This is a genomic window from Paraburkholderia panacisoli, from assembly GCF_008369935.1.
GTDB lineage: Bacteria > Pseudomonadota > Gammaproteobacteria > Burkholderiales > Burkholderiaceae > Paraburkholderia > Paraburkholderia panacisoli.
In genome coordinates, this window is record NZ_VTUZ01000062.1 from 1 (window position 1) to 43896 (window position 43896).

Annotated in this window: 37 protein-coding genes and 9 pseudogenes; 15 read left to right on the plus strand and 31 right to left on the minus strand. The window is 58.9% G+C overall.

What is annotated here, in order from left to right:
* Positions 1-313: 313 nt before the first annotated feature.
* Positions 314-1285: an AraC family transcriptional regulator gene (locus FVF58_RS45305; RefSeq protein ID WP_149676096.1), complete on the minus strand. Its 972-nt coding sequence runs from the start codon at positions 1283-1285 to the stop codon at positions 314-316.
* Between the two features lie 94 nt (positions 1286-1379).
* Between FVF58_RS45305 and FVF58_RS45310 the strand changes: the two genes are divergently transcribed.
* From FVF58_RS45310 to FVF58_RS45320, 3 genes are all read left to right on the plus strand, one after another.
* Positions 1380-2210 (plus strand): oxidoreductase, encoded by an 831-nt coding sequence (locus tag FVF58_RS45310; protein WP_149676097.1) that lies wholly within the window; start codon positions 1380-1382, stop codon positions 2208-2210.
* Positions 2211-2864: 654 nt separating this feature from the next.
* Positions 2865-3941, plus strand: coding sequence for an AmmeMemoRadiSam system radical SAM enzyme (amrS, locus tag FVF58_RS45315; protein WP_149676098.1), 1077 nt, complete (start codon positions 2865-2867; stop codon positions 3939-3941).
* An 833-nt stretch (positions 3942-4774) separates the two neighbouring features.
* Positions 4775-5995, plus strand: coding sequence for an RtcB family protein (locus FVF58_RS45320; protein ID WP_149676099.1), 1221 nt, complete (start codon positions 4775-4777; stop codon positions 5993-5995).
* Between the two features lie 525 nt (positions 5996-6520).
* Here FVF58_RS45320 and FVF58_RS45325 read toward each other — a convergent pair.
* From FVF58_RS45325 to FVF58_RS45355, 7 genes and pseudogenes are all read right to left on the minus strand, one after another.
* A complete protein-coding gene (locus FVF58_RS45325) occupies positions 6521-6826 on the minus strand; it encodes a DUF3579 domain-containing protein (RefSeq protein ID WP_149676100.1) in 306 nt (101 codons plus the stop codon).
* The gene (locus tag FVF58_RS45330; protein WP_149676101.1) at positions 6823-8448 is read right to left on the minus strand and encodes a methyl-accepting chemotaxis protein; all 1626 of its coding nucleotides are present in this window, start codon (positions 8446-8448) and stop codon (positions 6823-6825) included. Before FVF58_RS45330 ends, FVF58_RS45325 begins: the two co-directional genes overlap by 4 nt.
* A gap of 109 nt (positions 8449-8557) precedes the next feature.
* The gene (locus FVF58_RS45335) at positions 8558-9685 is read right to left on the minus strand and encodes a porin (RefSeq protein WP_149676102.1); all 1128 of its coding nucleotides are present in this window, start codon (positions 9683-9685) and stop codon (positions 8558-8560) included.
* Between the two features lie 173 nt (positions 9686-9858).
* Positions 9859-10097 (minus strand): annotated as a pseudogene (locus tag FVF58_RS45340) (winged helix-turn-helix domain-containing protein); the annotation flags it as partial.
* A gap of 104 nt (positions 10098-10201) precedes the next feature.
* Positions 10202-11062, minus strand: a complete 861-nt coding sequence (locus FVF58_RS45345; RefSeq protein WP_149676103.1) for an ABC transporter permease — start codon at positions 11060-11062, stop codon at positions 10202-10204.
* A 23-nt stretch (positions 11063-11085) separates the two neighbouring features.
* Positions 11086-11883, minus strand: a complete 798-nt coding sequence (locus tag FVF58_RS45350; protein ID WP_149676104.1) for an ABC transporter ATP-binding protein — start codon at positions 11881-11883, stop codon at positions 11086-11088.
* 99 nt (positions 11884-11982) lie between these two features.
* Positions 11983-12996: an ABC transporter substrate-binding protein gene (locus tag FVF58_RS45355; protein WP_149676105.1), complete on the minus strand. Its 1014-nt coding sequence runs from the start codon at positions 12994-12996 to the stop codon at positions 11983-11985.
* A gap of 642 nt (positions 12997-13638) precedes the next feature.
* Here FVF58_RS45355 and FVF58_RS45360 point away from each other — a divergent pair.
* Together FVF58_RS45360 and FVF58_RS45370 are read left to right on the plus strand one after the other, a co-directional pair.
* Positions 13639-13920, plus strand: coding sequence for a hypothetical protein (locus FVF58_RS45360; RefSeq protein ID WP_149676106.1), 282 nt, complete (start codon positions 13639-13641; stop codon positions 13918-13920).
* 452 nt (positions 13921-14372) lie between these two features.
* The gene (locus FVF58_RS45370) at positions 14373-15734 is read left to right on the plus strand and encodes a 2-hydroxycarboxylate transporter family protein (protein WP_425469027.1); all 1362 of its coding nucleotides are present in this window, start codon (positions 14373-14375) and stop codon (positions 15732-15734) included.
* A 70-nt stretch (positions 15735-15804) separates the two neighbouring features.
* Here FVF58_RS45370 and FVF58_RS45375 read toward each other — a convergent pair.
* Positions 15805-16003: pseudogene (locus FVF58_RS45375) on the minus strand (IS6 family transposase); the annotation flags it as partial.
* Between the two features lie 348 nt (positions 16004-16351).
* Complete coding sequence (locus FVF58_RS45380) at positions 16352-16567, minus strand: hypothetical protein (RefSeq protein WP_149676108.1); 216 nt, start codon at positions 16565-16567, stop codon at positions 16352-16354.
* 819 nt (positions 16568-17386) lie between these two features.
* On the opposite strand from FVF58_RS45380, the gene FVF58_RS45385 reads away from it, so the two are divergent.
* Positions 17387-17641 carry a DUF4148 domain-containing protein gene (locus FVF58_RS45385; RefSeq protein WP_149676109.1) on the plus strand — a complete coding sequence of 85 codons (255 nt, stop codon included), beginning with the start codon at positions 17387-17389 and terminating at the stop codon, positions 17639-17641.
* Between the two features lie 369 nt (positions 17642-18010).
* Here FVF58_RS45385 and FVF58_RS45390 read toward each other — a convergent pair.
* Positions 18011-18463: pseudogene (locus FVF58_RS45390) on the minus strand (IS6 family transposase); the annotation flags it as partial.
* Positions 18464-18465: 2 nt separating this feature from the next.
* Between FVF58_RS45390 and FVF58_RS45395 the strand changes: the two are divergent.
* Entirely contained in the window at positions 18466-18660 is a 195-nt protein-coding gene (locus tag FVF58_RS45395) for a hypothetical protein (RefSeq protein WP_149676110.1), read from the plus strand.
* 128 nt (positions 18661-18788) lie between these two features.
* On the opposite strand, the gene FVF58_RS45400 is transcribed toward FVF58_RS45395, so the two are convergent.
* The 12 genes and pseudogenes from FVF58_RS45400 to FVF58_RS52375 all read right to left on the minus strand — a co-directional run bounded on the left by FVF58_RS45400 (position 18789) and on the right by FVF58_RS52375 (position 28261).
* Complete coding sequence (locus tag FVF58_RS45400) at positions 18789-19211, minus strand: histidine kinase (protein WP_149676111.1); 423 nt, start codon at positions 19209-19211, stop codon at positions 18789-18791.
* Positions 19212-19283: 72 nt separating this feature from the next.
* Positions 19284-20039 (minus strand): COG4705 family protein, encoded by a 756-nt coding sequence (locus tag FVF58_RS45405; RefSeq protein WP_149676127.1) that lies wholly within the window; start codon positions 20037-20039, stop codon positions 19284-19286.
* Positions 20040-20750: 711 nt separating this feature from the next.
* Positions 20751-21056 (minus strand): hypothetical protein, encoded by a 306-nt coding sequence (locus FVF58_RS45410; protein ID WP_149676112.1) that lies wholly within the window; start codon positions 21054-21056, stop codon positions 20751-20753.
* Positions 21057-21349: 293 nt separating this feature from the next.
* Positions 21350-21493: pseudogene (locus FVF58_RS55220) on the minus strand (transposase); the annotation flags it as partial.
* An 80-nt stretch (positions 21494-21573) separates the two neighbouring features.
* Positions 21574-21732 (minus strand): annotated as a pseudogene (locus tag FVF58_RS53745) (ABC transporter substrate-binding protein); the annotation flags it as partial.
* On the minus strand, positions 21701-21829 hold the full coding sequence (locus FVF58_RS54585; protein WP_342802447.1) for a hypothetical protein: 129 nt from the start codon (positions 21827-21829) through the stop codon (positions 21701-21703). The gene FVF58_RS54585 and the pseudogene FVF58_RS53745, both read right to left, overlap by 32 nt.
* A gap of 41 nt (positions 21830-21870) precedes the next feature.
* The gene (locus FVF58_RS45430) at positions 21871-23115 is read right to left on the minus strand and encodes an aminotransferase class I/II-fold pyridoxal phosphate-dependent enzyme (protein WP_246217512.1); all 1245 of its coding nucleotides are present in this window, start codon (positions 23113-23115) and stop codon (positions 21871-21873) included.
* 882 nt (positions 23116-23997) lie between these two features.
* Complete coding sequence (locus FVF58_RS52040) at positions 23998-24162, minus strand: hypothetical protein (RefSeq protein ID WP_188131159.1); 165 nt, start codon at positions 24160-24162, stop codon at positions 23998-24000.
* Positions 24163-24734: 572 nt separating this feature from the next.
* Positions 24735-25367 (minus strand): FkbM family methyltransferase, encoded by a 633-nt coding sequence (locus FVF58_RS45440; RefSeq protein WP_246217513.1) that lies wholly within the window; start codon positions 25365-25367, stop codon positions 24735-24737.
* Between the two features lie 1302 nt (positions 25368-26669).
* Positions 26670-27365, minus strand: coding sequence for an NADPH-dependent F420 reductase (locus tag FVF58_RS45445; RefSeq protein WP_149676114.1), 696 nt, complete (start codon positions 27363-27365; stop codon positions 26670-26672).
* A gap of 262 nt (positions 27366-27627) precedes the next feature.
* Positions 27628-27708: pseudogene (locus tag FVF58_RS54590) on the minus strand (oxidoreductase); the annotation flags it as partial.
* Between the two features lie 67 nt (positions 27709-27775).
* Complete coding sequence (locus FVF58_RS52375; RefSeq protein WP_223191227.1) at positions 27776-28261, minus strand: helix-turn-helix domain-containing protein; 486 nt, start codon at positions 28259-28261, stop codon at positions 27776-27778.
* 195 nt (positions 28262-28456) lie between these two features.
* Here FVF58_RS52375 and FVF58_RS45460 point away from each other — a divergent pair, with 195 nt between their 5' ends.
* Positions 28457-28867, plus strand: coding sequence for a cupin domain-containing protein (locus FVF58_RS45460; RefSeq protein ID WP_149676115.1), 411 nt, complete (start codon positions 28457-28459; stop codon positions 28865-28867).
* Positions 28868-30058: 1191 nt separating this feature from the next.
* Here FVF58_RS45460 and FVF58_RS52045 read toward each other — a convergent pair.
* Positions 30059-30793 carry a hypothetical protein gene (locus FVF58_RS52045; protein WP_188131160.1) on the minus strand — a complete coding sequence of 245 codons (735 nt, stop codon included), beginning with the start codon at positions 30791-30793 and terminating at the stop codon, positions 30059-30061.
* Positions 30794-31187: 394 nt separating this feature from the next.
* Here FVF58_RS52045 and FVF58_RS45470 point away from each other — a divergent pair, with 394 nt between their 5' ends.
* Positions 31188-31493, plus strand: a complete 306-nt coding sequence (locus FVF58_RS45470) for a DUF485 domain-containing protein (protein WP_149676116.1) — start codon at positions 31188-31190, stop codon at positions 31491-31493.
* Complete coding sequence (locus FVF58_RS45475) at positions 31490-33151, plus strand: cation acetate symporter (RefSeq protein WP_149676117.1); 1662 nt, start codon at positions 31490-31492, stop codon at positions 33149-33151. The genes FVF58_RS45470 and FVF58_RS45475 overlap by 4 nt, the downstream gene beginning before the upstream one ends.
* A 265-nt stretch (positions 33152-33416) precedes the next feature.
* Here the strand turns inward: FVF58_RS45475 and FVF58_RS45480 are convergent, their stop codons facing one another.
* Complete coding sequence (locus FVF58_RS45480) at positions 33417-34106, minus strand: ferredoxin reductase domain-containing protein (RefSeq protein ID WP_149676118.1); 690 nt, start codon at positions 34104-34106, stop codon at positions 33417-33419.
* 748 nt (positions 34107-34854) lie between these two features.
* Here FVF58_RS45480 and FVF58_RS45490 point away from each other — a divergent pair.
* The gene (locus tag FVF58_RS45490; protein WP_149676119.1) at positions 34855-35664 is read left to right on the plus strand and encodes a DUF6675 family protein; all 810 of its coding nucleotides are present in this window, start codon (positions 34855-34857) and stop codon (positions 35662-35664) included.
* Positions 35665-35853: 189 nt separating this feature from the next.
* Here the strand turns inward: FVF58_RS45490 and FVF58_RS45495 are convergent, their stop codons facing one another.
* Positions 35854-36078 (minus strand): hypothetical protein, encoded by a 225-nt coding sequence (locus FVF58_RS45495; RefSeq protein WP_246217514.1) that lies wholly within the window; start codon positions 36076-36078, stop codon positions 35854-35856.
* A gap of 1084 nt (positions 36079-37162) precedes the next feature.
* On the opposite strand from FVF58_RS45495, the gene FVF58_RS45500 reads away from it, so the two are divergent.
* Positions 37163-37921: a COG4705 family protein gene (locus FVF58_RS45500; protein WP_149676120.1), complete on the plus strand. Its 759-nt coding sequence runs from the start codon at positions 37163-37165 to the stop codon at positions 37919-37921.
* Between the two features lie 298 nt (positions 37922-38219).
* Here the strand turns inward: FVF58_RS45500 and FVF58_RS45505 are convergent.
* Positions 38220-38855, minus strand: a pseudogene (locus tag FVF58_RS45505) (IS30 family transposase); the annotation flags it as partial.
* 73 nt (positions 38856-38928) lie between these two features.
* A pseudogene (locus tag FVF58_RS45510) lies at positions 38929-39132 on the minus strand (integrase core domain-containing protein); the annotation flags it as partial.
* 50 nt (positions 39133-39182) lie between these two features.
* On the opposite strand from FVF58_RS45510, the gene FVF58_RS45515 reads away from it, so the two are divergent.
* The 3 genes from FVF58_RS45515 to FVF58_RS45525 all read left to right on the plus strand — a co-directional run bounded on the left by FVF58_RS45515 (position 39183) and on the right by FVF58_RS45525 (position 42433).
* The gene (locus tag FVF58_RS45515) at positions 39183-39443 is read left to right on the plus strand and encodes a DUF5372 family protein (protein ID WP_149676122.1); all 261 of its coding nucleotides are present in this window, start codon (positions 39183-39185) and stop codon (positions 39441-39443) included.
* A 116-nt stretch (positions 39444-39559) separates the two neighbouring features.
* The gene (locus FVF58_RS45520; RefSeq protein ID WP_246217516.1) at positions 39560-40075 is read left to right on the plus strand and encodes a helix-turn-helix domain-containing protein; all 516 of its coding nucleotides are present in this window, start codon (positions 39560-39562) and stop codon (positions 40073-40075) included.
* A gap of 276 nt (positions 40076-40351) precedes the next feature.
* Complete coding sequence (locus FVF58_RS45525; RefSeq protein ID WP_149676123.1) at positions 40352-42433, plus strand: recombinase family protein; 2082 nt, start codon at positions 40352-40354, stop codon at positions 42431-42433.
* 47 nt (positions 42434-42480) lie between these two features.
* Here FVF58_RS45525 and FVF58_RS45530 read toward each other — a convergent pair whose 3' ends face one another.
* The 3 genes and pseudogenes from FVF58_RS45530 to FVF58_RS45540 all read right to left on the minus strand — a co-directional run.
* Positions 42481-43098: an IS3 family transposase gene (locus tag FVF58_RS45530; RefSeq protein WP_149676124.1), complete on the minus strand. Its 618-nt coding sequence runs from the start codon at positions 43096-43098 to the stop codon at positions 42481-42483.
* On the minus strand, positions 43044-43406 hold the full coding sequence (locus FVF58_RS45535; protein ID WP_149676125.1) for a transposase: 363 nt from the start codon (positions 43404-43406) through the stop codon (positions 43044-43046). The genes FVF58_RS45530 and FVF58_RS45535 overlap by 55 nt, the downstream gene beginning before the upstream one ends.
* Positions 43407-43535: 129 nt before the next feature.
* Positions 43536-43778 (minus strand): annotated as a pseudogene (locus FVF58_RS45540) (ATP-binding protein); the annotation flags it as partial.
* Between the last annotated feature and the right edge of the window lie 118 nt (positions 43779-43896).

The window sequence follows — 43896 nt, forward strand, 5'->3', positions numbered from 1 at the left end:
TAAAACGGCAATCGTCTAGCGTTTGGGTCGACTTATTCGTAGTCCACGGGTGCATGTCCCGCCTCGACTGGCAGCTCGCTGCCAGTCCCACAGTATCGATGAAAGCGGGACGGACTATCTATAGAGGGTCGAACTCAGCCAGCTATTGTCGGCTGAGTTCGTTATGGTTTAATCGATGCCTGCCATCGGCCACAGGAATGTGCATGCCTCCGCGCATGTCGGCAGGCGTCAAATAAACCCGATGGAGGAAACCGCGGAGTGCTCCAATGCGGTTGGAGGCTTCACACTGACGTCAAAACGAAACGTGCCAAATTCAGTGTGACGAAACGTACGTCGCATTATCGAACGCTGCCGGAATGGCGAAGCTCTCGCGCATACGCTTCGTCTCCGCCGCTGGCGTCAAGCCAAAAAGCCGCTTGAACTCTCTGCTGAACTGGGACGCGCTCGTGTAACCTACCGCGTGGCTTGCCGCCTCCGCGGTCAGTTCCTGACGGACCATCAACAGGCGAGCCTGATGCAGGCGCGTAGACTTCACGTACTGCATCGGCGAAACCTGTGTGATCGACTTGAAGTGGCTGTGGAAGCTGGGAATGCTCATTCCCGCTTCCTCGGCCAACTGCATCACGTCCAGCGGCTGCGCATAGCCGGCATGGATGAGGCGTAGCGATCTGCCTATACGCCCGAACTGCCCTCTCATCGTCAAAGCCTCGCGCATGGAGCTTCCTTGGGCTCCGGTGAGCACACGGAAATATAGTTCGCGCAGCAGGTCCGGGCCCAATACAGCGGCTTCGAGCGGCCGACGCAGCGCCTCGAGGAAGCGCAACACGGACGCTTGCATCGCGTCATCCATCGGCGTCGACATCATGCTCTGAGGCGCCTGCACATGTTGTGTCGCGCCTTCGCGGTCGAGTTGTAGCGCCAGTTCAGCGGCCACTGTGAAATCGAGGTGAAGGTACAGCGCAAGCAACGGGCGCTCCGGGGTTGCGTCGGTTTCCATGCTGAACGGAACAGGCACGGACACGGCCAGGTAGTGATGCTCGTCGTACAGATAGAGCTGGTCGCCGAAATAACCTCGCTTGCGGCCCTGGCAAACGATCACGATGCCGGGGTCGTAGAGAACCGGCGTGCGTGACAGAGGCCGATTTGAACGCAGGATGCGCACGCTGGGCAGCGACGTAAGGTTGTAGCCCTCCTCGGGCGCCAGCGCGCGGAGCAACGCAATCATGCGCTTTTGGGTTCGCGAAGAGAGATCGGGATTATGGGTAGAGGCCCGCTTGGTGTTCATAGCTTTAGGCAATAAAAATAGCGGAATCTGGCTTAAATTGCTTTGCCCTTCAGACTAGTATGCACTCTCGAGACAACATCTGGGAGAAGCTTCAATGGCATCCAGCAAAATTCTGCTGATCACTGGCGTCAGCAGCGGCTTCGGCCGTGCACTCGCACAAGAGGCACTAGCGGCGGGACATAAGGTCGTCGGTACTGTGAGAAGTGCGGAGGCAAAACGTGATTTCGAATCTTTGTCCGCAAGAGCTTTTGGACGTGTACTTGATGTGACCGACTTCGACGCCATCGACGGCATCGTGGCGGAAATTGAAACGGCCGTCGGACCCGTGGACGTTCTGGTCAACAATGCAGGCTACGGCCACGAAGGCGTCATGGAAGAATCGCCTTTATCCGAGATGCGTAGACAGTTCGATGTGAATGTGTTCGGCGCGGTCGCCATGATGAAAGCCGTGCTGCCTTTGATGCGTGAGCGCAGACGTGGCCACATTCTGAATATCACGTCGATGGGCGGCTATATCACCATGCCAGGGATCACCTACTACTGCGGAAGCAAATTCGCGCTGGAGGGAATCTCTGAGGCGCTTGGCAAAGAGGTCAAGGCTTTCGGCATCGCCGTGACAGCCGTCGCGCCAGGCTCGTTCCGCACCGACTGGGCGGGTCGCTCGATGACGCGAACGCCCCGTTCGATTGGGGATTACAACCATATCTTCGACCCCATCCGCAAAGCTCGTGAGGAGAAGAGCGGCAAGCAATTGGGCGATCCCCAAAAGGCGGCACGCGCGATGCTCGCCGCAATCGCCGCGGACCGCCCTCCCGCGCATCTTTTGCTCGGTAGCGATGCACTCGGGCTCGTGAGGGACAAGTTGTCCGTATTGGAAGATGAGATCCGTGACTGGGAGGCTGTTACGGTCTCGACTGACGGCTGAAGCTCGCTGGAGCGCGGAGGCTGTCGCGTACCTGATCCCTCGTCATCGGGTCCGGACAGGAGCGGCCCGCAACCAGAACATGATCGTCTGCTGTCGACTGCACAGCAGACTTTCAGGCTTCCCACGCGAGCGTCTGCGTTGGGTCGGGTGCTGTCCTCCAGCATGAGGACAGTTGTCGTTCGACGTAACAGCTGATACAGCGACCGCAGAGCGACCAACAACTGCCCTTCGCCGGCGACCGGCCCAATGACCGCAACGGCCGATCATGCAAAGCTCCTGACTATGCAAAGTCGCCTCGGAAAACCGCAGGATCTGCCGAGGCGGTTCGACTAACGCGCCTCGCATGCTTTGCATAATCGCGGTGTCTGTCCACTCCCGGTCGATAGCCGATAGCCGATAGCCGTAAGGAGCGGGTTATCACGTGCAGTTCGACGGATAGCTAACGGCTCAGGCGCAAGCTTCAAGGTCTCCTATTCATGAGGCATGACTACCAGGCGTTCAGGTTGTCAGACTCGACATCGCCTCGCTTCAGGTCGGTTGCTCGATGCCTGCCAGGATGCGTGATCGTGCACTCACAGTGCTCCACACAATCGCAGGCATCCCAACAGGCGATAATGGAACTGGGCGCCCTCGCTGATCAAACCCGCCATTAGTATGAAGGATTCGTCTTACCCCGGCCGGTACTGGCACTTTCTGGACGATGGACGCATCGAGTGTGACCTGTGCCCGCGCAACTGCCGCCTGCATGATGGGCAGCGCGGCGCCTGCTTCGTGCGCCAGCGGGCCGATGACCAGATGATCCTGACTACGTACGGCCGCTCATCAGGGTTCTGCGTTGATCCAATCGAAAAGAAGCCGCTCAACCATTTCTATCCCGGCACAAGCGCGCTTTCCTTCGGTACCGCTGGCTGCAATCTGGCCTGCAAGTTTTGCCAGAACTGGGACATCAGCAAGTCACGCGAGATGGACACGCTCGCTGACACTGCCACCCCGGAAGCGATCGCCGACGCGGCCGGGGCTTATGGCTGCAAAAGTGTCGCCTTTACCTATAACGATCCAGTGATCTTCGCCGAATATGCGATGGATGTGGCCGATGCCTGCCACGGGCGCGGCATCATGGCCGTGGCGGTGACCGCAGGGTACATGGGTACGCAGGCGCGGCGCGATTTCTACGCCACCATGGATGCCGCCAACGTCGACCTGAAGGCGTTCACTGACGATTTCTATTTCAGGATCACGGGCGGCCACCTGGCTCCGGTTCTGGAGACGCTTCAGTATCTCCGACATGAAACCGGTGTATGGCTGGAAATCACCACGTTGCTCATTCCAGGCAAGAACGACAGCGATGCGGAAATCCGTTCTGAAGCGCAGTGGATCATGAAGGAACTGGGCGAGGACGTGCCGTTGCATTTCACCGCGTTCCATCCCGATTACAAGATGACCGACGTGGCGCCCACGCCGCCCGCCACGCTCACCCGCGCGCGCAAGATCGCGCTCACGGAGGGTTTGCGATACGTCTATACCGGAAATGTTCACGACGTCGACGGCGGCACCACCTTCTGCAAAGGCTGTGGCACCGCGCTCATCGTGCGCGACTGGCATCGGATCGCAGACTATCGGCTCACAGACGACGGCGCCTGTCCCGCGTGCCGCACTCCGGTGGCGGGCCGGTTCGAACGGTTCGATTTACCCTTCGGCCGACGGCGGATCCCCATCCGTCTCGACGTCTGATCCTCCCGCCTCTGATCCACCGGCTCATCAGCACTGAGTCAGTCCAGCATCAGGCAGGCAAGTTTCCGGCCAACCCACAAATATTGGCGGCTACGAGAGCTACTAAATCACACGGCCTGTCTTCGGCGCATTGGCGTGAGACACGTTAAAGTCGATTCCAATTTTGTTCGTATCCGCAAACGCTTATCCACTTAAGCTGCACCGAGGCCAAGGTACGGACGCGAAGCGAGCTCATACCTTCTGCGCGCGATGGTGAAAAACTGAAGATGGCCGGTTTCGGCCGGCAAAACAGCTCGCTCGGGTCAGACATCGTCGCGACGCTTACTGTCGCGCGACCAGCCTTCGAGATGACGACTCCCCTTCCCTCTCGTTGATGTCTGAACGGGTCCCTCTTCGACACGCGCCGAGCGAGAAAGCGGGCGAAGCAGTCCGGGTTACATACCGAAACGCAACCAGAGAGACTTCTTGTCGAGTGCTCCCCAAGCGGCTGTCGACCTTGCCGTTCGCTGGCACAACGGGATCTACTGTTTCAACGGCCAGGCTCGCGCCCGTTGACGGCATCGCAAGCTCGGTGGTGCAGTTCGAATTTGCACCGTGTGCGTCGACGATTCAGCGCGCACCGATTGGCGACTCTCGAAGCAACGATCCAGCGCGGCGGCGTGAACCAATGATTGATCCGATGGCACGGATCGCTGGCGATGAATCATGGGCCAGGGTTTGATGAAGACGCTCATGACGTGCAGGTTGTCGAAACAGAAAAACCGGCTCACGCTAACGTCGTACGCCGTGCACTGACCCGTGCCGATGAGCGAAGCTGACGAAGGGACAGCGACATGAGCCTGGTCGATTATCAACTAATGGAAGTGGCAAGCGGCAAGGCCGTGAAGATGTGGACACAGGGCGTCGCGATTGAGGAGGCGGCTTGCCGGCAACTGAGAAACACGGCCCGCATGCCGTTCGTGTTCAGGCACCTTGCCGTCATGCCGGACGTCCACGTGGGCAAAGGGTCGACGATCGGCAGCGTGATTCCGACACAAGGCGCGATCATCCCGGCGGCGGTGGGCGTCGATATCGGCTGCGGAATGATGGCGGTTCGCACGACGCTGACGGCCGCGGACCTGCCCGATTCGCTTTCCGGCGTGCGCGGCGCGATCGAGCGCGCCGTGCCGCACGGCGGTGCGCCGGGGCGGCGCGACCCGGGTGCATGGTCGCGTCCGCCGCCGGCCGTCGACGACGCCTGGAAACTGCTGGCGCCCAGTTTTCGGCGCATCGTCGACAAGTATCCTCCCCTTGCGCGCACGAACAACCACGCGCACGTTGGCACGCTCGGCACCGGCAATCACTTCATCGAGGTATGTCTCGACGAAGATGACGGCGTCTGGTTCATGCTGCACAGCGGATCGCGTGGCGTGGGCAACGCGATCGGGAGTCTCTTCATCAAGCTGGCCCAGGCCGACATGCGTCGACACCTTGCGAATCTTCCAGACAAGGATCTCGCGTACTTCAAGGAAGGCAGCCGGCACTTCGATGACTACGTGGAGGCGGTCGGCTGGGCACAGGAGTACGCGCGCTGCAACCGTGAGGTCATGATGAATGCCGTGATCGACGCGGTGCGCACGACTATCGGAAAACCCTTCACCATCGACGAGCACGCTGTGAACTGCCACCACAATTACGTACAGAAGGAACGGCACTTCGGCGCCGACATGTTCGTAACGCGTAAAGGGGCGCTGTCGGCGCGCGCGGGCGAGTTCGGCATCATTCCGGGTTCGATGGGCGCGAAGAGCTTTATCGTTCGCGGCCTCGGCAATGAAGAGAGCTTCTGCTCATGCAGTCACGGCGCCGGGCGCTCGATGAGCCGGAAGGAGGCCAAACGGCGCTTCACGGTCCAGGATCAAATCAGGGCGACGGTGCATGTCGAATGCCGAAAGGATGTAGGGGTCGTTGATGAAATTCCGATGGCCTACAAAGACATCGACGCGGTGATGGCCGCGCAGCGGAGTCTGGTGGAGGTGGTACATACGCTGCGGCAGGTGGTTTGTGTGAAGGGTTAGGCCCTGATTGGTTTGCGACCACCGCGCAATTTCGCCGGAATCGCTTGCCAGAATTGGTTACCCGTCATTCGCCGAGTCCAGAGATAGGCACCCTAACCGATCCGCCTTCGCCGATCACCAATCCAGTGCCAGCGCGGCTTACAGACAAATTCGATGAGCCCGAAAAACTAGCACCCAGTTGGATCAGCTTTTCTGACGCCAGCTCCATCCGATCCTTGCGGCTCATTCGGTACGATGTGGAACGTCGCTCGGGAAAGGATACGGGGCGTGGGGGCCTGGCCATTCCGGTGCCGGCGGTCCGCCCAGCGCATTGCACCCGGCGAGACCGAACAAAAGGCAGCATGTGAGCAAACGGGAGCAAACGCGCCGCATTGCCGCTTGAGCATTCATCGTGCACCCCCTGCGTATTGCGCAACCCTGTTGCTTGGACCGCCAATCGATGCGGCGGGTTGCACTGTGGCGGACTCGCTCATCGCATAGCCTGGCGAGCGGGAATCAGCGCCGTATCAATAGGACGCAAGTAAGTTAACCGGCGCCGGGGTCAACCCTGTTCAACGCCAGATCATTGTCTTCGGCAAACCGAATAACGAATTCAAACACTTCAGGGCAAACTCTCCGGAGTTCATCGGAAATCATCAGGCATTTAACGCCGGTGTCGACGAAAGGCATGGCGAGCCGCGTCGACGCAATATGGAATCCGGGCCGACGCTCTCCGACGAAGAGAACGATAACGTCCATCAGACGCTCAGCCCAGTCGCCCGGGCGGAATACCTTCCGGTCGCGCGTGATGCCTTTGATCAGATAGTGTCCGCTGCGCTCGGCCGTAGTCATGCTTCTATGACTGATGGCTGGAGCGCCGTCCACTGCTGCTGGCCGGGTTTCCCGGCAGACCACTCTGCCGTTTTATCCAGCCTGAAAACCGCCACCGCGCCGTCGAGCGCGCGCGCCTGTTCCTCCAGCGACGCTGCGGCCACAGTTGCCTGCTCCACCAATGCGGCGTTCTGCTGGGTTGCGTTATCCATTTGCGTCACCGCACGATTGATCTGGTCGATACCGCGCGACTGTTCTTCCGAGGCCACGCTGATTTCGCTGACAATGCCAGTGACGTTGCGTGCCGCCCTGACGATCTCTGCCATTGTCATGCCGGCACGCGCTGCGAGTTCGCTGCCGTTCTGCACCTTGGCAACCGAATCGCCGATCAGTTCTCTGATCTCTTTCGCCGCAGAGGCCGAGCGTTGCGCGAGCGCGCGGACTTCGCTCGCGACCACTGCGAACCCGCGTCCCTCCTCGCCAGCCCGTGCAGCTTCGACGGCCGCATTCAACGCGAGGATGTTGGTCTGGAACGCGATGCCCTCGATCGCGCCGATGATATCGACGATCCGGCTTGAACTCGAGGCCATGTCCGTGATTACGTCGACAACCTGGCCGACGACGCCGCCGCCGCGCGCCGCGATCTCAGACGCGTTTTCTGCGAGCGCACTGGCCTGCCGCGCGTTGTCGGCATTTTGCCGGACCGTGGCAGTCAACTCTTCCATGCTCGATGCGGTCTCCTGCAGGGTCGCCGCCTGCTGCTCGGTACGGGTCGACAGGTCAGCATTGCCGTTCGCGATCTCGCCCACCCCGTGCGTGATCGCGGCCGTCCCTTGTCGCACCTGGTTCACGGCACCGGCGAGCGCTGCCTGCATCCGGGCAAGCGCAACCATCAACCGGCCCATTTCGTTGCCGCGCAGCGTATCGATCGCGCTTGTCAGATCGCCAGCCGCGATGCGCTCGAAATGACAAATCGCCTGGTTAATGGGCCGCACGATCGACGCCATCAGCATGAAGCGTGCGAACAAGCCCAGTAAGATCGCAGCGGACCCAATCGCACCGAACAGCCACAGCAGCATGTGGAAATGCTGTTGCGCCGACGCAAAGCGCCATTTTTGCTGCTCCGCCTGAAAATCCTCGAGCGCGAGCGCCGCGCTCCTGTAGTCACTGAACAATGTTTCGGGTGCTTGCCGCTGCGTTGTCCGGAACGACATGAAATCGTTCTGATCGAGCGCCGCGATTTCAGGCGCAAGCGCCTGTTTCATCAAAAGCTCGCGCTTCGCGCGCAGCGTGTCGCCGAGCTTCCTCTCAACCTCATTCGAGGGCGGCTGCGCTGCATAGGCAGCCAATTCGCGATCGCTGTCAGTCTGCCCGGCGTGCACCCGCGCGAGTGCGGCCTCGGTCGGCTTTCCTTGTGCGACGAGCGTTTCGTACGCACCGAGATCGACCCGCACCTGCAGAAGCGCTTCGCTGCTGGCGACAAGGTGTCGCAGCGCAGCCGTCTCTTCGCTATACATCCTGTCGAGTGCCGTGTTGGCCGTTTCCAGGCCAGCAATCGACGTTGCGATCACGAGCATCAACGCGGCCGTGTAACCGGCGATCGTGACGGTCAGAGCGGCCCGGATAGTAGTATTTCTGAACATGGCTGCCTTCCTCGACCCGCTGAGCAGAAAACAAGCGGCGGCCGGATCAGTCCGCCGCCGCTAGTAGGAGCACATCGATGAACGAATCAGTGCGAATCTGATTCCCGCATCAGAAGCGAGTGCGCACGCCCGTGGTCAGTTCCAGCTGGTTGGTCGCGCCGAACGTCGATCCGACCGTGTAGCCGCCATGCAGCTTCATGTAGTCGCCGGCCAGGTACACTTCGGTGCGCTTGGACAGGTGGTAGAACGCCGACCAGTAGAGCGTTTCCTTGTAACCGTTATGGAGGCCTGAAGTCGGGTCGAAAGCACCGATGTTCGCGTTCGGGATATCGCCGTCACTGTTGTAAGCGGCGTTTTTCACGCGCATCTGCTGATAGCCGAGTTGGTAGTCGAACGGGCCCTTCGGCGACAGCTTGAGCGACACTGTCCACGCGTTGTCCTGACGCTGACCGAGCGCACCCTGATTGCCGAGATAGCGGAAGTAACCCGCATTGGCGCGCAGAATACCGAACGTATAGTTGCCGCCGACCGAGAACGATTGGTTCGTGAAGCCTTCACGGTTGACGTGGCTATAGAAGCCCGACACGTTGAACGGGCCGCCGTTGTAGCCGAGCGCGGCCTGATAGTTGGCGTTCGTGCCGAAACTCGTCGAGTTGCCGAATGCGTAGCCTGCGCTAGCGAAAATGCCGTTGTCGAACAGTTTCTTCCATGCCACGCCATTGTTATACCGTGTACCGGTCGCGCTGGCCGCGTAGAAAATCATCTGTTTGAAGTTGTTCGAATTGGTCCAGCCGCCCTCTTCCGTCGTCAGCCTGGCGCTGCCGTACGGGTCGCCGTAGATCGTCGAGGCGTCGCGCGCAATCGTGTTCTGGAACCCTGCCGTGATCTTGCCGAAGGTGTCGTTCTCGATGCCCACCCATGCGTCGCGGTCGAAGATCTGGCCTGGATCTTCCATCTGGCCGTTGGCGACAACGAATTCGCTTTCAAGCCGGAAAATGATCTTCGACCCCCCACCGATGTCTTCCGCACCCTTCATGCCCCAACGGCTGCCGCTGAACCACGGTTCGCCGTCGTTGCCCATGCCAATGACATGATTGCCGTTCGCATCCGCGTGCGTCCGGTAGGTGGGGAAGCTCAGGTCCATCAGGCCGTAAAGCTGAACACTTGATTGGGCGTGCGCGCCGGTTGCAGCAACGGCGCTTGCCGTAACGGCCAACGCCAGATACTTTTTCTTCAAGATCGTCTCCTCAAATTACTACGTAAAAATCTTCGTTTTCGCCCGCTGCCGTGACTGCCGCCCGGATCAGTCGATGGACGCAATCCTAGTTACCTCAATCCTTCACCAACCTTTCCTGTATCATCTGTACAACTAAGTGCATTTGCTGATATACGGCGTGATGTCGATGCCAGTTACGCGGAATCGTTGCTGCGCAGAATATAGCCAAGGCCGCGCAACGTCGTGATCTGCGCGCTCGACATGCATAGATGCTTGCGCAAGCGGTGAATATAGATGTCGATAGCGTCCGCGCTCGGTTCGTCGTCGAGGGTAAACAAGCTTTCCACTAGTGCTATTTGGGAACTGTCTTCCCCGGTTTCAGCATCAAGGTTTCGAGAATCGTGTGCTCCCGGGGCCGCAATATCAGCGGCAGTTTTCATTGCTCAGCAGGCTGACAACCCAGTGTGCGAGTTCCGCGTCGTCTTCCACGAGCAGCAGCTTCATCTCTTTTCCTCAATCGCGAGGCGTTACCGAAAGTCAGAATGCCGCGGGTCTCCACTTCAGCAAACGCCTTTCCAGCGCGGTGAGTAAATAGTCCGCGGTGAGCGCCACCACCGCCAGCACGATCATGGCTGCGAACACGCCGCTCGCATTGAATGCGCCTTGCGCCGTCGAGATCAACAGGCCGATGCCCTGCTTCGAACCGAGGAACTCGCCAACCACCGCGCCAACCAGGGCGAAACCGAAGCTCACGTGGAGGCTCGCGAGAATCCACGACAGCGCCGATGGAATCACCACCGACGTAGTCAACTGGCGTTTGGAGGCACCAAGAATCTGCGCATTCGCAATCATGTAGCGATCGGCTTCACGCACGCCCTGGAACGCATTGCCGAATACCACAAAGAACACCATCACAACCGCCAGCGCTACCTTCGAAGCCATGCCGAGGCCAAGCGCGATCACGAACACCGAACCCAGCACGACCCGAGGGATCGAATTCGCGATCTGGATGTAGAGACTGAACACGTCGGACAACAGCTTGTTGCGGCCCAGCACCACGCCGCATACGATGCCGCCGGCCGAGCCAATCAGGAAGCCCAGGAAGGTTTCTTCGAGTGTGACCCAGACCTGCTGAAGCAGAGGACCCTGCGAAGTGCCATTGATGAACCAGTCGGCGATCTGCGCAAAGATTGCGGACGGCATCGAGAAAAAGAAGGGATCAATCCATTTAAACCGTCCGCCCAATTCCCATCCACCCAGCACAATCACCAGCACCAGGATCCGCAGACCGATGATCAATGCATGTCGTTGGCGCAGCCGCCGCTGTGCGATCTTTTCAACATTTGCCAGCGACGCGCTATCGAAGGCCGCCTGCAAAGCATAGTCAGGAGTTGACATCAATTTTCCCAGTATCGGTTAGGTCAGGCGATCTGCACTTCCTCACGCAGGTCATGCCAGATGTCGCGCGAGATTTCAATGAAACGGGGCTCGTAGCGAATCTCCGACGTGACGCGCGGTCGCGGCAGATCGATCTCATAGACTTTCTTCAGTGTCGCAGGCCGTGCGGTCAAGACGAAAACTCGATCGGCCAGCGCGATTGCTTCTTCCAGATCGTGCGTGACGAACACGACCGAGCCCGAATTCGCCGACCACAGCTGCAGCAACTCGTCCTGCATCAACGTGCGCGTCTGCATGTCGAGCGCCGAGAACGGCTCGTCCATCAGCAGGATTTCCGGCTTGTTGATGAAGGTCTGCGCGAGCGCGACGCGCTTTCTCATTCCGCCCGACAATTGATGGGGATAATGCTTGCCGAACTTCTCGAGTCCGACGCGGCGCAGCCACTCATTCGCTTCGTCGTGCGCGACCGATTTCGAGCGGCCGCGATAGAGCGGCCCAGCGGCGACGTTGTCGAGCACCGAGCGCCACGGAAACACCGCGTCGGCCTGAAACACGAAGCCGATGCGCGGGTCGATGCCGTCCACCGGCGCGCCCATCACGCGCACTTCGCCGGTAGTCGGCTTCAGCAGCCCGGTGATCATGCTGAGCGTCGTGGATTTGCCGCAGCCGGTCGGCCCGACCACCGCGACGAACTCGCCTTTGGCGACGGACATGCTGAAATCGCGCAACGCAATCGTGGCCTTGCCGTCCGGAGAAACAAAGCGGCATGACACTGAGTCGAACTCGATCACCGGAGCGTCTTTGGAAACAACATGGTTCATCTGGTACATCCATGGAAGTGGCCGGCACCGTTGTATCGGCAGCGGCAGTGCAACGATCACACTGCAAGAGACGGGCAACAGCGACCGGCGAGCGCCGACTTATTTCGAACCGGTGAACTCGTTGGTGTAGGTTTTCGCCAGCTCGATATGCTTGCCTTTGACCGACGGATTGAATGCAGACAGCACCTTCAATACGGTCTCGGGACCGTCAGCAGGCATCTTGCCGTCCTTCGTAAACATCGGCAGCGATGCTTTCAACGCGCTCACGTAAAGCGGTTTGTCTTTCTGATAGTCGTCAGGCATTTTGGCTGCAATCTCTTCCGCGCTATGCGTGTGGATGAATTGCATCGTGCGAACGAACGCGTGCGCAAGCTTTGCTGCTTCCGCCTTGTGGGAATCGGCCCATGCCGCCTGGACGTAGAGGCTCGACGCCGGGTAGGTTCCGCCCAACGCCGCCTTCGTCCCTTCCACGGAGCGCATATCGACGAGCACCTTCGCGTCGCCGGACTTCTGCAATGCCGAGACGGTCGGCTCGGTCGTCATACCGGCGTCGATACGCCCTTGTTTGATCGCCGCGATGAAGCTGGCGTCAGCGCCCACCGGAAGCATCGTGTATTCCGTGGACTGGATGCCGTGCTGTCCCGCGAGGTATTGCGTAAGGAAGCTTGTTGAAGAACCGAGGCCCGTCACACCCAACGTCTTGCCCTTCACGTCCGCCATCGATTTGACCGTTTCGGCCGCTTTGGTCGATACCATCTCGACCTCGCCCGGCACTTGCCCGAAAACGACGATCGCCTTGACGTCCTTGCCTTTGGTTTGCAGGTCTATCGTATGGTCGTAGAACCCGACGACAGCCTGAACGGCACCGGCCAGCAGTTCGTTTTCGGCGTCGACGCCTGCCGGCTGCGACAGAAGTTCGACGTCGAGCCCCTCGTCCTTGAAATAGCCAAGCTGCTCGGTCAGGCGCGTCGGCAAATAGATCAGCTTCGTGATGCCGCCGACCATGATCGTGATCTTCCCGCCGTCGGCGGCGCTCGCATGCTGCGACGCAAGGCCGAAGAGCAGGCCGGAAGCAATGGCGATCTGCCGCAGTGTGCGAAAGCTAGGGGTCATCGATAGTCTCCGTTATTGTCCGGCGCGGCGGAATGCCGCCCGTCTGCATCGACGGCGCAATTCTAGGAAATCGAATCCTTCTCCCAGCTTTCACGGCGATCAATATTCGTATGGGATATCTATGATGGCCAGAGGCGCTGCTACTCAAAAACGCCCCTTCCCGCTTCGGCAACTTTCGACCGCGCCCCCATGACTACGTCCGGTCACTGCCCAAAAAAAGGGGCTAACCGATGCTAGTTGCAGCGCGGCGGGTCGTCGCCTTCCGTGCAAGTCATGCCTCGCTTGATGCGCGAGATCTGCGCTTCAAATGCGCGCGCGCCCCTATTGCGTCACCAACACCTCGACGCGACAGTGCCGCCCTCACGTCGTATTGTTGCGCGGGCGTTGCGGGTTAACACCCATGATTTGGCGACAGCAGAGAAAGCTGGCAGAAGGCGTCCGGTCTCTATAATCCGTTTCAATCACCCTGAAAGAGCGCCACGCTTTAGAAAGCGGCGTCACACCATCGGGGTTGCCAGCAGCTATCCACCATACGGCAGCGGAGCAACAGTGGGTGGACGGCTCCCATTTCCTCACAATTCGCCGGGGAGCGGAGTCGCTCCATGTCGCAAGCCTGCAATCAGCACAATGCGTGGAGAAGCGGTGAAAGATATCGAAATCGAGCGGTGGCCATTTGTGGTCCTCATGTGTATCTGTCTTGGTGGTTTGATGTTGAAGGCGTGCGCGTTTGGGCAAGATGCTTCTCCGCTTGATGGTGTGGTAGCTCATACATGTAGCGACTTGCTGGTCTTTCTCGGCGGTGTTGGAAGTGCCGGACTTCTTTGTATCAAACTCTTCGGTCCGGCAAGGGTTGAGAGCACGCTTTTCTGGGTGTTCCTCGCGGGAATCATCGCCGCTGCGATCCTGTTTTGCCGGGGGACCTGAAGGAAGACATGGACATAGCCCGCATCATTCATCGACGCTGGAGTTGGCGATGACCGAAGGCAGAACGTCTTTACGTGCGCTCATCGACAAATGGGTTGGACGTACGGCGACGAGTCCCATTAGGGTTATCCGACATGGTGATGCACGATCGAGGCGCTACGTGCACGTCTCGCTCCTACGGTCGCAGTCAGCGCACATGATCTTCTTTTTTCGTCACGATGACGGTAGCCGGAATGTCTTCCCGCCAGAGACTCAACGCCCTGCGATGACTTAAATTGCAATCAGGCCGCATGACGCGCGGTGAAATCCACGTGGGCTTCGCATCCGGAGACAATTTGTCGCATGAGCGCTGAAGCCACCAGCAGAATCCCTTGATCAGATCACTGGCCGGTGAGCATTGGGACGCTTCGCGCCACTGCAGCCGCCGGCCTTCAACCACGAGGAGACACTTCGTGCAAACCACTTCACGCACATCACCGCCTGCACCCGACCCGGCGCATCAACCCGGGATCAAGCCCCGCTTCTGGCCCGAAGGCTGGTGGAAACTGATGGAATACCGGATCGGCATCATTCCGTTGCCGGTCTACGTGATCCTGCTCGTGCTGATCACCGGCTTTGCGGTCACCGGAAAGGTGCCGGGTGAGATATCGATGGCAATTGCGGTATTGGCCTTCTTTGGTTTCACTTGCGCGGAGATCGGCAAGCGTCTGCCAATCGTGCGCAACATCGGAGCCGCCGCGATCTTCGCGACCTTTATTCCATCCGCGCTGAGCTACTACCACTTGTTGCCCAAGCCGATCCTCACGCTCACCACGGACTTCACGAAATCGACCAATTTCCTGTACCTGTTCATTGCGTCGATCATCGTGGGCAGCATTCTGAGCATGGACCGGCGCGTGCTGATCCAGGGCTTCATCAAGATCTTCGTGCCGCTCGCACTCGGCTCGGTCGCGGCTGGCATCGTCGGGACGCTGGTCGGTACTGCGCTGGGACTCGGTGCGCACCATACGTTCTTCTATATCGTGGCGCCGATCATGGCAGGAGGCATCGGCGAAGGGGCGATCCCGTTGTCGGTCGGCTACTCGGAAATCCTTCATTTACCGCAGGGTGAGTTGTTCGCCCAGGTCTTGCCGCCGGTGATGCTCGGCAGTCTTACCGCAATCGTCTTCTCAGGCCTGCTCGACAGGGTTGGAAAGAGGTTTCCTCATCTCACTGGTGAAGGACGTTTGCAAGTTGGTGAGGAAGACGAAATGGACCCGGTGCAGGAGAAAATAAGCGGCCATGTGGACGTCTCGCATATCGCTGCGGCGGGGATCACCGCCATCACCCTTTACCTGCTCGGATTGATGTGCCGCAACCTGTTCGGGCTGCCCGCACCGGTTGCCATGCTGTTTCTCGCGGTGCTGGTCAAACTCGCCCGCGCGGTGTCGCCGCCACTGCAGGAGGGCGCCTTCGTCGTCTACAAGTTCTTCTCGACTGCGGTTACCTATCCGCTGTTGTTCGCGATCGGGGTGGCAATGACACCGTGGGACAAACTGATGGCCGCGTTCACCCTCGCCAACATCGTGACCATCGTGGCAACGGTGGCTACGCTCATGGGGACCGGCTTCGTGATCGGTCGCATGTTGAAGATGTATCCTGTCGATACGGCAATCGTGAACGCGTGTCACAGCGGACAGGGTGGGACGGGCGACGTCGCGATCCTGACGGCGGCCAACCGTATGCAACTGATGCCGTTTGCACAGATTGCCACGCGAATAGGCGGCGCGATTGTCGTCACCCTGACGTTGATCGTGCTCGCGCACATCAGATGACGAATCCCAAGGGCACTGTTAAGTCAACGGGTTCCGATTACAAATTCGTTTTTAAACATAGCTATCCTTATCAGACGATGCCTGAGACCGCGGTGGTGGCGGTCCAGTCATACCATTTGGCAAAGCGTTCCTGCAGTATTGCACGATGACACGCCGCGTTCATCAGATGTATGGACAACGCGAAGTGCTGTCGGTCCGAAGCATGAGAGAAACGCCTGCGTGCAAGGCGCATCGCGAAAACCGCATAGCTGGCGTTCGCGCCTGCGGGTCGCAGCAGCACTGGGCGGTTTGAAGCCTGCTCCAGCAAGCCGACTCAACATTTTCCCTTTCGCTCATGGCTCATGGCTCATGGCATATTGCGGCCACATTGATGAGGAGGCCACTTGATGGCAGCGACGTTCGAAGCAATTCAGGTGAAGATGAATAAACTGTAAGCACACGCAGACACGCTTGCGACAAAAAAGTCGGCGCAATAATCTTAGCGCCGCAGACGCCAAGGTATCGTGAGTTCTGAAACAGAACATTTCGGGTTGGGGCGCTTTAGAAAACTGCTAAAGGCGATCGGCCAAAGGCGTGGTCCGGTTCGCACCATGAGTATCGAAACCCGCGCTGGCTGCTCAAAGTAACTTGCGAAGGCCGTCATACATCATCACAGAGCCGTTGATGTCAGTAACGGCTCCCATATATCCTCTACTGTCCAAATCCGCCAGACGGCTGGCGTTTAAACCGAGACTGGCGTAATAAGCCGCTTGCGATCGCGGGCGAAGCTCGACGCGAATATTCCCTACCACTCCGGCATTTCGCGCCCTATAACCTATCTGCAGGGCGATCATTACGTGTCCAGGGTCCACAAGATCCGTTGACATTGCCAACTCGCACGCCATCTTCCGCCCGGGACCTCGGCTCGGCGCACTGTTTTCCTCATTTTCCCAATGACCTAAAACTTTCGCCTCGGGCAATTGGCCTGCAGACGCAAAAGACGCTGTGGGTGCCCGACATCCCGTGAGGAGGTCAACTTCAGGCACGCGAATATCGAGTCGCACGATTGGAAGTTCCGCGCACGCGAGGCAAGGCAGATATCAGGCAATTTGAGCAAGTCACTGCCTTACAGGCGGGAGGCAGCATGTCCTCGTCGACGGACACGGCAATCCTTGTCGCAGCGGCGCATGACGCTGCGCTGGACCCCGGTCGCTGGCCCGACGAGGCGGTGTGGGGAGGGGGATGTCGCCGTTATCAATGACGGATTCGGCGAAAAAGTTTCACCCACAAATCGAGGTGCCAGAATGAAATGTCGACTCATAGCAATGGCAAGCGGGTCTGTTTGTTGGCCACGGCAGAAGTCGCGTATTCACACGATGCAGGGCGAGCTCCGCAATCTCCAGACAACGCAGTCATCCGCACAGCAGCATGCTGCACCGACGGCGGCACAAATGCGCGACACGTCCGCAGGAGACGTGCCGAAGACGGGAACGCAACGGGTACGCGCAGCCAGTACGGAACCCCGTGTACGGCTGGGCTGTCCTGCGAAATCTGCCAGGGTAACTGATTGGACCCGTTCGTACGGGTCGTCGCCGAGGCCGGGTCGAGATTATCTGGAACGGCCCCTCATGCCTGGTTCGAGCGACCGAACCACCTTATCGGAGTACATGAATATGAAACCGCTCAAACTTGCAGCATTTAGCGTCGCCGTTCTCGCATTCGGATACGTTCAGGCTCAGGATACATCGCCTGCAAGGCAGGCCACCAGTTCCGCGATGTCTTCGACAGACTCTGGAGGTGTCTCTGCCACGACTAGTGATTCAGGCATGTCAATGGGCAAAACGCGGGCCCAGGTCCGTCAGGAATATGAGCGCGCGCGTCAGTCGGGCGAACTCGACAGGATCAACCAACAGTATGGCGGCGAATAGAAACAGGGATGCGCAATTCCGGGGCAGCGACTAGTCGCTGCCTTGTCACAGTGAGCCAGCGTTGCAATCATCTTCTGCGGATTGCGCGCCCGAAAATCCCGTGAGAACGTCAACTTCAGGAACGCGAATATCGACTCGCATGATTGACCATTGTTGCTGGCCATAGCGTTGACACCGGCTCGCACATCCCAGCAGAGCACCCAGCACGTGTCTTGTCCCGGGCGCTTCGCAAGCCCGCCGCCAACGTCGGCGGGCCGCACTCCGCTCCTGTCGAGCAGCACAGCAACGGGCGGCCTGCCGGGGCTCTGTTTCAGGGGTAGTGGTGCAATCTCGGTAGACGAGTGAGAAATCGCCCATATTTCGGATACCTCAACGAGCTGAAAGAACCGCCATCCACATCGAGGGCGAAGCGGTGTCCTTGAGGTGCATGCTGGTGAGATCGAACTGGCCTTTGCGAATGCGATGCATCAGTTCGATGCCGGGGAGGGTAACGGCGGCGCTGCGGATCCGCTTGAACCCGAGCATCGCGTTCACCCGCGATTTGATGTGGCGGTGATCCTGCTCAATCAGGTTATTCAGGTACCTCGAGGATCGCAATTTTGTTCGCCTGGGTAGCGACTCGTCGGTCTTCATTTCGCGGACCGCCCGATGAGATGCCGCGTGGTCCAGCGTGATCGTTTCAGGAGCGCGTCCCTGAGTTCTGATTGCCTTCGTGAAGAACGCCTTTGCTGCTGCCACGTCGCGCCTGGCGCTGAGGCGAAAATCGATCGTCTTTCCCGCCCGGTCAACGGCGCGGTAGAGATAGGCCCATTTGCCGCGAATCTATGCAGCAAAGGCGCGATACCGACCGGAGATCGAAAAATGCTTTCATTGGATTCGTTATTGTCGTCGTTGAATTGGGCGCAAATCCCTTTCTGCAGCGCAGCTTCGACGAAAAGTATGTCTCGACAGCCTATCCGATCTACGCGACCGGGGCGCCGGGCCGCTCGGCGATGTTGATGCTCAACTTCTATCAGTAAGCGTGAGCATCCGGCTTCTTCAAAGCTGATCCACAGCCGCTAAATAAAGCGCTCGTGAGTAATGCCACCGCGAGCGCTTTCACGATGACCGTTGCCCCAAACGGTGCACCTGGCTAAGGTTGCGGCAACTACGCGGACTTACCGCTGATCTTGTCCATCGTCGCGATCAGCTCTGCTAGTGACTGCTTGCAGTCGCTCGCGTTCGGACTGCTGGCGCGCAATGCGCTCAGCGCTCGGTCGATCGCCTTGTCGACGGTGTGCCAGTCCGCTGCGGCACGAGGCTTCAGCGATGGCTCGGCGTCATCCCAGGCAACCTCCAGATCCTTGACCCGGGTCTTGCCGGCAGCGAGATCGCCGCGATTGACCAGTGCAGCTGTATCGGCTGCAATCTTGCGAAACGACGACAGATCGCCGAGTTTCGACGCGTTGCTGGGTTGGGCAGCCTCAGCCGACGGAAAACCGGTGCTGCCCGACTGATGGTTCCCAAAGCTGATTGCGGAAATGGCGATAAAGGAAGCGATGACAGCTTTGCTCAGGGTGCGTTGATTCATGATTGTTCTCGTCAGTTTGATCCGGTTTTCGATGCAAAGAGGACAACGTGCACTGCGTTGGAAACCAAAAACTCAATGTTCACTTGAAGTAGTTGCGCGCACGGCCCGCTGTTCCGCAGCAGTCGCAAAGACCACCATCACGACGATCGCAGTCAGGAACAGCAAGCTTGTATTGATCGTGCCGAGTCCCAAACCGCCGTACGTGCGCGACTGCGAAAGCAGGTCGCCGAACGAAGCGCCCAATGGCCGCGTCAGAATGTAGGCAAGCCAGAAAGTCAGTACCGGATTTCCACCTACGCAATAGATCGCGCTCACCAATGCGATTAGCGCGCCGAATGCCACGACGCCGATCATGAAGCCGAGCCCCAACGCTTCTGTCGCGAGATCGCCTGCCGCAGTGCCCAGCGCGAATGTGAACAACACGGCAGCCCAGTAGAAAAGCTCCCGCCGCGTCGTGTAGATGGTGTGAATCGACAGCGTCCGTTCACTGCGATACCAGAGCGCGAACACCACTGCCAGCGCGAGGGCAAACACGATCGTGCTGAAATAAAGACTGACGCCGAGCTTGTCAGTCAGTGCGTCGGTAATCTGCGTACCGACCACACTGACGAGCACCACGGTCAGCCAGTAAATCCACGGCACGTACTTACGCATGCGAAGCTGCACGGCCAATGCGGCGATCAGCAACGCGAGCATCATCCCGCCGGTGAACGCGGTACCGAGCCCCACGTGCACGGCCAGATAGTCCGCGCCGGTTTCGCCGACGGTGGTCGCCAAGATCTTGATAGCCCAGAAGCCAAGTGTTGCCTCGGGCACTTTGTTGCGCATCTCGGCAACGCGATAAGTCGAGGTCTCTAGCAAGCCGGTTCTCCCATCAGTGAGCATTGATTTCGACGTTGCGAGCGGGCTAACCCGCGCTCATTCAATGCGTCGAATAGTGCAATGGCTGACCTTATGAAAACCTTACGGAACATGCCGGTGAATCCGCCGAATTGCAGCGGTGAAATGGGTGGCTGAGAGTCGTCTTGAGCGAGCCTTAAGAGATGCTGAAGGACTTCGAAAACATAAAACGTATATTGCTCAAGCACTTCACATCGAGGCCGATAGACAGAACGCAGTACAAACGTGTTTTTCTACAGGAGAAAAGGATGTCCATTCAGGCAATTGGTCAAAGCACCGCACATGCATCGCCAGTTAGTTCCCGCTCAACATCGTAATCGTCCGTCTGGTCGGTGAGCTTTTGCGGGATGGTAAAGCCGCGGCGAACGCGGCGGGACTGAGTGGGCCGTCAAAGTTTCTGCTCAACAACCGATCGGGTTTTCCGACCGGGCTCCATCGCGTATACAGGCTCGCGCCGGGGGCTAAACGCGATATGGTGATCACTCGCGGGTGAACGGCCTCCCTCTGTCGACCGAGCCCAAAAGCCGCCGCAGCTTGTACTTTCGAGTGGGGCGGCTACCAGCCGTGCCGATTTCGTGATCGCGAGCGTGACGGCATTGGCATCGCTTACCGGACGCCGCTTCAGCACGCGCGCATCGGTCAGTCTTCGTCCCATCCACGACGCTCGCGCCGTTCGCGTTCGTGCTCATGATGGCGCCATTGCCGTTCACGCCACTCCTGCCGCTCATGCCAGTCGCGCTCGCGCCAGTCATCGGCGTAGCCATAGGCGGCTACCGGCGCAGGCGCATAGACGATTGGTGGCGGTGCCTCATAGACTGGCTGCGCCGGTACGAACACCGGTCCCGGAATACCGATCCCGATGCCCACATCCACGTGAGCGGATGCCATTGAGGAAGCCACCAATATCGCACCGCCCACAATCACTGACATTAAATTCTTGTGCATGACTTTCTTGTCGCCCCTATGAGAGGCGACGACAGTGGAGATGGAAAGCAGTGTAGGTAGGACTGTAGGATGCAGGTGAAAGAGGGTTGCGATTTCGGTAACACGGCGTAACGATGCGCGGCCTTAAGGTTGCCATAATGATTGCCGTGCACGATCCGCCGGTTCGGACCGTCGGCTTTCGTCCATTGCGCGCACTGTGCGGCGCCGCTGTCCGCGATCATGGGCGGATTCAACCGGTGGATGCAATAGTTTGCTGGAATCGTTCGGCCTCGAACGCACATAGCCGGCCCGCACATCATGACATTGTTCGTATTCGCGATACCAGGATTTAAGAGAGTTCTTTGTCGGGTACCCCAGCCGTCGAATCGTCGCTGCTAAGCGCTTTCCCAGTTTTATGTAGAGCTCAACCGCTCGATGCGGTCTTCGTACGAGTACATGGACTACCTCCAGGTGGTAATCCAAGTTTTTCGCCGCACCCCCGCTGTATCAACTTGAGATTGCGTTTGACAACATCTGAGTCGACGGCCGCATTTGAGCGAATCGGCGAATCGTCTCGAACGAGGTAGAAACCTTCAATCAAAACATATGGTTCAGTGAACACAATGTTGGCGGCCCGTAGCGGGTCCACAGCAAAGAAGCCAATGTCAGCACGCTCTTCGCTGACAGCCTCGACGGAGGGCGAACAGATCGAACACGCGTGGCAGCATTGCAGGATCGATTCCGATGCCGTGATCAGTAACAGCGATGTTGACCTCACTGTCAGTGTTCGTCACCGTGATAGCACTCGTATCTGGCCGCGATGTGTAACGCGCGGCTACGACACCGCCTTTGCACCGATACTTTCCATTACCCCGATAGCATGATCGATTTGCGTCTTGGTATGGGCGGCATTCATCATGAAACGCAGTCGTGCTTGTCCGAGTGGCACGGCCGGAAACTGGACTGAGTCGACGTGGACACCTTCTTCACGCAGTACGTTGACGTAACGTACGCACAGTTCCGTGTCGCCGATCAGCACGGGAACGATTGCCGTCTCGGTCGACAGTAACTGGTATCCGAGCGGTCGTATGCGCTCGATGAAATAGCGCTGGTTGTCCCACAGTTTTTGCCGCCGTTGCGGCTCTTCGGCCATCAGGTCGAGCGCAGCCAGTAGGGCGCTAGCCTGGTCCGGCGGCGGCGGGCAGGTAAAACCATAGGCGGAACTGGCAAGCCGGATCACGTCAGCCATATCGCGATCGACTGCCACAAACCCGCCAATGGCGCCAAATGCCTTGCTCAACGTGCCCATCTGGATGATATGGGGGCTGTAGCAACTGAAATGTTCCGAGGTGCCGCCGCCATGCTCGCCTAGCACGCCGGTAGCATGCGCATCATCGATATAGAGGATGGCGCCATAGCGCTCGGCCAGCGCCACCAAGTCCGGCAAGGGGGTAATCGTCCCTTCCATGCTGAACACGCCGTCGCTGACGATGATTGGTGTGGTGCCGTCCCCCGTCTGCAGGAGCGACTCCAGATGATTCATGTCGCAGTGTCGATAGGTGCGGCGCAGTGCGCCGGACATCTGGATGCCTTCCCGAATGCTGATGTGATTGAACTCATCCGAGTAGTAAGCATATTTGCGGCGAGTCTTGGGGCGGTAGCCGTGTAAGCGCGCCAGCGTAGCGGCTTTGACCAGCGTCGAGAGCACGCCGAGATTGGTCATGTAGCCCGTCACGAACAGCACTGCGTCGCTTTTGTGCTTGAGTGCACCCAGGCGTGCCTCCAGTTCGCGATAGACCTCTAGATCGCCGCCCAGAAGGCGCGACTCGCAGTTACCGACGCCATAGCGATCCAGCCCCTGCTTGGCGGCAGTCACCAACCGTGGATGATTCGCCAGTGCCAGATAATTGTTCGAACTGAACGAAACGAATTGACGCCCATTCGACATGAAGGTGGGATCCGGCAGTGTCGCGTGAACGTCAGATATGTGGTGAATAGTGTGGCTTTCCAGCCATTGGGCGATTTCGCCTAAGTCATGCATTATGGTGTTTTCCGTTTTGTCCCGGAATGCGTCGAACAACTCCCGATTGTCAATCTGGTTCCACGGGGTCGCGGATCAGGTCGGATAATGACGCTGGATCCTCATGGCTCCATAGCCGGTTGTCTAAAACCGTTCGTGCCCGCCGCTACAATTCGTCATCCTTTGCCCTCTGACGGCCTAAGTCGATCTGCGGATCGCAGAGATCCGTTTGCTGTCGATCAACTGAACGTCTGATCTGCCACAAGGTCCCGACGCCCGCCGTGCCCCCTAATTCGGAGTTCGATGCGGTCTACCCCACGCGGTGCTCGGCTAAGAGTCAGCGCTTCTACTGTAACTAGTGGGCTTTGCAACTTCATGCCCCGCCCCGGTCAAAAAGCCCCGGCGATTGACTGGCTGAGGCTCGTCGACGCTGTCCAGGCCAACCCGCCGCTGTGGGTGCCACCGTTTGATTGGACTGATGAAGCGCGCGCCAGCGACTCCTGAACCGACAAGCGGAAAAGAGCCCCGGGTGGGCGGTAAAACCGGCGGATTCTAGCGACGTCACCTTAAGGAAACCTGATGCTTGGCAGGGGCGGTCGGGATGCTTCCCTTCCGCTGTCGTTTCGTTATGGCCTGCAACGCAACGTCCAACAACACCAAGAAGCGGGGCAGCCGAGGTCTTTCGATTGAATCCGTGGAGCAGTTTGCGCCTTAGCACGCAATGTCTCAGGCTGGTTTGCTATTCCTCCCAAACACCATTAGCCAACGCTCATCACTGGGAACCCACATGCGCCTGTTAAATCGTCTGGCTGTTTCGATGGTTTTGCCGCTGGCCTCCTGCGCGATCGGATCATCAAGCTCAAGCGATCTGGGCTTCGGTGCGTCGCCCGCCATACCGGATCCAGAATCGCCGTTGATTCCAATGGTCAACATCGCGCCCGTTCAGGCGCACTCTGCCTTCTGCCCACCGCTCCCCCCGGTTTTGCCGTCACCGAGTTTGCCAGTGGTCTCGCGCAGCCGCGCTGGCTTTACACGTTGCCCAACGGTGACGTACTGGTGGCGGAAAGCGACGCCCGTGCCGCCCATAATGGCTGTACGGAAATCCATAGAAGGCTCCATCTTTCACAGCGACGCCTCGCAGCGTAAAGCCGAAACGTGATTCGACAGGAGGCGCGCCATTACTTGGGACGACATTTCCACATGCGGCGCCGCCTATTGGGACTCTTGTCTAGCCGCAGTCAGTTTGCGGAAGTTGATCGGAACAAGTGCTCCGGTCAACCGCTCCGTCGCCGAAATTTGGAGAGGCCCCGTTCCCGAAACCCAATTCACTGTCTCTTCGTGGCCGATTTTCGTCGGATGGTGCCCCCGGTCCGGGGCTGCGTAGATGTCGGTTAATGCTCTGAGAGGGAATTTTCGTGTGCTATAGATTTGCTACAGCATCGGTAGCAATCCATATTTGACAGGCCTCTCGCTTGTCATTCCACCCTCTGAACTATCGTCGCCCGAAAAAATTCCGGCAAAGCGACTTCGAAGGACGCCATTCGGCCCCGAAAAGACTGGGTCCTCTCGATATTCGGGAATTTCGTGCGCGAATCGACGGCTGCTCTTCAAAGCGCTGCTGCGATGATGGATTGCCGGTCAGCGAAGCGAAGTGACCGCCTACGACACCTGGCATTAAATCACACTGGCCGAATCGTATTGGAAATCGAAAAAACGTTCTCGCCGGCGTATACGAAGTCACGCTGCATTTCGACATGCCACTTCAAGAAATTCCGACTGTTCGATTCCCCTGGAAGCATCCAATCATGCAGTTCAATGATCACCAGCGGAAATCTGTTTAATTCTTCGGAGTGGCGCGAAAAGAGGTCCGACTCTGCACCCTCGATGTCAATCTTCAGGATGAATGGCGTTCCGCTAGATTTCGCCATGACCTGTTCCAGCGTCATCGCTTCGACGGCGTACGAGTGCTCGGTGGGCTGCTCAGCCGTATGATATCCGCAGGCGCCTAGTGCCGGATCGACGTCCAGATAAAGCGTACCACTGGTCGCTGCAATGGCGGCGTTCAGCGGCACTACAGAGGGGAACGACATCGAGTTACTCTTGAGGAGTTCGTAGTTCGATACGTCCGGCTCAATAGCTAGAATCTTCGCTTTCGGATACGTGAGCGCAAACCAAACCGCACTGGCCCCGATGTTGGCCCCAGCGTCGACGATAATCGGATCCGGACAGGCCCGGTAAAAGTCGACTATCTCTTGCGCCCGGTGAAGATGGTCTGTTGCATAGACTCGTCGAAAAAAAATCTCCTTGCACACCGTTCGGTCCGCTACTGAAGACCGGAAATTGAAGCGCCTTCCACCGGGAAGCTTCAACCCGTGCAGACCGTATCGAACGGCTCCCCAAGCATCGAGAGACCGATTTTTGGGTCGCAGCAATCGCACGAGCCCTGGGGGCAACATGTCCTTCAAGGTGGATCTTACGAGGTCGTGCATATTGGTTCTCCGCGTGATCGTCGTTGCTGCATTGACGGGAATCTGCCCGACACTCAAAAGGCATGCACCACTGCTAGGCTAGTCTAATGGATTTCAGCAATTCACCTCGGGCCTCTCCCTATTTCCGACATATCCGCCAACCTTGTTTGTTTCAAAGTCTAAGCTGCGGCGGACGAGGCCGATTACGTGCATCGGGCGATTGCCCGCTCCTGGCCGACAGTCGCCAGGTATGGCGTTAGCCGGAATCAAGCTCGCTTGCGCAAGGCGAGCCGAGTCCAAGTGACGCCCCTGTTGCGATTGCCCCTGAGCCGACCTGGTCAAGATGCATCCAGACTGCAGTAATCACGACAACACGGAAAGTCGTCGCCCTTGCCCGCACCGCTTTAAGGTCTGGAAGACTGTCGTCGAGTCGCCTGACGTGGGAATTCGGATAGCAGCGTTTCGCGTCAACTCGCAGTTCTCCAACGGGCTCCACGGCTAACACCGAGTACCCCATCGCTGCCAACGCTCCAGCATCACGGCCCGATCCGCCATCCAGGTCCAGGATGGGTGATGGCGTGGGCCGGGAGGAGACGTAGCACCGGCCGGTGAAGGTCGGCGAACGAGATTTTGCGCCCTTGGTCGGCCAAGGGCTGCCGCGTGTTCCGCATAACCTTCGGTCCCTGGAACTTCGCTTGACATCGTTAACAGTGGCGTTGTCCGACCCATCGCGATTGTCGACGGTTCGGGCAGAGTCCCAGACGACCTGACCCCGCCATCCGGCCGACAGCGGGTCTTATGCAAAGGGCACAATGCGACCCTCAAACCGCGCTCGATCCGGCACCAGGTGAACCGCAGCGTCCGACTCGCAAGAGACAGTCATCGCACGACGAAGCGGCCATTTAATACGGCCTGATGCACCTTGTTGCTTGCCGGGCGAGGAAGCTACCGGAACGTTATGAAGGCAGCATCTATCGCCAGTTCGTGATCACGACTCGGTCCGCTTTCGAGAGCGCTTCGGCCCTATGGAACGACACGGTGACCGTCGCTTCATGGCCGACTAGCGCCGAATGTGTCGGCGCTAGTCGGCCTTGGCGGGACACTAACCGCCGGTCGCGCGCGGACTCGGTTCATCCGGACATCACGTCAGGCCGGACGATCAAACGTGCCAGGACTTGCGTGCGTCGCCTTCCAGCTTTCGGTGCGCTCCTTCGTCGCGCGCGCCAGCGCATCTTTGACGCCGTGTACATCGAAATCGCCCGTATAGACAGGCGAGCCGGGCTGCTGCCTCCACGAGGCAGCAATCGTGCCTGCGTCTACTGGGTCGAAGCCGATCTGATCGACGAGTCTGAACACGACTTCCTTCGCCTTCGGGTTGTCGCCTGCCACGGGCAGCGCGATGCGTCCCGACGTGCCAGCGGGCTTGCCCATCCCTTCGAGGTGCGCGGCATAGATGTTGTTGAACACCTTGACGACGGCGTGGCCGATCTGCTCCTCGACCCAGCGGCTTTCGGGCGCGCCCGTCTCGATGCCGTCGATGCGCCCGTCACGTTGACGAGGGTAATAGTTACCCGTGTCCACGACGACAGCTGACGGTTTTGCGTTGTCGAACAGACCTTTCGGCAAATTCGTCACCTTCGCTTGCGGAATCGTCACGACGATCACGTCCGCGTCGGCGACGATATCCTGCACGTCGCTTGCCGTCGCGCCCGTCTCCTTCGCAATGTCCCCCAACGACGCCGCTCCGCGCGAGTTCGCGATACGCACGGCATGCCCGCTTTCCACGAAACGGCGCGCGAGCACCTTGCCGATGTTTCCTGCTCCGATGATGCTGATATTCACGATGACCTCCTGAAAATGAACGAGCCGCGCGCCGCACTGGAGCCTTCAGGCGACGCAGCGCGTGCCCGACACATATGACGAATCGTCGGATGGAGGAAAGCGACGACCGTCGCCATTTCCTCGGCGGATCCGAAGCGGCCCGCCGGCGTGCTGGCGGCGAACGCATGCTGCGCTTCGACCGACGGCCAGATGCCACGATGATGAAACGGCGCTCGATCAGCCCCGGACACAGGGCATTGACGCGCACGCCGTGCCTGAACCATTCGATCGATGCCGTCTTCGTGATTCCGCTCACAGCATGGTTCGTGCCGATATAGAGTGACGCGTTTTCGAAGCCGATCACGCCCCCATCGACGCATTGTTGATAATGCTTCCAAAACCCTGTTACAGCATGACTTCCGCTTCGTATTTCATGCTGTTGAACACGCCGCGCACGTTCGGTTCGAACACCATGTCAAAGCGCTCGTTGTTCTGTTCGACGGGCGGCGCAAGGATGCCTTCCGTGTCTGCGTTGTTGAACGCGAGCCGAACTGGACGAATTCGTTGGGGCGATCACAGCGGCGGGCGGCGACGCGACCTCGCTCGTCGTCGATGTGACGAAAGAGGACGACGTTCCCGCGATGGTGAGGCTTGCGGTCGATACTTACGGCAAGCTTGATATCGCTCGACCAACTGCAGGAGCGCATACGCGCGCACGGCAAAAGTCTTCCCGAGCGTCGTGTGCGCACGCTGCGCGTGCTGCGATGAAAGAGCGTTTCGCCCAGCCGTTCTTCGAGTTGCTGGATTGCACGTGTGACGACCTGAGGCGACGTGCCGAGACGGGTCGCCGTCTCGCGTAAACTGGCCGATTGCGTCGCTGCGGTGAAGATACGGATGAGGTCGATCTGGTTGTCCATACAGCAGGTACAGCGAGTGATGCAACGACGTCGAATGCCACAGTGCGGCCAACTTCTACCTGATGCGGGTGGCCCTAGTCGACCCTCTAACGAGGCGCGCGCTCGCCTAGCATCAAGAACGCACCTCGCAGCCTCGTGGCGATCAGCCAGATACTTCGGAATTCCCTGGCAAGGCCCTCGAATGGATCACACAAAGTGAAAACGATCATCAGCCTGGCTTTAGCAGCCATCGCCGTGGGCCTTTTCCTACCTTGTGCTGCACAGGAGTCGGGAGCCGTCAAGCCTCAAATACTGCTTCAGCAAATTGTTGATGGCATGCCGAGAGGCGAAAAACAGGAACTACGTGTCCTGACAGCGACTTTCAAACCCGGCGATAAAACAGTCTTTCATACACACCGGTTTCCGGTGACGGTCTATGTGCTGGAGGGTGCCTTCACTCTGGAGATGGAAGGCATGGCGCCAGTCACCGTGAGGCAAGGTCAGGCGATGGTAGAGCCACCGCATGTGAAGATGACCGGTTATAACCGCAGCAATAGCGATTCGCTCCGCGTTGTTGTATTTTATGCCAGTGACCCAGACACACCATTTCTCGATCCATTGCATTGATCTGTTCGGCGAACACTATGACATGTGCGGCCCACGGTCATTTAGCGGCGAATTTATCCTCTAGCCGATGACGCGCGGGTATTGAGGGACACGCGACGGTCTGCTGTCTGGGTGCGGACCAGACGTTCGAATGCCCATGTGAAAGCACGGTCGGGCGACCGTAGATGGCCGGTTACCGAAATTCGGCATAGATCAGTGGCTTCGCCTTGCCACACTATGCTCGAACTGCGGATCCGGCCGCCAGCGGCTGTTGGGCCGGGTGCGTTCTCAGTTGTTTGTTTGAAGCTGCCGCGGTGCCAATCAAACTGCCATCGGAACTAAAGACCCCGGGCTTCTCACCTGGACACGGGATATGCCGACCGTCCGTTAGGTTCTCCGAGATAACGGCATACCCGAGGACTTCCTTAGCGTTGGCTTAAGTGTCTTTTCGGAGCCATTAGTGGCGGCCCATTCAGCCAGAAACTCCCACTGCCGGCGCCCTCCCATAAAGTTTTCACTCAATCGGCCGTTAGCTCGACACACACCCGTCGGAACGCGGAGCACCGTTTGAAAGATATGAGATTTGCTGCATCGATCGTTGGAATCACGACTGCGCTCTATTTGTCCGGATGCACGACGACTGGACAGACACAGATCGCTGCTCGACCGGTTTCTCACGCTTCACAGGCCGCTGCGGTTGTCACAGCACCGCCCTCCCGCGCTGTCGTTACCGCGAGGCCGGTAGTCGTGGAGGAGGTAATCCCGGAAACCAACGACGTGTATATCTCGGCTGCCTCGAACTCCGACATCGTGTTCGTTGGGGGAAGCACGTACATCTGGGCAAAGGGGCCGGACGGGCGACGCCATCGTCATTTCTACAGTCGCGGCGATAGGCGCCAGGAGGTGTTTCGTCGGCGTGACAATCTGCGTTCGGTCGTCGGCCATCGTCCCGAACGTCCGCCAGCAAAATACGCGGGGCACGGCTCTGGTCGCCAACGAGAAGATGTCCATCGCCCGCAGCGATTCCATGCCAACAGTATGCCAAGCCACAATCATTCGTCCACGCACCGTCTGGCAGCCGACGATCAGTCACACCACATTGATCCGCACCATGCAGCACCAAAAACAGGTCAGTCGGTCCGCGATGCGTCCGCCGCGCGTAACGGTGTACGACATCACCCCGCCCCCAGTGTGTAGCCGGCAACACCCTTCTCACTCTTTCGCCCACGCTGCCGCGCAGGCCTTTGCAAAGTCCCGATACGACCGTAGCTGCCGGCCGAGAAGCGACGTCAGGCGCTCGACCTGCGCAGTCGTCGCAACGGCCCCATCGCGTTGATACCGCTGCATCATCAGTCGCATGTCACAGGCGAGCCATGCTGGCGAAACCGACTTCAGGCTGCGTTTCGAGCGCCAAAAGACCGTCACCGCCATAAGATATGGGACGGTGCAGCAACCCAAATCGGCGCCGTGAACCGCTGGTTCCGCAATCAGCCAGAAGAGGTCGTCTCTGCCGCCACCACCTTTGTTCACGAGGCGCTTGCGCCTTACGCGGACGGTGCGAGAGTGCGATTGCCAGGTGCGATGTGGGTAGTCAGTAGCGTGCCTGCCTGAACGAGCCCCGCCACCCAGGGGCTTTTTCACCGAACGTGAATTCGCCTTTGGCCCTTCCAAGTGTTCTACTTGCTTGTACGATTCCCCCCTGTTTCGGTCAATGAAGGCGCGTTCTGCTTCGACAATCGGTTGACCGGTTACCGGGGCCGAGCCGACGCCTGAGTGTCTAATCGACGACGAATGTGAACGGCGGATTGTGGCCGGTAATACGCGTTCACGCAGATCGTCCGAAAGCTGACGTTGAGGATTCCAACGCTCCCTCTGCGGAACACTCATCGAACTGGTGCTAACGGCCAGGAGGCGACGTTCGCTGGTCACGAAGATCGGACGTTCCAACGTCGCCTCAAGTCTGGCGAACGGTCATTCGGTTGGCCGACTACAAACGGTCGAATCAGCTTCCCAGGCTGCAGCGACCGGCGCGGACGATTCGGTTGTGCGGTGGGGGGACGACTGGCGCCAGCCCAAGCCTGGCAAGCGCATAGGGAAGCTCAATTCTTCTCGTAAACCCTGCTGAAAGAAATCGCCCACCGTAAGAACCCGGTAAGCGGGCGCTTTTAACGTACTCATGAGCGCATCGAAAGAACAACACGCTGTGAACGCGTGCGCGAGAGCATCGCACCACATCCCCACATGGGGATCCCCAAACTCATATCGCTCGCTGATCGTTCCGGCGCGGCCCAAAAGAAGGCGTTCTTTCAGACAGCGAAAGATACCCGTGTAGGAGACGGAAATGGACCTCAAACTCGCAGAGAAAATTAAATCGAGCGCGACATACCGCGAACTGGTGCGAAAGCGCTCGAGGCTCGGCTGGACTCTGACTGCCCTCGTGCTGGTCGTCTACTACGGCTACGTGCTGCTCATCGCCTTCGACAAGGACTTGCTTGCCGCGAAGATGGGTGCGGGGGTGATGACGTGGGGCATGCCGATCGGACTTTTTGTGATCGCGTTCACCGTGGTGATCACCGGCCTCTATGTGCGCCACGCCAACCGCAACTACGACGAACTCACCGACCAGATCAAGCGGGAGGCCGCATGAAGGCCCGACAATTCCTCGCCGTAAGCGGGCTGTTCGCCGCTTCGGCCAGCTGCTTCGCTGCAGGCGCCGACCTCGGCCAAGCGGTCAAGCAGGCGACCAACTGGACCGCGATCAGCATGTTCATGCTGTTCGTGATTGCGACGCTCTTCATCACCAAATGGGCCGCCAAGAAGACGCGCTCGGCCGCCGAGTTCTACACCGCGGGCGGCGGCATTACCGGCTTTCAGAACGGCCTTGCGATCGCAGGCGACTTCATGTCCGCAGCGTCGTTCCTCGGTATCTCGGCCGCAGTCTACGCGAACGGATATGACGGCCTCATCTATTCGATCGGCTTTCTGGTGGGCTGGCCGATCATCACGTTCCTGATGGCCGAACGACTGCGCAATCTCGGCCGCTTCACGTTCGCCGATGTGGCCGCCTACCGCTTCAAGCAAACCCCGATACGCGCGTTCGCCGCATCGGGCACGCTCGTCGTGGTGGCGTTTTACCTGATCGCGCAAATGGTGGGCGCGGGACAGCTCATCAAGCTGCTGTTCGGCCTCGACTACTGGATCGCGGTGGTGATCGTCGGCGCACTGATGATGGTGTACGTGCTCTTCGGCGGCATGACCGCGACCACCTGGGTGCAGATCATCAAGGCGTGCCTGCTCCTCGCGGGCGCTTCGTTCATGGCGTTCATGGTGCTCTGGCAATTCAATTTTAGCCCGGAGGCGCTCTTCGCGAAGGCTGTCGAGGTGCACGAGAAGAAGGCGTCGATCATGGGGCCGGGCAACTTCATCAAGGATCCGATCTCGGCGATCTCGTTCGGCATCGCGCTGATGTTCGGCACAGCCGGCCTGCCGCACATTCTGATGCGCTTCTTCACCGTTCCCAACGCGAAGGAAGCACGTAAGTCGGTGTTCTGGGCGACCACCTGGATCGGCTACTTCTACATCCTCACCTTCATCATCGGCTTTGGCGCGATTGTGCTGGTGAGCACCAATCCGGTCTTCAAGGACGCGGGCGGCAAGCTGCTCGGCGGTGCCAACATGGCCGCCGTGCATCTGGCGAGTGCGGTCGGCGGCAACGTGTTCCTCGGTTTTATCTCGGCCGTCGCATTCGCGACCATCCTCGCCGTCGTCGCGGGCCTCACGCTCGCCGGCGCGTCGGCGGTGTCGCACGATCTGTATGCGACCGTGTTCAAGCACGGCAAGGCATCGAGCGCAAGCGAACTGCGCGTTTCGCGCGTCACCACGGTCGTACTGGGCATCGTTGCGGTCGTGCTGGGCATCGTGTTCGAGAAGCAGAACATCGCATTCATGGTGTCGCTTGCCTTCGCGGTGGCGGCCTCGGCCAATTTCCCGGTCCTGTTCATGTCCGTGCTATGGCGCGGCTGCACGACGCGCGGTGCCGCCATCGGCGGCTTCCTTGGGCTGCTCTCGGCGGTGCTGCTGACGGTCCTCTCCAAGGCTGTGTGGGTCGACGTGTTCCACCACGCGAACGCCCCGTTTCCCTACGCGTCGCCCGCGCTCTTCTCGATGGTGATCGGCTTCGCCGGCATCTGGATCTTCTCGGTGACCGACAAGTCCGCTCGCGCACGTATCGACCGGGCCGGGTTCGAGGCGCAAAGCGTGCGCTCGGAAACCGGCATCGGCGCGGTGGAGAGCGCGAGCCACTAAATAGGCCTTGCACACTTCGAAGGGGCGAGGTAATTACTCGGCGAGAACGTTAATATCGCGTCCGCTGCGCTCGCCCCCGAACCGACAGGCTTTCTTGGTACATCCGCCCGCAAGGCGCCGCTTGATGCCGCGCGCGAACGGCCACTCGCAGGTCCGGTCGGCACTCGGGAGCGGTCATCGCCGCGGCGCCGATCCGAACGGCGGATGAAGGTCCATCAACTGCGGAAAGCGCGCCTCAGTCACCGTGCCGTCGCACTGCCGCTGACTATGCCGTTTGGTCGCCAAGGGCGATTTTATGAACGTTCGCTGCATACACCCATTCGCGGGCTTGGCGCTCAATGAGATCCATGAAAGCAGGTGGGCCGCTGCAGTAAATCTGTGTGTTGGCATGAGTTGGACTCATTGCGTGGGAGCTCTTCTGCGCGAATAGATCATCGGGCAGGCCGAAATGGTGATAGACCTTACCGTGACTTTGAAGCGCGTCAAATTCTTCTCGAAGAACTGCGCGGTCGGCCGATCGGGCGAAGTTGTGCACCTCGAACCTTTGCCCCGCCGATGCAAGCCGCTTCGCGATTCCCGCGATCGATGCTGCGCCGATTCCGCCGGCAAACAGGATAGATCGCGCACGATCGTCCAAAATTGTCGGCGCGCTTTTGGGGGTGCCGACAAACACTTCGTCTCGTTCATTCAACGGAAACTTGGATAGCAGACTATCCGTTCTGCCATCACCTTCTTGTCTCATGCCTACCACGTAACCATCGGACACGGACGAAACGCGGAGCAAAGGATAAATTCTTTGCTTGTCGCCAGCGCTATTCAGAAAGAGAGTGACGCACGACCCATCGTTAAACGGCGGAAGCGCCGATTTGGACGTTGTTCGAAGTTCAACGGCATGGTACCCCTTAGCAATTTGCCATTTCCGGCCCACGATGACGGGAATCAGGTTGTCGCGCATGTCTTCTCCATTAGGACCTGCATCACAGATGGAACTCTAGCCGATACCCTGTAAGGGAGGGAGAGGTGAGCCGGGTTGTAGCGAATCCGCAGTGATGATCGGGCGTTGAAACCCGCGTGGTTAAAGGCGTTGAGCGATTAGTGCAAGGCTGGTATTTTCAGAACGTACTTTCTGACTATCGATTACATCACGTTTGCGATACTTTGCATATCTTAGTAAATTCACTCGGGAACGGTATGTCCATCAAGAGTGTCCCGGCAATGCTGCTGCTTTCACACCGATCCATGCACGATCGCTAATGCACACGATAAAAAACTTCAACTTTATCTAGCGGGCGGGAGAAGGCACTATAGCTCCTGTCCGCTTTACAAGGCCTGTCGACCCGCAACGATGCGTCACGTTCGACCACTGCAAACAGGCGAGCGAGGAATCGTTTTCGCCGTCGTCAATAGATGAAGACAGCTGTATCCTTGGCAAGGCGTCCCAAGCATCGCGCACCTCAAAGCGGATTTCATGTACAAGTTCACGACTCGGCTCTGCCGCGAGAACCAAGCGGTGGTTATCGAGGACCTGAACGTCAAAGGGATGCCGGCGAACGAACGACTTGCCCGGCCGATCTCGGATGTAGGCTTTGGGATCTTTCGCCCTTGATGCGCCGCTACGTCGCGCTGAGATATTGCAACATCGGAGCTGAATCGATCTACGTCGTCAAGTTTCTGGCCGAGCCGCTGCTGGGAGGCAAGTGCGGATGAACGTTGCACGTCCTCGCGGTACGTATTGCCTGAAGGCAGCCGCCCGCTGCGCGCCACTGGTGGCTGCCGCCGGCTTCGCCATGGCAACCCCGTTGCCGACGCCGCCGTGCGGGACACCGCCGGTGCCGGCCTACGCGTCGCTGGGCGCGCAACCCGCGATTTCGATCCTGCGCGGCGAGGAGCTCGATACGAGTGTGTGGCGGCCGTCCTCGTGCACCGGATGGCCTGCCGCGTCTCGCTCCCGGGTTGTCGTCGCGCTCGCGGGGTTGGCCCGCGTCGCCGACGGTCCCGAGACGCTGTTGACACGTGCCGGGGCGGTCTCCACCCTGCGAACTGTGCGCTACTGGTCCACGACCGACAAGAAGTGGCGTCCCTTGTTCCTGGACGCCGCAGCGCTGGCCGGACCCGCGGAGGCCGGGAGACGGCGGGATGATTTCCGCCCGTCGGAACTGCAAGCCGGTCGAACCTTTTACTATTGGGTGGACGACAGCCGCTCCGGCCCCATGGTGTACCGGGTGCGGGTGCTGGAGCGCAGTCCGCACCGGGTGGCGCTGGCCGAGGAAAATGTGTCGCCGGTCCGTGCGTTCGGACTGACAGTGTTCCAGCCGGCGGCGCTGCAGACGGTAGTGTTCGCACAGCGCCAGGCGGACGAAATATGGGGCTTGTATATTCTCGTGCGCATCGACCGGCAAGCCAGCAGTTTTATTGCGAGCGGGCACGAGGCCTCTACGGCGAACCGGGCGCTGGCACTGTTCCGGCACCTGGCCGGCGTTCCGACCGACGCGGAACCACCGGCCGTGCGATGACTTGGGTCGTGACGCAACAGGCCCCTCGTCGATGCGTCAATCGCTTGCTGCGGCGCTCTCGCGCGCTTTCCTGCAGTACGCGGCCGCGGTGTACGGTCTCACACTTCCCGGTGTTGTTCGTCCGGGTCGAAAACTGTCAGTAGCTCAATAATTCCCGCTTGTGCGGACTCCGTTTCTCCCACCCATCGACTAACGGAAGCCGGAGACCACGACCTTTTTCCCTTCAAAGCTTTCTTGCACACCTTGCTCGCAACCCATTGGACACGTTACTTTGCCGTCCCCGCTCGCGCCTGACACGATGACCGCCCTGTAGACAACGGATTCGATGAGCGTCCCGTCGGCAGCGACGACGATGTTCAGATCAGTTTCGACGCCGGCCGGCACGGCCCCGCCGGCGGCATAGACGATTTTCATTGGCTTGGCCTCCTTTGAAAGTTGAGTCGCGGGGTGTCGATGGTCAGGCAGCGGGTCGCCTGTCACAGAGCATGACGCTGCCTCGCGGTGGGCAACCCGCGATGCGATGTAGCTGGGTGAAATCGGCAAATCGGATGCCGTGAGACGCGTGTCGAGTAAACGGGTAGGAGGATCAGATATTCGGGGCGCCGCTAAAGAATGCCTCGCTTGGATTGCGTCGCAACGGACGACCGGAGATTGACCAGCTAGCGAGAAGAGCGCGTCGTTATTGCATGCGGATTATTCAACTACGTATGGGGTGGGTGTCATAACAGAGCAAGTTTATGAAGCAAGTGCGTATGACGTCCTCCGCGTACTTGCCATAACATCCGGCTGTATTCACGCACGACCTTAAGGAAAACTGACGAAATCGCCGTTCGTCGTCGCGGCAGCAAAGTTGCGTCAAGTTGTGGGTATAACGGCGTCGCCGTAGTTGATCGCGCCACGTCGCCCGCGGCCTGAAGGCCGATTGCTTCCAATGGCGCGTTTGCGCGCGCCGTGAGATCCGGACCTGCTTGTCGCGCGATTCATTCTTGTCGCACCGGAAGAGTGGACGGTCGACATGGGTTGTTACGGGGACGCACCCTGACGTTGATTTTGAAGAGGGCGCGATTTTGGCAGCGCTGGTGCGCGTGTATGAGCAAGCGCTGAAATCGTCGGCTGTCCTGCCCGCACACCGAGCGCCCAGTCGAGAAGTGTCGCGAACGTCCCGCGCGTCAATGGTCCCGATGTGTCCATCCTGCTTAATGCGTACAACTCGCCTTTGCATCCGTCCCTGCTACGAGGTTTGACGCGGCGTCTCTATCTTTGGTCATTGTCGGTCCGGATCAGCAAAGCTTATTTAGGCCGCGCGAGCGCTTTTGCAAGAAAGCACGGTCGCGCCTCAGGTTTTCTTAAGGAAGCGTCCCGCACACTTAAACCCATCATTGCCTTACTTTTCTTAAAGGGATGTCACACATTGCGAAGAAGACTCGAAGTTTGCGCTTTCAGCGCCGCGTCTCTGCATGTCTGTGACGGGCCCCCTGGACTGCCTACATGAGGGAATATGGACACAACGAAGCACATGGCGATGACCAAGGTGCCTGAGGTCACGCTTGGTTTCTGGATCGTCAAGATCGCAGCGACGACACTAGGCGAGACCGGCGGAGATGCAGTCTCGATGTCGATGAATCTGGGCTACCTTGTCGGCACGATCATTTTCGCGGTGATATTCTTCGCCGCTGTCAGCGCCCAGATTCGGGCGAACCGGTTTAATCCGATTCTTTACTGGGTAACCATCGTCGCCACCACGACAGTCGGTACGACGCTTGCAGACTTTTCCGACCGATCTCTCGGGATCGGCTACGCCGGCGGAAGTACGATCCTTCTCGTTTTGCTGCTGGGCTCGCTCTTCACTTGGTACAAGATGATGGGTTCGGTATCTGTGACGACTGTATCTTCACCCAGGGCGGAGATGTTTTACTGGGTGACGATCATGTTTTCCCAGACGCTCGGCACCGCGTTGGGCGACTGGACTGCTGACACAGTTGCGCTCGGCTACAGCGGCGCGGCCATTGTTTTCGGTGGCCTGCTGCTGGTGCTCGTTGTAGCGCACTACTGGACCAACATCTCATCGACGATACTCTTCTGGGCCGCGTTCATTCTGACTCGTCCGCTCGGAGCGGCGCTCGGTGACTTTCTCGACAAGCCAATCGACCATGGTGGTCTGGCGATGAACCGTTATGCCGCTTCGATCGCGCTTCTAGGCTTCATCCTGACCAGTTTGATGGTCTTCAGGCAAAGAGCAGCAAAGGCCGCTCATTGATTGATATTCCAGGCAGCCGCACACCTTGTGCGGCCCCGTTCAACCCGTTCGTAACGCCTGTCTCCGCGACAGCCTTCAGCGGTCGTATCAGGCGACTTATCCTGCAGCACTCTGACTTGGAGTCATATGCGAACTTCGCAGCAAGCGATGTATTCGACCGCGAGCCCGACAGATTTGACCACCGTTATTCCCGGCGCGGGTCTATGATTCGCGCTGGCGAGCGAGTGACAGTGAGGGGCATGGTCGATGACCGTGACGGCGGCCGCAGGAGCAACGATGACCGTTGCACCCGGCGGACTCAACCGGTGGATGCAATAGTTTGCTGGAATCGTTGGGCGGGCGTCTCGTAGTTCAGTGTCTTTCTCGGACGCTCGTTCAATCGTCTTGCCACAGCATTGAGATTGGCTTGCGAATGCATTGACAGGTCGGTGTCTTTGGGGAAGTACTGCCTTAATAGCCCGTTTGTATTTTCGTTCGATCCGCGCTGCCATGGATGCTGGGGATCGCAGAAGTAGACCTGGATATCAGTGGGCACGGTGAAGCGTTTGTGCCCGGCCATCTCCGTTCCCCGATCCCATTTCAGAGATTTATAAAGTTCCTGGGGCAATTTGCCGGCATGTCCGATGAGTGCATTGACGACTGTCTCGTTGTCCTTGCTGGCTATCTTGATCAGCATGACGTAACGTGTCTGGCGTTCGACGAGTGTTGCAATCTGGCTGCTGCCGCTACCGCACAGCAGATCACCTTCCCAGTGGCCCGGTACCGCGCGGTCTTCAACGGTCGCGGGGCGCTCGCTGATCGATACCGTGTCGTGAATCCCGCCGTGATCCTGCGTCTTCAGCGTGTGATGGCGCGAACGGCGCATGGCCCGGGTGCGCCGCAAGTGTTCGAGCAATTCCTTCTTCAAGGCGCCCCGGGCCTGGATGAAGAGACTGTGTCAAACGCAATCTCAAGTTGATACAGCTTTGGAGTGAACCCCTGAGGCTGGACCGGGGTTTGGCCAAAAACTAAGCCGCTTGCCGGGCGAGTCGATCCTCAAATTGCGTGGGCGACAGATAACCTAACGACGAGTGCATACGTCGTGCGTTGTACACGTCTTCCAGAAACACGGGAAGCCTGGACGTGACGTCCGCGAAGGTCTCGTACGCGGCGAGATAGATTTCCTCGACCTTGAGGGTCTTCATAAAGCTCTCTGCCTGCGCGTTATCGTAAGTCAGCAACTGCTTGTCGTGACGACGGTTGTGCGACCGTAACGGTCGAGATCACCCATCCCTTTCACCCTCGGCGTGGGACCCAGGTCCAGTTGGCTACCCGGCGCATTAACTGGGGAGAAGACCGTGTCATGTTCTACGACGAACGTGGCCAGTTGGTCTCCATATTGGCCTCATGGACCGACGTGGATGGGCCAGACGTTTTCACGCAGGCTGCGGCGGGACGCTCCGCCTTTCGGGTCGATGACCTTCGAAGGTTGCGCGTGCTGATCGACGACCTAAGGCTGGAGGTCTTGGATCGTGTCAAGTAAATTCTGCCGCGTATGTAAGATAAATTCCGCCGTTCGATATCATCGAGGACAAAGTAGACGCACAAAGCTTCCCATAATTACAGCCAAATTTGTTGACTTTCAATTGTGGATTGACCTTGACATCGGTCTTTGTGCGGCATATTTTAAATTACACACGGTTTTATATTGGCGCCACGATTTTGACCAAGCTCGACTCAAAGCTGGAACGCCTCAAACGCCTCGGCGTACTGAATCCGCATCCAGAGAGGGTGTTGGCGCCCTGGTTCCAGTCGAGCGACTTCTTCGACGCACGCGACCTGATTCAAGTCAAGTACGAGATGCTGCGCCACGTCAGCGTCGACGGCGCATCGAAGGCCGACGCTGCAGCGCTGTTCGGTGTGTCCCGACCGACCTTCTATCAGGCCGAGGCCGCGTTTGCTCGCGATGGCCTGGCAGGGCTCGTTCCGAAGCAGCGTGGGCCCAAGGGTGCGCACAAGCTCAATCTCGAGGCGATGGAATTCGTCGAACGCCATGTCGAAGACGACGGTGCGATTCACGCCCGAACATTAGCCGGGCAACTGGAGTCCGAGCTCGGCATCTCGGTCCACCCTCGCAGCATAGAACGCGCGATCGCGCGCAAAAAAAAACCGTAGAGCCAACCAGTGCCGCCGTCCCCTTCGCGCAAGCCTTGACTGTCGCTTACGAGGCCCTACGCAACGCGGTGATCAACGGCACGCCGCGCCCCGAGGGCGCTGCAGCACTGCGCTATCACGGAATGCTCCGTGGACTTCCTGTGCTCGTGCAGTCAACAGTGGCGATAGACACCGCCTTGCCTCGCCCCGCGCAGTGTTTGGGCTCATTGCCGGCCGGCGATGAATTCGTACGCCTACTCGCCAACCTCGTTCTACGGACCCATTCGGAGCTCGCCCATGTCTACTGAACGGTATCAGAAGGTTACGGACGACCATTTGCGTCGCGATGCCTTCCTCTACGTGCGCCAATCGTCGCTACGCCAGGTCTTTGAGAACACCGAGAGTACGAAACGCCAGTACGCGTTACGTGAGCGAGCAGTGTCACTGGGTTGGCCCATAGAACGCATCCACGTCATCGACACTGATCTGGGACAGTCAGGTGCAAGCGCGGAGCACCGGGACGGCTTCCAGCAACTGGTCTCGGAGGTCGCCATCGGTCACGCCGGAATCGTCCTGGGACTGGAAGTATCCCGTCTGGCTCGCAATAATGCCGACTGGCATCGACTCATCGAACTTGCGGCACTGACACATACCCTGATTCTTGACGAGGACGGCGTATACGATCCAGCTTACTTCAACGATCGCCTGCTGCTCGGTCTGAAGGGAACCATGAGCGAAGCGGAGTTGCACGTGCTGAACGCGCGACTGCAGGGAGGGATGCGAAACAAGGCGCGGCGTGGTGAGCTCGAACTACCGCTTCCCATCGGGCTGACGTACCATCCAAACGGCTCGGTCGTGCTCGACCCCGATCAGCAGATCCACGCAAGCCTGCGACTGCTGTTCGATACCTACAGGCAAACGCGCTCGGCAAGCATGGTAGTACGCCGGTTCCGTCGGGAAGGCTGGTCCTTCCCGCGTCGGATACGGCGTGGAATCGGCAAAGGTGAAGTGCATTGGGGAGCGCTGAACACGTCGCGCGTGCTGCAAATCCTCCACAATCCCCGATATGCTGGCGCCTTTGTTTACGGTCGTACGAGAACCGGACGCAAGGCCGACCTGACGAATACGCAAGTGCGGGTCGCGCAATCTGACTGGCAGGTTCTAATACGCGAAGCTCACATTGGCTATATCGACTGGGACGAATTCGAGCGCAACCAGGTGACGCTCAGGCAAAGTGCAAACGGCTTTGGTTCAGAACTCGTGCGAGGGACGTTTCCCCGGGAGGGAGGCGGGCTGCTACAGGGGCGCGTCATTTGCGGCCGATGCGGCAATCGTATGCGTGTTCGCTATCAGAGGGTAAGCGGAAGACTGGAGCCGTACTACGTATGTCACGACGTCTCCGCTCACGACGCGGGCAAGCCGTGCCAGTCGATACGTGGGCGAGCAATCGATGGTGCCATTGGTGCATTGCTCCTGGAGACGGTTGGACCGGCTGCCATCGAAGTAGCGCTTGCAGTCGAAGACGAGATCGCCGGGCGTATCGAGCAAGCCAACTCCATGCGTCTGAAACAACTGGAACGCGCGCGTTACGAAGCCGAACTCGCCCGCCGTCGTTATATGAATGTCGATCCCGCAAACCGGATGGTTGCCGACACGCTTGAGGCCGACTGGAACGACCGCCTGCGTCGACTCGACGCGCTGCAGCAAGAACATGATCGCCTACGCCAGTCAGACCACAGATTGCTCGGCGATGAGGCACGCGCTCGTATCCGCGCACTCGCAGAAGACTTCGCCAACGTATGGAACGACTGCCGTGTTGAATCCGTCGAACGCAAGCGTATGCTCGGACTCCTGATTGAAGATGTTACCCTTGTAAAGTCGGAGAAGATCTCGATTCACGTGCGTTTCCGGGGCGGCCGCACAACGTCGCTCGAAGTCGATAAACCCAGACCGATGGCACTTGTTCGCAAGACACAACCGGCTGTCGTCTCGGTCATCGATGAGCTTCTCGAGACATGTACCGATCAGCAGGTTGCTTCGCGACTCAACGAACTCGGCTATACAAACTGGCAGCATCAGGCATTTACTGCCAGGAAGGTCGCACTGATTCGGACGACATACAGACTGCCGAGCCGTTATGAGCGATTGCGCTCGCGCGGTCTGCTTACGGGCGCAGAGCTAGCTGCGCAGCTCGAAGTTAGCCAGACGACGATTCATCAGTGGGGGCGACAAGGGCTTCTACGGCGCCAGATTTACGGACATGATCACCGATGCCTGTACGAGCCTCCGGGCGACGTCGTGCTTGTGAGGGGCGCGGGTGGAAGCAAAACAACGCGAGCGACCGTCGTCGCTCCAGCTACCGGACAAGGTGCAATGTGAAGCCTACTCCTTGTCATAGGGGTTTCCGACTGCACTCATGGACCCGATCAGCCGTAGTGGCCCAACGCTTCCCGGTAGGCCGCACTAGCGTATTGACAACCCCTGTCGCTATGATGGATGCAACGGCCGGGCTCGGGTCGTCGACTCTCGACCGCAGCATCGAGTGCGGCGAGCGCCAGTTCTGTATCGATGTAACGGCTCACGGCGTAGCCGACGATGCGTCGACTACAGGCGTCAATAATTGCTGCGAGATACGCAAATCCGGACGCCAGGCCGATATACGTTATGTCCGCCACCCACACCTCATTCGGGTTTGTTGGAATCCGGTTGCGATACAGGTTGGGAAATACCGGATTACTGTGATTGCTGTCCGTTGTCCGAACGAAGCGGCGTCTGTGCTTAACACTCAGATGGCGTTCACGCATGACCCGCGCAATCCGCTTGTGGTTGACCCTGTAGCCTCGATGGCAGAGCTCGAGGGTGACACGACGATAGCCATACCCGGGAAATTCGTCATGGATGTCGCCGATCAGATCAACCAGCTGGTCATCTGACAGCGCCACTTCGTGGGCCGTGGAGCGGTAGTAGAAGGTACTACGTGCGAGGTCGATCATTTTGCATCCTTGCCTGATCGAGCAGGATGTGGGCCGCTCACAATGGATGATGGTGCGCCGTCGCTCACGAGACGCAGCCTCGGACTTTTTTTAAGTAGATCGAGTTCCATCGTCAACTGGCCAACCTTGCGTTCGAGCGCGGCGACCTTCGCTTCGTATTCTGCAACGACGCTGGCCGCAGCCTCTTCTTCGTTCAGATCGCCGCGGTCGTACTGCGTCAACCAGAGCTGTAGAAGATTGGCCGAAAGCCCGTGAGTTCGGCTTGCATCACGACGCCCGATCTTGCCGGTGCGGATGTCCGTGCACAATTGCAGTTTGAATTCACCGCTGTGGCGCCGATAAGAACCTCTTGCTGGCATGACCTTCTCCTTCAAGTGAAGGCCCAACAAGCGTATCACTTTCCGAACCTCGCCCGGTCCAGCCTCAGGGGTTCACTCCACTTCGAACGCAAACGCAATTGGAATTTGATACACCTGCTGATGCGGTTATTAGCTGGGTGATGCCTCCTTCGAGTTGCGTTTGCGTTTGACGTCGTCCGCGTCGTTTAAGTGCGGCGGTGGAATGCGGTTGATCATGCCGGCCTGACGTTTTTCCTTCAGCCTGTACGAGTCGCCAGAGATCGGTACGACGTGTGCGTGATGAAGCAGTCGATCGAGGAGCGCTGCCGTGAGCGTCGCGTCGTCGGCGAAGGTCTGGTCCCACTGGCCGAATGGCAGATTGCTGGTCATTATGTGGAATTGAAGGTTTTTTTATCAACGTCTCTTGTTCTTTGACGAGGCAAGCCGATCGGGCGTCGGCGTATCTTCGAGCCGCTGGAGCAGGCGGTCTATGGCTTTCTGATCGCCTTCC

What these genes read in the sequence shown, in the direction of transcription:
- FVF58_RS45320 (WP_149676099.1), top strand. Translation starts at nt 4,775, where the DNA reads ATGAGCCTGGTCGATTATCAACTAATGGAAGTGGCAAGCGGCAAGGCC.
- FVF58_RS45410 (WP_149676112.1), bottom strand. Translation starts at nt 21,056, where the DNA reads ATGCACAAGAATTTAATGTCAGTGATTGTGGGCGGTGCGATATTGGTG.
- FVF58_RS45310 (WP_149676097.1), top strand. Translation starts at nt 1,380, where the DNA reads ATGGCATCCAGCAAAATTCTGCTGATCACTGGCGTCAGCAGCGGCTTC.
- FVF58_RS45385 (WP_149676109.1), top strand. Translation starts at nt 17,387, where the DNA reads ATGAAACCGCTCAAACTTGCAGCATTTAGCGTCGCCGTTCTCGCATTC.
- amrS (WP_149676098.1), top strand. Translation starts at nt 2,865, where the DNA reads ATGAAGGATTCGTCTTACCCCGGCCGGTACTGGCACTTTCTGGACGAT.
- FVF58_RS45350 (WP_149676104.1), bottom strand. Translation starts at nt 11,883, where the DNA reads ATGAACCATGTTGTTTCCAAAGACGCTCCGGTGATCGAGTTCGACTCA.
- FVF58_RS45400 (WP_149676111.1), bottom strand. Translation starts at nt 19,211, where the DNA reads ATGAATCAACGCACCCTGAGCAAAGCTGTCATCGCTTCCTTTATCGCC.
- FVF58_RS45500 (WP_149676120.1), top strand. Translation starts at nt 37,163, where the DNA reads ATGGACACAACGAAGCACATGGCGATGACCAAGGTGCCTGAGGTCACG.
- FVF58_RS45305 (WP_149676096.1), bottom strand. Translation starts at nt 1,285, where the DNA reads ATGAACACCAAGCGGGCCTCTACCCATAATCCCGATCTCTCTTCGCGA.
- FVF58_RS52040 (WP_188131159.1), bottom strand. Translation starts at nt 24,162, where the DNA reads ATGGATTTCCGTACAGCCATTATGGGCGGCACGGGCGTCGCTTTCCGC.
- FVF58_RS45490 (WP_149676119.1), top strand. Translation starts at nt 34,855, where the DNA reads ATGAACGTTGCACGTCCTCGCGGTACGTATTGCCTGAAGGCAGCCGCC.
- FVF58_RS45535 (WP_149676125.1), bottom strand. Translation starts at nt 43,406, where the DNA reads ATGCCAGCAAGAGGTTCTTATCGGCGCCACAGCGGTGAATTCAAACTG.
- FVF58_RS45380 (WP_149676108.1), bottom strand. Translation starts at nt 16,567, where the DNA reads ATGATCGCCCTGCAGATAGGTTATAGGGCGCGAAATGCCGGAGTGGTA.
- FVF58_RS45495 (WP_246217514.1), bottom strand. Translation starts at nt 36,078, where the DNA reads ATGAAAATCGTCTATGCCGCCGGCGGGGCCGTGCCGGCCGGCGTCGAA.
- FVF58_RS45395 (WP_149676110.1), top strand. Translation starts at nt 18,466, where the DNA reads ATGCAGCAAAGGCGCGATACCGACCGGAGATCGAAAAATGCTTTCATT.
- FVF58_RS45480 (WP_149676118.1), bottom strand. Translation starts at nt 34,106, where the DNA reads ATGCGCGACAACCTGATTCCCGTCATCGTGGGCCGGAAATGGCAAATT.
- FVF58_RS45525 (WP_149676123.1), top strand. Translation starts at nt 40,352, where the DNA reads ATGTCTACTGAACGGTATCAGAAGGTTACGGACGACCATTTGCGTCGC.
- FVF58_RS52375 (WP_223191227.1), bottom strand. Translation starts at nt 28,261, where the DNA reads ATGGACAACCAGATCGACCTCATCCGTATCTTCACCGCAGCGACGCAA.
- FVF58_RS45475 (WP_149676117.1), top strand. Translation starts at nt 31,490, where the DNA reads ATGAAGGCCCGACAATTCCTCGCCGTAAGCGGGCTGTTCGCCGCTTCG.
- FVF58_RS45355 (WP_149676105.1), bottom strand. Translation starts at nt 12,996, where the DNA reads ATGACCCCTAGCTTTCGCACACTGCGGCAGATCGCCATTGCTTCCGGC.
- FVF58_RS45330 (WP_149676101.1), bottom strand. Translation starts at nt 8,448, where the DNA reads ATGTTCAGAAATACTACTATCCGGGCCGCTCTGACCGTCACGATCGCC.
- FVF58_RS45325 (WP_149676100.1), bottom strand. Translation starts at nt 6,826, where the DNA reads ATGACTACGGCCGAGCGCAGCGGACACTATCTGATCAAAGGCATCACG.
- FVF58_RS45345 (WP_149676103.1), bottom strand. Translation starts at nt 11,062, where the DNA reads ATGTCAACTCCTGACTATGCTTTGCAGGCGGCCTTCGATAGCGCGTCG.
- FVF58_RS45470 (WP_149676116.1), top strand. Translation starts at nt 31,188, where the DNA reads ATGGACCTCAAACTCGCAGAGAAAATTAAATCGAGCGCGACATACCGC.
- FVF58_RS45405 (WP_149676127.1), bottom strand. Translation starts at nt 20,039, where the DNA reads ATGCGCAACAAAGTGCCCGAGGCAACACTTGGCTTCTGGGCTATCAAG.